Origin of the sequence: Stappia sp. P2PMeth1 (assembly GCF_900185735.1) — a bacterium.
Lineage (GTDB): Bacteria > Pseudomonadota > Alphaproteobacteria > Rhizobiales > Stappiaceae > Stappia.
Map to the genome: position 1 here is coordinate 1 of NZ_FYAW01000011.1, position 56,587 is coordinate 56,587.

The following is a 56,587-nucleotide window of genomic DNA, read 5'->3' on the forward strand; positions in this document are numbered from 1 at the left end:
CCGGGAACCTTGATGACTACGGGTGCAAACCCGACCCCGGCACGGTCGCCGGCCGCTGGTCTCCCGGACGGGTGTGTCCGGGAGACCACCCAAACTCTACCACCAATGCAAACAAACAACCCCGGCCAAGCGGAGCCGCGACCCGGGGCCTATTGGCTGCCAGAGCACTGATGAGGACGCGCTGGCCGAGCCCCACTCTCCGGCTGTCGTCCCGGTTCCGGCGAAGCCGAAGACCGGGATCTAGCAACCCCGAACGGTTCGGCTCACGCCCCGGTGCTGCAGCATCCTCCCGGACGCAATCCTCTCCTCTCGTCCTCCCGGACGGCGCGTGAGCGCCGAGCCGGGACCGGAGAGCCGAGGGCCTTTCGGCAGCGCTCCCCGCCGTCCCCACAAACGCGCGTGCCTCCCGCGCGCAGGCGCCCCCGACCGAAAACACCGGCGCCAACCAGCCGTTTGTGCTGGCAATGCGTCCGCCGGACTCCCATATGACGGGCGTTGTTCTCGACAAGAGCCGATCGGAGGAAATCCCTGATGCAAGCTGCCGCCCGCCGGATGCGCAAGACGACAGCCGTTATTGCCCTTGGAATTGCCACGCTTTTCGCCGCCGTCGACTTTGCCGAAGCCCGGCGCGCCGGCAGCGGCGGCTTCGGCAGCCGCGGTGCCCGCACCTTTTCCGCCCCCGCCCCGACCAACACCGCCCCCGGCACCGCCGCGCCGATGCAGCGCACGATGACGCCGCAGCCGGCGCAGGGCCAGCAGGCAGTGCCGGGCGGCGCCCGCCAGCCGCAGGCGGCCCAGCCCTCGCGCGGCCTCTTCGGCGGCATGGGCGGCGCCCTGCTTGGCGGCCTTCTCATGGGCGGCCTGATCGGCATGCTCTTCGGCGGCGGCCTCGGCGGCTTTGCCGGCTTCCTCGGCCTTCTCCTGCAGGTGGCGCTGATCGGCTTTCTCGTCGTCCTGGCGATGCGCTTCTTCGGCGCGCGGCGCGAGCAGCCCGCAGCCGCGGCGGCCGGTGGCGCCCACCCGAATTTCGGCGGCCATGCCGGGGACACCACCCGCACCCCGTTCAGCTTCGGCGGCATGGGGAGCACCGGCATGGGCAGCGGCACGGCCACCCCGTTCCAGGCTCCGGTCATGGAAACGCCGCTCGATCTGGAAGAGGCCGATTTCGATCGCTTCGAGCAGATGCTGGCCGACGTGCAGGACGCCTATGGCCGCGAGGACTACGCCGCGCTGCGCCGTCTGGCGACGCCCGAGGCGATGTCCTTCCTCGCCGAGGAACTGGGCGAACTCGCCTCTGCCGGCAAGCGCAATGCCGTCTCGGACGTGAAGCTGCTGCAGGGCGACCTCTCGGAGGCCTGGAGCGAAGGCGACGACGACTACGCGACCGTCGCCATGCGCTTTTCCGCCCTCGACGCCATCCTCGACCGCAATTCCGGCCGCGTCCTCTCGGGCAGCCTGGAAGAGCCGCAGGAAAGCACCGAATTGTGGACCTTCCGCCGCCAGAAGGGCGGCGACTGGGTGCTCGCGGCCATCCAGGGCACCGAGTAAGCCTCTCCGGCCGCTCCGCGCCTCCTTTGAAACCGCCCCAGCCGGGGCGGTTTTTTTGCGCCCGCCGCGCGATATAAGCTTTTTCTAATATATATCCGAATTGCGATGGTGATTATCGCCGATGATTCCATAAGGGAAAATACAAATACATTGATTTTGAGGAAAAAAGACTTAGGCAATTTTTACGATGCAACCAACTGAACTAAAAAATATTTTCAAATTGTTTATATGCAACTTCAGGTTATTTTATGTTTTTGTTAATTGGCGATGAGGATCATGAGGCGCACGGAAACCTGCATCAGTGTCGAAGCTGCAACCTTGACGATTGACGACTTGACGCCGATTCTCAACACAAGGTTTTGAAAAATGATCTCTTCGCGCCACCGAACCAGCCGCCTGCGCTCAATCGCCGCGAAAATTCTCGGCCTCGTCGCGTTCCTCGGGGCAATGATGCTCGTCATTGCCGCAACCGGCCTCCTGCAAATGCAGAAGATCGGCGAGGAACTGACGGAGATTGCCGAGGAGACCATTCCCCTGACGGTGAACGTCACCAATGTCACCCTGCACCAGATGGAGCAGGCGCTGCTGCTGGAACGGCTGCTGAGGGCCGCCGATCTGAAGGCGTCCGAGGCCACCGGCACGATCGCCGACCTGACAGCCGGCCTGACGAGGCTGGCTGCGACCGTCCAGGCGGAGATCCTCCAGGCGGAAGACCTGGCCGAGCACGGCATCAAGCTCGCGACGACGCCGGAGCACCGGCTGAAATACGAGGCCGTGCTGGCGCAGTTGAAGCGCATCGAGACGGAACACCAGACCTACGACCGGCACATCCGCGAGGTCATCGACCGGATCGGCGCCGGGGACATCGCCAGGGCCTCGACTGTCGCGGTGGAACTGGAGCGCGAGCAGCAGGCGCTGAACGCGGAACTGGCGGCGCTGACCGCGGATCTCAACAGGTTCACCGAGGACTCCGCCCGCGAGGCCAAGGCGCACGAGCTGCACGGGCTGAAGATCATGGCGACCGTGTCGCTCTTCGCCCTGACGGCGGGGCTCGCCATCGCCCTGCTGCTCTCGATCTTCGGCATCAGCCGGCCGCTGCGCGCCGTCGTTCATGCGCTCAACCGGCTGGCGCAGGACGACACCAGCGTGCAGATCGCCGTGCGCAGCCGCGACGAGATCGGCGAACTCGCCGTGGCGTTCGAGTCCTTCCGCGAGAAGACCATCGAGATCCGGCGCCTGCAGGAGCAGGCGAGGGAAGAGGAAGAGCGCATCGAGCACGAGAAGCGCGCGGCAACGCTCCGCCTTGCCGACAGTCTCGAGACCACGGTCAAGGGCGTCTCCGACAGTATCGCAACCGTCGTGAAGGAGCTGGAAGCCACAGCGCAGATGCTGGCGAAGAACGCCAACGAGACCTCGGGCACCGCCAACACGGTCGCGGCCGCCGCCGAGGAATCGAGCCGCGGCGTCCAGACCGTCGCCTCGGCGGCCGAAGAGCTCTCCGCCTCCATCGGCGAGATCAGCCGCCAGGTGACCGCCGCCCTCGGCGCCGCCGGCACCACCTCCGAGAATGCCCGCAGCTCCAGCCAGACGGTCGGCGCGCTCTCCGCCTCCGCCCGCAAGATCGACGCCGTGGTCAAGCTCATCAACGACATCGCCGAACAGACCAACCTGCTCGCCCTCAACGCCACCATCGAGGCGGCGCGGGCCGGCGAGGCCGGCAGGGGTTTTGCCGTGGTCGCCGGCGAGGTCAAGGCGCTGGCCAACCAGACCGGACGGGCGACCGAGGACATCAGCCGCCAGGTCGGCGACATGCAGTCGGGCGCCGCCCTCACCTCCTCCGCCATCGAGGCGGTGGTCGCCGCCATCGGCCAGATCAACGGCCAGATCTCGGCCATCGCCTCGGCGATCGAGGAGCAGAACGCGGTGACCGCCGAAATCGCCCGCAATGTCCACGAGGTGGCGCAGGGCAGCGACGAGATCACCCGCAGCATCTCCACGGTGCGCGAAAGCGCCATGGACTCAAGCTCCGGCGCCCGCCAGGTGCTGTCCACCGTCGGCGTGCTGTCGCAGCAGTCGAACACCCTGCAGCACGAGTTGGCGACCTTCCTGGCCAACATCCGGGCGGCCTGACGGCTGCCCGGCCCACGCCGAGGCGGAAAAATAATCCGCCTTTTCAGGACGATAGCGCGGCTGTATCGTCGTCCGCCGGCAATGGAGCCGCGCTTGATCCTGGGGTTAGTCGCATGACTGCAAAGACAATTCTGGCCACCGTGACGGCACTGCTGATCGCCACCGGCACTGCTGCCGCAAACGAGTGGAAGTTCGATCTGGAAAACCGCTCGGCCGCCAATGTCACCTCGTTCCGCACCCAGGAAAACGGCGTGTGGAGCGACAACTGGCTCGACGAGATCATCCTGCCGGGCGACACGTTCGAGATGGACTTCGGCACCAACGAGGGCGAGTGCACCGTGCGCACCCGCATCGACTTCACCGACGGCACCTATGTCGACGCCAATATCGACTATTGCAACATGACGACGATCACCGTCCGCAACAAGGACGTGGTCTGGAAGTAGCCGCACCGATCGCGGAAGCCGATGGCAGCGGGCCGTCCCACCGGGCGGCCCGCATCAGGTTGCGGCAACAGCACCACGCCGCCGCCACCGTGCTCCCCTACCTGCCCGCCGCCGCGAACATCCAGTTGAGCACCAGCCGCCAGTCGGTCATGCGGATCGGCGTGCCGTGGGTGCCGGTCTCGAACAGCACGAAGCGCGCCGGATAGTCGGACTTGCGCGCCTTCAGCCGCTCGTAGAAGGCGGCCTGCCGCTTCCAGTTATAGACCTCGTCCCAGCTCCCATGGCCGAAATAGATCGGCAGCCGCCCGGAGCGGAACGTGCCGCTCGACAGGAAGTCCTCGTCCCAGGTCGAGCCCATCAGCAGCATGCCGCCCATCATCGCCGCCGCGCCGCTGTCGCGCGCCAGCCGCCAGCACAGGAAGCCGCCCATCGAGCCGCAGGCGACATAGACCCGCGCCTGCGGCGCCTGGCTCACATAGTGCTGCATCAATGCCTTGACGTCGCCCGCCCCGCGCGCGTCGAAATCCTTGACGTCCAGCGTCATGTAGAGGCCGGAATTGCGCACCATCAGGTTCTTGATGCGGTTGAAATTGCCGCCGAAGCTGACGTCGTTCATGCCCTGGAAGCGGTTGCCGCCCTGGCCGTGCACATAGATGACGATCGCCCTGGCGCCGCGCGGCTCGCCGACCCGCATATAGGTGATCGTCCGCCCGCCGGCCGTCAGCTTCAGGTCCTTCTGCGAACTGCTCGGCCGCATCGAGACATATTCGCCGAAGACCTCGCGCTCCCACTCCTTGTCGCGCTGGTGGATGTCGCGGCGCTTGTCGTAGTCGACGATGACGAAGGCGTCGTCCGCCTTGCCGGCCAGCAATCCCGGATAGGCGAACAGCCGGTCCTTGAACGGCTCCAGTTGATAGGCCGCGGCCGGGCTTGCGCCCACCAGGGTCAGCAGGAGCAACAGAGCGGCGACGACGCGCGGCGGCAGGGTCGGGGTGCGGGTCACGGTCGCGGTCACGGTGCAGGCTCTCTCCTCAGCAGTCGGCCGGCGCTTCGGCCCGGTTCCGGATCATTCACCAGCCCTGGCCCGTTTCGCAAGGGCGACCAGGCGCGGGCGCAGCTCGCCCGCGCTTTCCAGCGGCGGATCGAAGTCGAGCCGCGCCACCCTGTCGCCGTCGACGAGATCGAGCCCCGCCGGATCGAGCGAGGACAGGCGCCAGGGGCCGGGCCGCGCCTTCGCCAGCGTCTGCGCGTAGAGCCGAACCGCGTCGAGATGATCCTGGTTCATGTGCTCGACCGCCCCTGCCTCGGCGGCGGCAAGCTCCGCCAGGACCTCTCCCGACAGCAGCAGGTCCTCCGCCGTCAGGTGATAGGCCTTACCGAAACCGCCATTGAGGCTCGCGCGCTCGGGGACGATGCGGAAGAAGGCGAAATCGGCGAAGTCGACATAGAGCTGGGCCTTCGGGTGGCGCAGCAGATAGCGCCGCCGCACGGCCGCGTGCGCCGGATCCGCCGGATCGATCCGCTCTGCCCGGCCGACCAGGCTGAGGCGCGGATGCGCCAGCGGGTCGCCCTTGCCCGGCTCGCCGACCAGCAGCGAGCAGCGCGGATCCGCGAGGATCGCCCCCGTGTGCTGCGACAGCCGCGAGACCAGCATCACCGGCGTGCCGTCCATTTCGGTGGCAAGGCCGACGCGCGAGACGAAGGGCATGCCGTCGGCCGGGTCGAGCACGCCGAGCGCGCCGTAGCGCGCCAGCCGCATCAGCCGGCGCGACAGATGCCGCGCCTCGTCGTCGGTGGGCCGGATCACCTCCGGCCGGTCGTCTTCAGCCATGGCGGAGCTCTGCTCGTTTCGGGGTCGCAGGATGGGTCGAACTGGCTGGCGCGGCAGCGCGTGGCTGCCGGTGTTTTGCCCGTGCCGCGGCCGGAAAGCAATGGCCGGCGACGGCCGGGCCGGGCGTCCGGGCCTTGCTGTCGCCACATTGCGAGCAATGGTATGACGGCAGACACCTTTCCAAGGGAGGCCTGCCATGGCCGCAAACGCCGCCCGCCGCGCGGGGCGACTGACCTCCTGGATCGTCAGGGGCGTCCTCGTCGCCGTGCTCGCGCTCGCCGTCGACATCACCGCGCCGCGCCCCGCCGCCGCCGAGACCGTCACCCCTGTCGGCAACCATGCCGGCCAGCACCGGGGTGGCCAATACCGGGGTGGCCAGTACCGGGGCGGTCAGCACCGGGGCGGCCGGCATTGGGGCGGCCACCGCGCGCATCGCCACTATCGGCCGCAGCGGCACTACCGGGTCCAGCGGCACTATCGGCCCTATCGCGACGACTGGAACTACCGCTATGGCGGCAGCGGCGTCTATTTCGGCGCCGGGGCGGCGACGGTGTTCGGCCTTGCCGCCGGCGCCATCCTCGGCCAGGGGCTCGCGGCCCCGCGCTATGTCGCCCCCTACCCGGTTGCCCCGTCCCGCGTCGTCCGCGGTGCGCACGCTCCCTGGACGCCGCAGTGGTACGCCTATTGCGCCCGCAAATATCGAAGCTTTAACCCCAACACCGGATACTATCTTGCCTATTCGGGCCGCTATCGCTTCTGCCGCTGAGCGGCGGTGCGCGGCCCCTGGCGGCAGCCTGCGAAACCTGAACGCCAGATGAACGGGCGTCTCAGTCGACGTTCAAGCGCCGGGTGGCACTGTCGCCCCATGAACACTTAAAGCCACTGGAAGGAACGACCCATGGCCCTGAAGCAACTCTCTGCCCGCGCTCTTGCCGTTGCGCTTGCCGGCGCCCTGCTCGTGCCGGCACTCGCCCCTTCCGCCGAGGCCCGCGACGGCCGCCATGGCTGGGGCAATGGCGGCGGCTACAAGCATCACCGGGTGCACCGTCCGCACCGCCCGCATCCCGGCTATCGCCACCATCATCGCGGCAATCGCGGCAACGATGTCGGCGCGGCCGTTGCCGCCGGCGTGATCGGCCTTGCCGCCGGCGCGATCCTCGGATCGGCGCTCAGCGCCCCGCAGCCGGTCTATGAGCCGGAATACATCTACCGCGATCCGCTGCCCCCGCGCGGCACCGTCTATTTCGACCCGGCCGACCGCAGCAATCCCTACACCCCGGCCCCGCCGGTGGTGGTGACCCGCGGCACCCTGCAGCCCTATACCCCGGAATGGTATTCCTATTGCGCGTCCAAGTACCGGAGCTTCAACCCGAACACCGGCACCTACACGACCTATCAGGGCCAGCAGCGCTTCTGCCAGTAAGGGCGCAAGCCCGCTGACGGCCCCCTCCCCGAACGGCCCGGCTCCTCCCGCCGGGCCGTTTCGCGTTTGCCGCGCTTCCCGGCTTGCGGCAGCCGCAGCGTGTATCCACCTGAAAACACTTGCGGCCCGGCCGTATGTGGTGATGATCGTCCCCCGCTGAGCGGAGGAAACCATGCTGTCTGCCCTTGATCTTGCCCGGTCGCTGGATGCCGGGACGCTGACCATCGATGCGCTGTACGACGAGATCGCCGCGCGCATCGCCGGGCAGGAAGCGGTGGTCCAGGCCTTCGTCCAGCACGACCTGGAGGCCGCCCGCCGCGCCGCCCATGCCGCGCGCGGCCCGCTGATGGGCCTGCCGCTCGCCGTGAAGGACAATATCGACACGGCCGGCTTCCCGACCAGCTACGGCTCGCCGATCCATGCCGGCCATCGTCCGGCGGTCGACGCGGCCGTCGTCGCGCTGGCAAAGCGTGCCGGCGCCGCGATCCTCGGCAAGACCGTCACCACCGAATTCGCCTTCTTCCAGCCCGGCCCGACCCGCAACCCGCACAATCCCGAGCACACGCCGGGAGGTTCCTCCTCCGGCTCCGCCGCCGGCGTTGCCGCCGGCTTCTTCCCGCTGGCCCTCGGCACCCAGACCGGCGGCTCGGTGGTGCGGCCGGCCTCCTTCTGCGGCGTCGCCGGTTTCAAGCCGTCCTTCGGCCATCTGCCGACCGTCGGCCTGAAATATTTCTCCTGGACGCTGGACACGCTCGGCCTGTTCGGCAAGGGCATCGCCGACGTCGCCTTCGCCGGCAGCGTGCTGTCGGCGCGTGACTGGCGGGTGGATGCGATGGTGTCGCTGCCGCCGCGCATCGGCGTCGTCGATCCGCAGCCCTGGGCCCAGGCCGACGACGACATGCAGGGAGCGCTGGACACCGCCATCGCCCGCGCCGGCCGCGCCGGTGCCGCCGTCTCCCGCGTGTCGCTGCCGCCGGTCTTCCGCGAGGCCTTCGCCGCCCACCAGACCATCCAGGATTTCGAGGCGACCCGCGCCCTCGCCGCCGAGGTCGACACGGCGCCCGAACTGATCAGCCCGATCCTGATGAAGACGCTGGAAGAGGGCGCGCTGATCGAGCCGGCCGCCTATGACGCGGCCCAGGAGGTCGCGCGGCAGGCCCGCCATGCCTTCGCCGAGGTGATCACCCAGGTCGATGTGCTGATGATGCCCTCCGCGCCGGGCGCGGCCCCGGCCGGGCTCGCCTCCACCGGCTCCTCCGTCTTCAACCGGCTCTGGACGCTGATGGGCGGACCCAGCGTCAACGTGCCGGGCCTTGCGACGGCGGGCGGCCTGCCGCTCGGCATCCAGTTGATCGGGCTGCATGGCCGCGACCGGGCGACGCTGCTCGCCGCGCGCTGGCTGGAGGAGTGCCTGGCGAAGGGGACCTGAGCCCCGCGCAGGGTTCGGGCCGGGCCGATGCCGGATGACCGGGGCCAGGCCTGTCGGGGATAACGGATCTCGGGAGGACGGAAGGGAAGGAGGACAGGTCCGGGCTCAGCCCTGGCCGATCTCCACCGGCAGCTTCATCTTGCGGGCCATGGCGATGAACTCGCCGCGCGCCGTCTCCAGCGTCAGCGCCGCATAGCGGCGCACCGACTCGGTCGAGCTTGCCGACGACATCCGCATCTTCTTGGCGCGCATCCGCACGACCTTGCCATAGGCCTCGTCGGAGACACCGGCGATGCGGGCCAGCACCAACAGCGGATGCTCGTCCTCGCGCGACAGCAGCGGCACCACGACGTTTTCCGGCCAGCCGACCCGGCCGGCCAGCACCTTGCCGAGGTCGAAGGCGCGGTCCTTGTCGGCGAAGGCGACGACCGCCTGGTCGACGGGCACGGTGCCGGCGATCGCCCCCTCGATCAGTTGCTCGACCTTCGACTTGGCGCCGCCGATCTCGCGCAGGCGGATCTCGATCTCGCGCGCGGAATGCTCGGCCATCGCCTTGGTCAGCACCGGATTGGCGTTCTCCTCGCGCAATTGCTGGGCGAGGTCGCGCGACAGCATCGGCACCAGCTTCGCCGCGATCGGCTCCGGCAGATCCGGCCGGTGCGCCAGCGCCGTCTGCAGACCGGCATCCTTGCGGGCGCGCGCGACCAGCAGTTCGAACGACCCCGTGTCGATCCTGGCGGTCTCGTTGCCGAGCAGCGCGCAGAGCACGTCGCTGTCGCCCTTCTGGGCGAGCACCCGGCTCAGCACCGGCTTGATTCCCTGCCTCTCGCACAGCACCGCCAGATGCCGCGTCGGCAGCCCCTCTCCGGCGACCTCGGCCAGGTCCTCGTCGTTGAGCAGCCCGCCGTCCTCCAGCACCGGCCGGGCGACGGCCAGTTCGCTGTCTTTCGCCAGCGCCTTCAACAGATCGCGCGGCGCCTCCGTCTCGGCGCGCATGCGCGAGGCCATCTGCTTGCGGACCGGGATGTCGAGCCGGTCGAGCACGCGCAGCACCACATCGCCGAACACCGGACTGACCCGGCTGCGCTCCTGGCTCTCCGCCCTGAGGAACAGCTCGGTCAGCGCCGAGATGAGTTCGCCGATGCTCTCCGGCGACCCCTGACGCGCCAGTTCCGTCAGATCCGCAGTTTTCATCCCAAGTCCTTCCAAATCTTTCACGCCAGAGCATAGACCGATCCAGTTTCTCTCCAGTTAACCCAGGGTCGAACTCTGTAACTTCCGGTAGGGAATTGTTAGCTAAGGGCTTTTCGGGAGAGGAGCGGAGGCGGCGAGGCGATTTTCGCGATGTTGCAGTGCAGCATGGATTGTCTGGCGGTGCCGCGCAACCGGCCCCCTGTTCCGCCTGCCCCGCGCAAATGACCGGAGACGTGCCCGGCGAAACCGGAGCCTGCGCTCGCCATTCCTGACGAGGCCAACGCCGCGGCCATGTGACTGCGACGCAACGCAGCATCTTTTTCGCTTTGCCGGCTGGCCCCGGTAACTTATCCTTCACCCATCGAGAGACTGCGGGAGGCCACAACATGACACTTGTCCGCAACATCAATCTCTTGGCCGTGTGTGCGGCATTCGCCTTCGTCGGTGCCATCGTCATCGGCGTGTTCTGAGGCCGAGAGGCCCAGGCAGGGGCATGCAGGTCGAGGTTCGTGCCCTCCTCTGAGGGAGGGACGCAGGAGACATGCACTTTCCGGATTTGTAGAGCCGCGTATCAATTTTTGGCGATTTCGGAACGGAATTTTGCAAAATTCGTCGCAAAATTCGCGCGCCCCCAACAAGCAATCCTGAGAGGCCGGATGCCGGGGACAACCGGCATCCCCTCGATTCTCGGCTTTTGTCGAGGATCCACCAGTTTCGGCGCCCGGGCCTTGCCCCGGGCGTTTGCATGTGGGGTGCGCGCCGACGGCCCCGCTTTGCCCGAAGCTCCTGCTTTTGCGCGAAAATCTCCGGTCTCCCGGTGTCTTGCGGAAAGATTCTGTAAGTTTGCCCCGCTACAGTGGCGACTGGGTTGATGGCAAGCGCGCGGCACGGCAGCCGTGCCGCGGCGTTTGCGGGCAACGGGGGACAGAGTGCATGAGCAAGGTGTTGCGACGGGTCGCAGGCGGCCACTGGACCGGAATTTTTGCGAGCGCGGTTGCAATCGCCGCAAGCGCGGGAACCGCAGCCGCCCAGAGCGCGACAGCCATGGAGATGGCTGCCGATAAGCCCTTGGTTCGACTTGGACTTGAGCTGCGAGCGGCGCTTGCCGAGACGCTCGGCGCGGCCGCCGCGATGCCTTCAATGATCTCCGCTGCCATTGCCGGCCGCGCCGGGGATAACCCCGACTGGCTGCTGGCGACGCTCGGCGTGCTCGCCGCCTCGCTCATTGTCGGCGGCTTCGCTCTTGCTGCCTGCGAGCGCTGGTTGTTCGCCCGGCTGCTGCCGGCCCGCCCGCCCGAGGCGACGCGCGCGGCCCGCATCAGCCGCCTGATCGCCCGCGCCGTCCTGATGGCGATCGCCGTCGCCGCCTTCTATACCGCCGCCCTGGCCGCCGCCTTCCTCCTGGCCTCGCATCACGCGGCGGGCCGGGTCACCCTGCTCATCGGCCTGCAGAGCTTTGGAATCCTTCTGCTTCTTCGCATCGTCCTGACCGCTGTCTTGTCGCCCGGCAACGCCGGCATACGGATGCTGGACCTCGACGAGGCCAGCGCCGTCAGCCTCTATCGCTGGCTGCTGGCGACCGGCGCGGTCGCCGCCGTCACCGTTGCGCTGCACGAATGGCTGGATGCGATGGACCTCGATCCGGGCGGCCACCGGCTGCTGGCGATTCTCTCGGTCGGCGTCACCTGCCTGATGCTGTCGGGGGTGGCGGTGGCCCATCGCGGCGCCCTCGGCCGCCTCGTTGCCGGCCCCGACGCAGACGGGGACAACGGCTACCGCCGGATGGTCCAGCGCCTCTGGCTTCCCCTGCTTCTCCTCTATTTCGCTGTTGCCTTCGTCGTCTCCACCGGCCGGCTTTTGCTGGAGCGCGAGGCCGCCATCGGCCTCGTCGCTGCGCCGGTTCTGGCCGGCCTGATCTGGGCCGCCGCCTATGGCGCGCTGGTGCTGGTCATCGACCGGCTGCTGCTGCCGCGCCTCGACAGTTCCAGCCGCCAGACGCGGCGCAGCGAGGATTTGGCAAGGGCGGAGGAAGCGGCCGGCGAACTGCCGGACCGCGAGGCGGTGCAGGCGCAGGCCGCCGCCGAGGCGGTGGAGGCCGAGGGTAGGCGTTCGCCCTATCGCAACCTGCTCGACCATGGGGCGACGATCCTGTCGGCCGTGATAGCTCTCGGATACGTGCTGTCGCGCTGGGGGATAGATCCCCGCGACAAGAGTTCCCTCGTCGGCAACCTCTTCGAAATCGGCGTCGTCATCTTCCTCGCCTATATGAGCTACCGGGCGGTGGAACTGACCATCGACCGCCAGCTTCACCGCGAACGCGGCCAGCCGGGCGAGCGCAGCGACGAGATCGAGATCGGCGGTCCCGGCCAGAGCCGGCTGTCGACCCTGCTGCCGATTTTCCGCCATTTCCTGCTGATCACCATCGTCGTGATCGGCGGCATGATCGTGCTGTCGCATCTCGGCATCGACATCGCCCCGCTGTTCGCCGGCGCCGGCGTCGTCGGCCTTGCCGTCGGCTTCGGCTCGCAGGCGCTGATCCGCGACATCTTCTCCGGCGCCTTCTTCCTGATCGACGACGCCTTCCGCAAGGGCGAGTATATCGACCTTGGCAGCGTCAAGGGCACGGTCGAGAAGATCTCGATCCGCTCCATGCAACTGCGCCACCACAACGGACCGCTGAACACCGTGCCCTTCGGGGAAATCAAGCACGTGAAGAACTTCTCCCGCGACTGGGCGGTGATGAAACTGGCCTTCCGCGTCACCTACGAAACGGACGTGGAAAAGATGCGCAAGCTGATCAAGAAGTTCGGCGAAAGCCTGATGCAGCATCCCGACTACGGACCGAAATTCCTGCAGCCGGTGAAGTCGCAGGGCGTCACGGCGCTGGAGGATTCGGCAATGATCGTCCGCGTCAAGTTCATGACCCGGCCGGGCGACCAGTTCGTGCTGCGAAAGGTCGTCTACTCCGGCATTCGTGACCTGTGCGAAGCCAACGGCATCCACTTCGCCCACCGCGAAGTGACCGTCCGCGTTGCCCAGGACCCGGCCGATCCGCGCCATTTCACGGACGCCGAAAAACAGGCGATCGCCGGCGCCGTCCGTCCGCTGCTGGAGCAGGCGCCGGTGAAGGACCCGCTGGTGGAGGCGGCCGAGTCCCGCTGAAAACCAAGCTTCCTCGGGTTTGAGCGGTTCCCTCGGGCGGCCAGCCAGTCTGCGATCACCTCCGCGTAGCGCCGGGGATAACCTGAGGGCGCGGCCCGCGCGCGGGCGCCACCTGCCACGTGGAAGGCGGCAGGGAGGTCGATCCGCCCTTGCATCTTGAACGATTTAGGCATAAAGATATCTTTATATCTTCCTGCGATGCTGAAATTCGAGCAGGCCTGCTTCCGAGGATGCGCATGACCACCAACGCGAACACCGCCGGCACCCCTGCCGCTGCCGCCCCTGCAGCCGGCGAGCCGCTGCTCAGCGCCGAGCAGTTGCTGGCCGGCCTGCGCACGGTCGGCGAGGACACGCGGCTGCGCCTTCTGGCCCTGCTGGCCGATGGCGAACTGACCGTCAAGGACGCGACCGTCATCCTCGGCCAGAGCCAGCCGCGAATCTCGCGTCATCTCAAGCTCTTGACCGAGGCCGGCCTCGTTCAGCGCTTCCCGGAAGGGGCCTGGGTATTCTACCGGCTCGGCGACGGCCCGATGGGCGATCTCGCCCGCCTGCTGCTGTCCCGCCTTGATCCGCAGGACGCGGTGCTGGCCGGCGACCGGGTGCGCCTTGCCGCCACCCGCCGCGCCAAGGCCGAGGCCGCAGCCGCCTTCTTCGCCTCGCGCGCCAAGACCTGGGACCAGGAGCGCTCGCTGCATGTGCCGGAAGCGGCCGTCGAGCAGGCCCTGCGCGAGATGGTCGGCGAGCGGCCGTTCCGCTCGTTGCTGGACCTTGGCACCGGCACCGGCAGCCTGATCTCGCTCTTTGCCGGCCAGTATGAGCAGGCACTCGGCCTCGACGCCAGCCACGACATGCTGACCGTCGCCCGCGCCAATCTCGCCCGCCAGGGCCTGCGCAACGTGCAGGTCCGCCAGGGCGATATCTACGCGCTCAACATTCCGGCCGAAAGCCACGACCTGATCACCCTGCATCAGGTGCTGCATTTCCTCGACGATCCGGGCCGGGCGATCGAGGAGGCGGCGCGGGTGCTCAGGCCCGGCGGCCGGCTGCTGATCGTCGACTTCGCCCCGCACGCGCTGGAATTCCTGCGCGACGAGCACGCCCATCGCCGCCTCGGCTTCTCGCGCGAGCAGATGGGGCGCTGGCTGCACGCCGCCGGCCTGGAAGTCACCGAGATCCGCGACCTCAACCCGGAAGCGGGCGAGGCCGACCGGCTCACCGTCACCATCTGGCTCGCCCGCGATCCGCGCATCATTTCGGATTTCCCAGAACTTAGCCTGACCCAGGAGGTCGCCTGACATGTCATCGCCCGAGAGATTCCGCCGCTTCGAGCTGGACCAGGGAACCGGCGTTTCCGTCTCCTTCGAGTTCTTTCCGCCGAAGAGCGACAAGATGGAAACCTCGCTCTGGTCGGCCGTCCAGCGGCTTGAGCCGCTCGGCCCCTCCTTCGTCTCGGTGACCTATGGCGCCGGCGGCTCGACCCGCGAGCGCACCCATCGCACCGTCGAGCGGATGGTGAAGGAGACCCGCCTGGCGCCGGCCGCGCATCTGACCTGTGTCGGCTCCTCGCGCGCCGAGGTCGACGAGATCGTGCGCGGCTACCACGAGATCGGCGTGCGCCACATCGTCGCCCTGCGCGGCGATCCGCAGGAAGGGCTGGGCGCGATCTACCAGCCGCACCCGCAGGGCTATGCCTATGCCTCCGACTTGGTGGCTGGCATCCGCCGCGTCTCCGACGATTTCGAGGTGTCCGTCTCCGCCTATCCGGAGCGCCACCCCGAGAGCCCCGACTGGGCGGCGGAGATCGACAACCTGAAGCGCAAGGTGGACGCCGGCGCGACCCGGGCGATCACCCAGTACTTCTTCGACAACGACCTGTTCGAGACCTTCCTGGAGAAGGTGCGCGCGGCCGGCATCGCCATCCCGATCGTTCCGGGCATCCTGCCGATCGTCAATTTCGAGACCACCATGGTGTTCTCGGCAAAATGCGGCACCTCGATCCCGCACTGGCTGGCGCGGCGCTTCGCCGGGCTCGACCAGGACACGGAGACGCGCAAGCTGGTCGCCTCGGCGGTGGCCAGCGAGCAGGTGCTGGACCTCGTCGACCGCGGCGTCACCGACTTCCACTTCTACACCATGAACCGCGCGGACCTCACTCTCGCGATCTGCCACATGCTGGGCCTGCGCCCGGCCTCTCTGGAACAGCAGGCGGCCTGAGACCGATCATGCAAGACAAGACCAAGACAGTGGCGTCGGCCCTTGCCGCCGCCGCCCGCGACCGCATCCTGATCCTCGACGGCGCCATGGGCACGATGATCCAGGCCTTGAGGCTGGACGAGGCCGGCTATCGCGGCGAGCGGTTCAAGGACTGGCCGCAGGACGTGAAGGGCAACAACGACCTGCTCAGCCTGACGCAGGGCCCGGCGATCCGCGACATCCACATCGCCTATCTGGAGGCCGGTGCCGACATCGTCGAGACCAACACCTTCTCCTCCACCACCATCGCGCAAGCCGACTACGCCATGGAGGAGCTGGCCTATGAGCTCAACCTCGTCGGCGCAAAGCTCGCCCGCGAGGCCTGCGATATTGTCACGGCCCGCGATCCCTCGCGCCCGCGCTTCGTCGCCGGCGCGCTCGGGCCGACCAACCGCACGCTCTCCATCTCGCCGGACGTCAACAATCCGGGCTATCGCGCCGTCAGCTTCGACGAGATGCGGCAAGCCTATGCGCAGGCCGTGCGCGGCCTGATCGACGGCGGCTCGGACATCCTGCTGGTCGAGACCATCTTCGACACGCTGAACGCCAAGGCCGCCCTCTTCGCCATCGACGAGGTGCTGGAGGAAAAGGGCGTCAGCCTGCCGGTGATGATCTCCGGCACGATCACCGACCTGTCCGGCCGCACCCTGTCCGGCCAGACGCCGGAGGCCTTCTGGTACTCGGTGCGCCATTCCAGGCCGTTCTCCATCGGCCTCAACTGCGCGCTCGGCGCCAGGGAAATGCGTGCCCATGTGGCGGAGCTGTCGCGCGTTGCCGACACGCTGGTCTGCGCCTATCCCAATGCCGGCCTGCCGAACGAGTTCGGCGAGTATGACGAGAGCCCCGAGGCGATGGCCGAACTGGTCGGCGAATTCGCGGCGAGCGGCCTCGTCAACATCGTCGGCGGCTGCTGCGGCACCACGCCCGACCACATCCGCGCCGTCGCGCAGGCCGTTGCCGGCCATGCCCCGCGCAAGCCGGCCGAGCCGCCGCGCCGCATGCGCCTGTCGGGCCTCGAGCCCTTCGTGCTGACGCCGGAGATCAACTTCGTCAATGTCGGCGAGCGCACCAACGTCACCGGATCGGCCCGCTTCCGCAAGCTGATCAAGGAGGGCAACCACGCCACCGCGCTGGAAGTCGCCCGCCAGCAGGTGGAGAGCGGCGCCCAGATCATCGACGTCAACATGGACGAGGGCCTGCTCGACTCCAAGGAGGCGATGGTCACCTTCCTGAACCTGATCGCCGCCGAGCCGGACATCGCCCGCGTGCCGGTGATGATCGACAGCTCCAAGTGGGAGGTGATCGAGGCCGGGCTGAAATGCGTCCAGGGCAAGCCGGTGGTGAACTCCATCTCGATGAAGGAAGGCAAGGACGCCTTCATCGCCCAGGCCAAGCTGGTGCGCCGCCACGGCGCCGCGGTCGTCGTCATGGCCTTCGACGAGCAGGGCCAGGCCGACACCCAGGCCCGCAAGACCGAGATCTGCCAGCGCTCCTACGAGATCCTGGTGAACGAGGTCGGCTTCCCGCCCGAGGACATCATCTTCGATCCGAATATCTTCGCCGTCGCCACGGGCATTTCCGAGCACGACAATTACGGCGTCGATTTCATCGAGGCGACCCGCTGGATCCGCCAGAACCTGCCGCATGCCCATGTGTCGGGCGGCGTGTCGAACCTGTCCTTCTCCTTCCGCGGCAACGAGCCCGTGCGCGAGGCGATGCATTCGGTGTTCCTCTACCACGCGATCGCGGCCGGCATGGACATGGGCATCGTCAATGCCGGCCAGCTCGCCGTCTATGACGACGTCGATCCGGAACTGCGCGAGCTCTCCGAGGACGTGGTGCTGAACCGGCGCGCCGATTCCACCGACCGGCTGCTGGAGATCGCCGAGCGCTTCCGCGGCCAGGGCGGCAAGCAGAAGGTGCAGGACCTCGCCTGGCGCGAGCGCGCCGTCGAGGACCGCCTGTCCCACGCGCTGGTCAACGGCATCACCGACTATATCGAGGAAGACGTCGAGGAGGCCCGCGCCAAGGCCGAGCGTCCGCTGCATGTCATCGAAGGGCCCTTGATGGCCGGCATGAACATCGTCGGCGACCTGTTCGGCGCCGGCAAGATGTTCCTGCCGCAGGTGGTGAAGTCGGCCCGCGTGATGAAGCAGGCGGTCGCCTATCTGATGCCCTACATGGAGCAGGAAAAGCTCGAGCAGGGCATCGAGGACATGCCGAGCGCCGGCAAGATCCTGCTCGCCACCGTCAAGGGCGACGTCCACGATATCGGCAAGAACATCGTCGGCGTCGTGCTCCAGTGCAACAATTTCGAGGTGATCGACCTCGGCGTCATGGTGCCGGCGGCGAAGATCCTCGAGACGGCGCGCAAGGAGAAGGTCGACGTGATCGGCCTGTCGGGCCTGATCACCCCGTCGCTGGACGAGATGTGCCACGTGGCGGCCGAGATGGAGCGCGAGGGCTTCGACCTGCCGCTGCTGATCGGCGGCGCGACGACCAGCCTCATCCACACGGCGGTGAAGATCCACCCGAACTATCGCCGCTCGCAGGCCGTCTATGTGACGGACGCCAGCCGCGCGGTCGGCGTGGTCTCGAAGCTTTTGAACAAGACCGAGCGCGACGGCTATGTCGAGGCCCTGCGCGCCGACTATGCCAAGGCGGCGGAGGGGCATTCGCGCTCGCGCGGCCAGTCCCGCCGCACCAGTCTGGAGGAGGCGCGCAAGAACCGCTTCCGCCCGTCCTTCGACAGCTACCGGCCGCAGCGCCCCTCGTTCCTCGGCATCCGCCCGATCGAGGTGCCGCTGGAGGACTTGGTCGAGGTGATCGACTGGACGCCGTTCTTCTCCACCTGGGAGATCAAGGGCAGCTATCCGGCGGTGCTGACCGACAACCGCTACGGGCCGGCCGCCAGGGCGCTCTACGACGATGCCCGCAAGATGCTCGCCGAGATCGTCCGCGACCGCCTGCTGCGACCGAAGGGCGTCGTCGGCTTCTGGCCGGCGGCCGCGCGCGGCGACGACATCGTGCTCTACGAGGACGAGGAGCGGACCGCCGAGCGCGCCATGCTGCACACGCTGCGCCAGCAGATGGCCCGCGCCGAAGGCACCCGCGCCAATGTGGCGATGGCCGACTTCGTCGCCGACGAGGCGAGCGGCATCGCCGACTGGGTCGGCGGCTTCGCGGTGACCTCCGGTCATGGCGAGGAGGAGTTCGTCGCCCGCTACGTCAAGGCGGGCGACGACTACAACAAGATCCTCGCCCAGGCCCTGTGCGACCGGCTCGCCGAAGCCTTCGCGGAGAAGCTGCACCAGATCGTGCGCACCTCGCTATGGGGCTATGCCCCGCAGGAGGAGGCCGGCGTCGAAGACCTGATCGCGGAGAGATACCAGGGCATCCGCCCGGCGCCGGGCTATCCGGCCCAGCCGGACCACACCGAGAAGGGCACGCTGTTCGAGCTGCTTGACGCGACGCGAACCGCCGGGATCGAGCTGACGGAGAGCTATGCCATGTGGCCGGGCTCCTCGGTCTCCGGCCTCTACTTCGCCCATCCCGACAGCCACTATTTCGGCGTCGGGCGCATCGAGCGCGACCAGGTCGAGGACTACGCCTCCCGCAAGGGCTGGGACCTTGCCACCGCCGAGCGCTGGCTTGCCCCGATCCTCAACTACGATCCGCTGAAGCTGGAGGCGGCGGAGTAATCCGCAGCCTTGCAGCACATGCTGTGAAATGACAGCGGGCGGGACCCTGTTCCCGCCCGTTTTCCGTCTTGTCAGGTCTTCGCGCTCGCCGGTCAGGCGACCCGGCCGTGCCACTGGCTGAGCAGCAGGCGCGCCGAGTGCGGCTTGATCTCCCGATAGCGGACCAGGATGCGCGCGCGGTCCTGCGCCCGCAGGCGGTAGCGCCACGGGCCGACGGTCAGCAGCTTCTCGACGGTGGACGGCGCAAGATCGGAGGCCTTGGCGACGATCAGGAACGGATCGGTGTCCGTGCGCATCATCCAGTGCTTGGCCTCTTCGATGCCGATGTCGCCGATGATCGCGAAGGTCGCGACCGCCTCGGGAAACCGGTCTTCCTCGGCAAAGCGCAGCAACGTCGCCTCGTCGAGGCCGGGGCCGCGGGCCAGCGCATAGACCCGGCCGATCGCCGTCTCGAAATCGTAGCGGCCGAGCCAGAACTCGTTGGAGAGCTTCTGCGCGGCGACACGGGCGGCACGCGGGACCTCGCCGCCCTCGGACGTGCCGGCGTCGAACAGGCGTGCGCGCACCCGTTCGCTTGCCAGCGCCGCCAGTGTCGACACCGCCTGCTCGTCGAGATCGTCGCGATCGGCAAGCGCCATCTGCAGGTCCTCGTCGAGACCCGAAGCCGTGATCAGGGCAAGCGCGCCGGCGCTCGACAGGCTGGCGCCGTCATTGCGCGCCACCGTGCGGCGGACGACCAGATTGCCGGTCTCGACCAGCACGTCGGTGACCATTTCCGACAGGATCTCGCGCGCCGCGATCGCCAGCTTGTGGTCATCGCCGCGGGTCATGACGATCTCCACCAGATCGCTGTCGCGCAGCACCGTGGACTTCTCCAGCACCGGGCGGGCGACGGCGATCTCGTCGCCGGCAAGCCGGCGAATGGTCTCCTCCGGCGCCCGCCGCAGCGAGGCGAGGCGACCGGCGATGAAGGCGCGGGCCTGCGTCTCCACCATGTCGGAGAGCCGCACCAGCACCGAATCGTAGACTTCGATCTGCTCGTCCGAACATTTCTCGGAGGTCAGCGAGAACAGCGTCGCGACATTGCACGCAAGTTCGTTGCGCCGCGCCATATTCGGCTCGTTCGCAAGGGCCTCGAAGTTTACGAGCTCGGTATTTGGCATGTTCGACATTGCGATTTCCCCGACCAAGAGACCTGATCCGGCACGGGTAGCACGATTCGAATAAACAAAAGGTCGCCGAGATCCTTTAATTACTTATGTTGTTTTGAGATTGATTTGGATAAAATTTGAATATAATGAAACGCCCCGGAAAGAGCGGAGGGGCTCGACGGAAATACGTGAGCCCGCAAAGCAAAAAGACGACGAGGCCGCGCTGCGGCCTCGTCTGGTTCCGTCGATGGGGTGTTTGCAAGAGGGGCCGGCCAAGAAGAGGGTCGCCAAGAGGGGCCGCCGCAGCGCGCTCGCCATTGGCGGCCCGCTCCGGCATGTGCCCCCCGGACCGTTGCGGCGGGGGGGGCACATGCCGGCGGCGGATCGTCAGGCGGCGCGCACCTTGTGCAGGAAGTTGTCGACCTGCCCTTTCAGCCGCTCGGACTGCTGCGACACTTCGCCCGAGGCCGACAGGACCTGCGCGGCGGCGGCGCCGGTGTCCTCGGCGGCCTGGCTGACCCCGCCAATGTTGCTGGACACTTCCGTGGTGCCGGTGGCGACCTGCTGGATGTTGCGCGCGATCTCCTGGGTGGCGGAACTCTGCTCCTCCACCGCCGAGGCGATCACCGAGCCGATCTCGTTGATCCGGTCGATCACCTTGGAGACGCTGCCGATCGAGGTCACCGCCGTGTTCGTCTCCGCCTGCATGTGGGAGATCTGATCGGCGATCTGCGACGTCGCCCGCGCGGTCTGCTCGGCCAGTTGCTTCACCTCGGAGGCGACCACCGCGAACCCGCGTCCCGCATCGCCCGCCCGCGCCGCCTCGATCGTGGCGTTGAGGGCGAGCAGGTTGGTCTGGTCGGCGATGTCGTTGATCAGGCCGACGACCTCGCCGATGCTCTGGGACGCCGCGGCAAGCGACTGGATCCGATCCGAGGCGGTCTGCGCCTCGGTCACCGCCTGCAGCGAGATCTGGCTGGAGCTGCCGATCTGCTGGGCGATCTCCCGCACCGAGGCGGACAGTTCCTCGACCGCCGAGGCAACCGACTGCACGCTGGCCGCCGCTTCCTCGGACGCCGCGGAGACGGCCGTCGACTGGGCGCTGGTCTCCGCTGCGGTTGAGGCAAGGGTGTGGGCAGCGGTCTGCAGCTCGGTCGAGGTGGAGGCGAGCCCCTGGACGAAGCCGCCGACGGCCCGCTCGAACTCATCGGCGAGATTCTGCATCATCTGCCGCTTCTCGGCCTCGGCGCGCGCCTTCGCCGCCTCCTGCTCGCGCTCCAGCGCGATCTTCTCGATGGCGTTCTCCTTGAACACCTGCACCGCCCGCGCCATCTCGCCGATTTCGTCCTTGCGGCTGCGCGCCGGGATATCGCAATCGACATCGCCGCCGGCAAGGCGCGTCATGGCCCGGGTCATCGCCAGCACCGGATTGGCGATCTGGCCGCCCAGCACAAGCGCCATCGCCGCACCGATCAGCAGGCCGCCGATACCGGCAATCGCGACGCCGAACTCCGCCGCCAGCAGCTCGTCCGCGACCTCGGTCTCGATCTGCTGCTCGGCCGCCGCCGCCCGCTCGCGCAGCATCCTCAGGTCCTTCTGCAGGATGCGGGTCTGCTCCAGCATCTCGCCATGGACCAGTTCATCGATCTTCACCTTGTCTTCCACGGCCTTGGCAAAGCTTGTGCGATAGGTGCCGAGAAGCTCGGTCATCTCCGCATGCAATTCCCGCTCGCGCGGGGTCCGCATGGTGCCGCCGAGGCGCTCGAGTGCCTGCCGGACGGCGTCGAAGTCGCGCTGCGCCGCGTCCAGTCCCTTGCGGTCCTGGTAGCCGAGGGCGATGTTGGAATTGAGCTGCGCGCTGAGGCCGTAGCGGATCGCCGCCTCCACATGGAGCCTCGCCTCCTCGTTGCCGTCGGCCATGGCGATCTTGAGGATCTCGTCGAGATCTTCCATGAACTTCGCCGCGCTCGGCATCATGGTCTTCTCGACCTGCTGGAGATAATCCTCGGTCAGATGCCGCGTTTCCTGGAAATCCTTGGTATAGACCGAGACCGCCTGCTTGGCCTCGTCGAACAGCCCGCGCCAGCTATCGTCGACGATCTTCCTCTCCGCCTCCGCCATCAGCGCGTCGAGCTTGGCGATCTCCTGCGTTGCGACCTCCGCCAGTTCCGCCTTCGAGGAGACGGAATATTCGCGCACCGCTGCGTCGAGGCGCAGGAACTCGGCCTCCACGGCCGCCATGGCGGACGCAGCCTCGACATTGGTCTTATAGGCGCCGATGCGATCGGACGTCCCGAGGAAGGTGATAAAGCTATAGGCCGACACTCCGATCAGGATCGTCAGCACCAGGGCGAACCCGGAGAGTATCTTGTACTGCAGCCGCATGTTCGCGAAAAATCCAAGTCCCATGTCATCACCTCTCGGACGATTGCCTTAACTGCCCGCTCGCAAGACCCGAATACGGCATTCGCGAACAGATCTTTCCCCACTCACCCTGCGGAACAATGTGGTGCAGATCGCACATCCTCGTAGGAGGCGCTAGGTAATTTTCACGGGGTTGAATTAATGAAACTCTAATTCGGCAATGTAACTAATCACATGACCAAAATTTAATCTTTTGTTTTCAACCCTTAGTGCGTAGACGCCGGGACCCTTCTTCTCCTGTCAGGTGGCCGCCCGACGCGACGGAAGGGTCCCAAGCCCGGTCGGTTCGACCGGTGCCGCCCGGGAGGGTCCATCGGCAAGACCGCCCCGCGCCCCGCGCAAATGGTATACCTGTGCGGGCCTTGGACTGAGGAGACAGCCGTGACCGACACGTGCGCAGATGAAATGATGGCACGACCCGGCGAACAGGCCTTCGACCACGACCCGGCGCAGGGGCCGTTCGACGCCGGTCTCGTCTTCATCGGCCATGTGGAAACACCCTGGACGCGGCGCGCCGACTGCCCGCGCAACGGCCGGGGCAGCGACGCGGTCTGCCGCGTCCGGCTGAAGCCGGAATACCGCAGGGGGCTGAAGTCGGTGGCGGACTGCAGCCACCTGATCCTGCTCTACTGGATGCATCAGGCGCGCCGCGACCTTGCCGTGCTCGCGCCCGGCTTCGCCAGCGAGACCCATGGCTGCTTCGCCCTGCGCGCCCCGGTGCGGCCGAACCCGGTGTCGCTCTCGGTGGTGCAATTGCTGGAGATGACCGAAGACGGTTTCCTGGTGCGCGGCCTCGACTGCCTCAACGGCACGCCGCTGATCGACATCAAGCCCTATTTCGCGACCACCGACAGCGTACCGGAGGCGCGGGTAGGCTGGCGCGAGCGCCTGAAAGACGCAGAGGCGGTCAGCCCACCGGGCGACGCCTGAACGACAGCGCCCGCATCCGCACCCACTCCCCTGCCCCGCGGACCAGGCGGGCGGCCGGCCGCTCCACCCCCACGGTCAGCAGCAGCGATACCAGCGCGACCCCGGCAAGGATCACCGCCGCCGAGCCGGCAAGGCCGATGACCGGCACCAGCAGGAAGAAGCCGGCATAGCCGACATGCTGGTGCAGCAGATAGAAGGGATAGGTGGCCCGCCCGGCAACGGTGACCGGACCGGCAGTCAGCCAGGGCGCCTGCAGCCGCGTTGCCAGCGCGAGGACGACGAGCGAGACAGCAACGATGCCGCCGACGGCAAGCGGCGGGAACGGCTCGCCCCGGTAGACCTCGACCAGCCCGCCGGCGAACAGCACCGCGGCGGCAATGGCCTGCACAAACGCCGCAAGCAGCACCAGCCTCGCTCCCGCCTCTCCGCGCTCGCATGCCCGCAGCATCATGCCGAAGGCGAAGAAGCCGGCGAAATCAGTCAGCAGCAGACGGCGCAGGACATCGCTGCCGATCACCGCCTGGTCGAGCGTCGCGACGGCCAGCCAGGCAAGGGCGACAAGCACCTGATGCCGCGACCACAGGCCCACCAGCATCAACAGCCCCACCCAGCCGTAGAACAGGATCTCGGCGACGATGGACCAATAGGCCCCGTCCATGAAGGGCTGGCCGAGAAGCGGTGCCAGCATGGTCAGGTTGGCGAGGTATTGCGGCAGCGACAGGGGAAAGCCGAGCGCCGGCACCGCAAGGGTGACGAGCGCGGTCAGCGTCATCGCCGCCACATAGACCGGCCACAGCCGCGCGACCCGCGCCACCGCGAAGGTGAAGGGGTCGCGCCCCTCCGTCGAGATCGAGATGACATAGCCGGAAATCGCGAAGAAGACCGAGACGCCGAGATAGCCGAACCGCGCCCAGTCTCCCGGATCACCGGGCCCGGCGGCCGGCCCCGCCTCGCCGGTGACCTGCATGCGAAAGCCGTAATGGAACCAGGCGACCGCCGCGACGGCCACCACCCGCATCACGTCGAGACCCGGCCGCCGCGCAGCAGCGCTCATTGCATCCACTCCCCTCGCCTCGGCCCGGAGTATCGCCTTTTCCGGTTAAGGGAGTTGAAATTCCACGGCCCCCTTGATCAGCGTCAATCGCATTGAAGGCCGGCGCCGATAAGCTTATCCAATGACGATGATCACGCTTCGCCAGTTGCGCTATTTCGATGCGCTCGCCCGTCACCTGCATTTCGGCCGAGCCTCGGAGGCCGTCGCCGTGTCACAACCGGCGTTGTCGATGCAGATCCGCGAGTTGGAGGCGATCCTCGGCGTTGCGCTGGTCGAGCGGCGACCGGCCGGCATCCGCCTGACCGCCGAGGGACAGGAGATTGCCCGCCGTGCCCGGCGCATCCTGTCCGAGGCCCGCGACCTTCTCGACTATGGCCGCCATGCCGGCGAGGTGCTGAGCGGGCCGCTTCGGCTCGGCATCATTCCCTCCATCGCCCCCTATCTGCTGCCGCGCATCCTCCCCGCCCTGACCCGCGCGCACCCGCAGGCCGAGTTGCAGCTCCGCGAGACCCTCACCCAGGCGCTGGTCGGCGAATTGCAGCAGGGCGAGTTGGACGTGATCCTCGCCGCCCTGCCGGTTGCGGGGGCGGATCTGGAGACCTGCTCGCTGTTCCAGGACAAGTTCCTGCTCGCCGTGCAGTCGCGGCCTGATCTGGACGAGCGCCGCCGCGTCGACCCGCGCGACGTCGACGGCGCATCGCTGCTGCTGCTGGAGGAAGGCCACTGCCTGCGCGACCAGGCCCTGAACTATTGCGAGGGGTTGCGGCCGGCGGCGCGCACCGGCTTCGGCGCCACCAGCCTGTCGACGGTGATGCAGATGGTTGCCGCCGGCTACGGGGTGACCTTGCTGCCGGAACTGTGCGCCTCGGTGGAGGTGCGCGACGAGCGGGTGGCGCTGCTGCGCTTCCAGGATCCGCAGCCGCAGCGCACCGTCGGCCTGGTCTGGCGGCGCTCCTCGCCGCGCAAGCGCGATTTCGAGGCGCTCGGCGCCTGCATCCTGGCCGCCCTCGGCCCCGCCGGACAGCCGCTGCCGCCGCCCGTGGCCGAAATCTTCGCGCCAGGATCGCATGCCGATGCCTGACCGGTCGGTGAGCGGCGACGGGATGGTGATTGCCGATGGAGTACGGCTGGTGCTCGATCTGCTGGACGGCCAGCACCGCGCCGGCTTCCTCATCGATCCCGCATCGACTGTCTGTGCCTGCAACCGGACCGCGGAGGGACTGGCCCGCAGCGCCCCCGGCCTGCTCGCCGGGTCCGACAAGACCTGCGCCGAGGCCGGCGCACCGCGTCTCGAATTCGCCGACCCGGTCATGCAGCGCGGCCTTGTGCGGGCGCTCGCCGAGCTTGCCCGCGGTGCCGGGCCGCAGGCCTTCGCCGCCTCCACGGCGCAGGCGGACGAGCGCACCGGGCCGCTGCCGGGCGCGCATCCCCCGGCACTTGCCGAGGTACGCCGGGTCGGCGGGGACATGCGGCTGCTGGTGGTGACACTGCTGGACGGGCACATTCCGGCGCTCGAGGGTCGGCTGCGGCTCGTCTTCGGCCTGACGGCGCGCGAGGCGGCGGTGGCGGCCGAACTCGTCTCCGACGCGGGCGAGGAAACCATCGCCATCCGCCTCGGCATCAGTCCCAATACGCTCAGAAGCCACCGCAAGACGATCTATGCGAAGCTCGGCGTCGGCAGCCGCGCCGGCCTCGCCGCCCTGCTCTGCCGGTTGCCATGAGGCAGGCAGGCACGGAGACGGGCGGATGACAGCGGGAGCGGCAAAAGCGGGGGGAACCCGCCGCCAGAAGGAGATGCGCAAGGCCTTGCGGGCGAGCGTGCCGCGCATCCCTTTCGCCGATGCCGAGCCGGTGCTGGCCGGAGCGCTCGCCCCGCATCTGCGGCACCTGCCGCCCTCCGTCGCCGTCTGGCTTGCCCTCGTCGCCCATGTCCGCCATGCCCATAGCGACTATGACGCGCTGCTCGACGAGGGGTACGAGCGCGACGCCGCCCGCTATTTCGCGCTCCCTTCGATCAACGACACGCTGCTCGACTGGGGATCGACGCGCCAGGTTACCGGCGAAGAGGAGGAGATCGGCGAGGACTGAGGCCGAACCCTCAGCGATAGAGCCAGTGCTCGGGGATATGCGCGGTGACCGCCTCGCCGGGCCGGATGACGCCGGGGCGTTCCACATAGGCGACGAGGCCGCGGCGGCGGCGCGCCGTCTTGGGGAACAGCAGGTCGATGCCCTCGCGGTCGGGATAATGCTCGCCGATGGAAGCTCCCGCGATCCGGCAGGGCATGTTGTCGCCGTCGACCCGCAGCACCGCACCGCCGGCGAAGACCAGGCGCGTGCGCGGCGGCACCAGCGACAGGCGCGGCAAGCCCTCCAGAAGGACATTGCCGCCGATCCACTCCGCCTCGATGCGCGGCAGGCCCATGTCGGCAGCGACCTCGGCCAGTTCCTCGGCGGACAGGATCGACACCTGCCGCTCGTTGCACATCTCGGTGCCGCGCGGATACCAGGGCTCGCGCGAGCCCGAGCGGCGGGTGTGACCGACGTGACGTCCGCCGGGAATACCCTCGAAGCCAAGCTTCAGCGCCGCCGTCCAGGTGGTGCGGAAATCCTCCGGGTCCTGGTTGGCGAGCACCTTGACCGTGGTGGCGGCAAGCTTGCGAGCCGGCACGCTCTGCAACTCGTCCATGTGCTCGCGTCCGAACAGATCCGCCATCGCCCACCTTCCTGTCTCGTCCCGCGGGCGGACACCGGCGGGGACCTGAAGGAATACAACGAGTCTTTCCGGCGGGAAAGCCGCAGCCCGCCGGGCCGCCGGGCGCTCAAACCAAAACGGCGGCGCGAGTGCCGCGCCGCCGTCCGGTATCTGTCGGCCGTGTCCGCTGCTTCAGCGCGTCAGCGGCTTGTACTTGATGCGGCGCGGATCGGCCGCATGGGCGCCGAGGCGGCGCACCTTGTCCTTCTCGTAGTCCTCGAAGTTGCCCTCGAACCACTCCACATGGCTGTCGCCCTCGAAGGCGAGCATATGGGTGGCAAGACGGTCGAGGAACATGCGGTCGTGGCTGATGACCACGGCGCAGCCGGCATAGTTCTCCAGCGCGTCCTCCAGCGCCGCCAGCGTCTCGGTGTCGAGATCGTTGGTCGGCTCGTCGAGCAGCAGCACGTTGGCACCCTGCTTCAACACCTTGGCAAGATGCACGCGGTTGCGCTGGCCGCCGGACAGGTTGCCGACCTTCGCCTGCTGGGCCGGGCCCTTGAAGTTGAAGGACGAGCAATAGGCGCGCGAATTGATCTCCTTGCCGTCGAGATAGATGATCTCGTTGCCGCCGGAGATTTCCTCCCACACCGTCTTGTTCGGGTCGAGCGTGTCGCGCGACTGGTCGACATAGCCGAGATGCACGCTGTCGCCGATGGTGACGGTGCCCGAATCCGGCTTTTCCTGTCCGGTCAGCAGCTTGAACAGGGTCGACTTGCCGGCGCCGTTCGGGCCGATGACGCCGACGATGCCGCCGCGCGGCAGCTTGAACGTCAGGTCCTCGATCAGCAGGCGGTCGCCGAAGCCCTTGGAGACGTTCTCCAGGTCGATGACATTGTTGCCGAGCCGCTCGCCGACCGGAATGAGGATCTGGTCGATGGTCGGCAGACGCTCCTCCTGCTTGGCGAGCAGGTCCTCATAGGCGCGGATACGCGCCTTGGACTTGGTCTGCCGGCCCTTCGGCGACATGCCCATCCACTCGCGCTCGCGGGCGATGGCGCGGGAGCGGGCCATGTCCTCGCGGCCCTCCTGCTCCATGCGCTTGGTCTTCTTCTCCAGATAGACCGAATAGTTGCCCTCGTAGGGAATGCCCTGGCCGCGGTCGAGCTCCAGGATCCAGCCCGTGACATTGTCGAGGAAGTAGCGGTCGTGGGTGATGATCAGCACCGAGCCCTTGAACTCGCGCAGGTGCCGCTCCAGCCAGTGCACCGTCTCGGCGTCCAGGTGGTTGGTCGGCTCGTCGAGCAGCAGGAGGTCCGGCTCCGACAGCAGCAACTGGCACAGCGCGACGCGGCGCCGCTCGCCGCCCGACAGGTTGTCGACCGGAGCGTCGGACGGCGGACAGCGCAGGGCCTCCATCGCCATCTCGACCTTGCTCTCCAGGTTCCACAGGTCCTCGGCGTCGATGATGTCCTGGAGCTGGGCCCCCTCTTCCGCCGTCTCGTCGGAATAGTTCATCATCAGTTCGTTGTAGCGGTCGACGATCGCCTGCTTGTGGGCGACGCCCAGCATGACGTTTTCAAGGACCGTCTTGGTCGGGTCGAGCTGCGGCTCCTGCGGCAGGTAGCCGATGCGTGCGCCCTCCGCCGCCCAGGCCTCGCCGGTATACTCCTTGTCGAGGCCGGCCATGATCTTGAGGAGCGTCGACTTGCCCGCGCCGTTCGGGCCGAGGATGCCGATCTTGGCGTCCGGGTAGAAGGACAGGTGGATGTTGTCGAGGACCTTCTTGCCGTTATAGGCCTTCGACAAACCATGCATGTGATAGATGAACTGGCGCGCCATAGGTGCTTGCCGCTCCATTCTGGACATGAGGGGAAACTGGCCGCTTCTTAGTCGATGGCGGCCTTCGGGGCAAGGGAAACTCCCGTGGCGCGCGCCCTCGCCGTGCCGTACCGGCAGGCGCGCCGCTCCCCGCGTTTACGTCTCGTTCACCCTCTCGCCCCATGCTGGCGGCGGGCTGGGTGCTCAGAAGGATTCATGTCATGCGTATCCCGAGACCGGCCGGTCTTGCCGGCATTCTTGCTCTTTCCCTGCTTGTCGCCGCCTGCGGCTCGAACCGGTTCGAGCGCGGCGTCACGGGCGGCGCCATCGGCAGCGCGGCCGGTGCCGGCGTTCTGGCAATTGCCGGCGGACCGATCCTGGTCGGCGCGGCGGCCGGTGCCGTGGGTGGTGCCGCCATCGGCGCGCTCACCAACGAGTGCCAGATCGACCTCGGACCGCAGCGCCCGAACAACTGCTGAGGCGCCGGCAGGCACCCGCGGCACCGCTCCCAGACCCCATTCCTTCCGCGAAACGGACACGCCGCGGAACCGGCACGCCGATGGCGGAGGCCGGTTCCGCGGCTTTGAACTTGCGCTGCTCGCGCAAGCGCCTGACTTCGCGCGCTCTTTTCCGATGAGTCCATCCGCCCTTGGATACCGCCATCAAAGAAAATCATTGGTAAATATTACGATACTAAAAGTATCCATGAAACATCTCCCGCAATCAGGACATATTTTAGCCAGATACGAAAGGACAATACCGGCTGCACGGTCGAGGCGACACCGAGCAGCAACGGGACGGACAGAGATTTGCTTGTTCCGCAAAACACCCGCCAGGGCCTGTTCAGGCGCCTGAAGAAAAACATCCTTTTCCTGCATGTGCCGAAATGCGGCGGATCCTTTGTCGAGCAGACCTTCCTGCCCTGGATCCTGAAATGTCCCTCGCGCCGCCTGCGCGAGGCGCGCGGGCACCTGACCTGGTGCGAGTATGCCGGGGTGTTCACCCGCAACGGCATCGATCTCGGCGCGATGCATGTCTTCACCGTGGTTCGCAATCCCTGGGCCTGGCACGTCTCCTGGTTCCATTACCTCAAGCAGGATCTCGGTCGCGGCCGATCCGGCATGCCGACGGAAGTGGATCTGTTCCAGGACTACGACTTTTCCGACTACCTGCGCTGGCTGGCGGACGACGACGCCCCGACCTCGCCCTCCCGCTACATCCGCAAGCAGCAGATCGACTACCTGACCGACGAAACGGGCCGGATCGCCGTCGATCGCGTCCTGCGGCAGGAATGCCTGTGCGAGGACCTGCAGCAGATGGCGAGCGACCTCGACCTCGCCGTCACCGTCTGCGATCGCCGCGCCAACGCCTCCGCCCACGGTCACTATCGCGACTATTACGACGACTTCGGCATCGACCTGATCGCCCGGCGCCACAGGGACGACATCGCGACCTTCGGCTACACGTTCTGAAGCCTCGCGCGGGGTGGCTGCGGACTTGCAATTCGCCGCCCAAGCTGCAATGGCTCAGCCGGGGCCCGTGCGGCCCCGGCCGTTTCCGACACCATCCGCGAGTTCACGATCCCCAATGGGCTTCAACCTGATCCGCTTCGTCCTCGACCCGCACTACCGGGCCGTCAAGCGCTGGAAGCTCGCCAAGGGCGACGCGCGCCTGCTGACCGATGTGCCGCTGGACGCGGGCTCGCTCGTCATCGATGCCGGCTTCTACAAGGGCGATTTTTCTGCCCGCATCTCGCAGAAAGGCTCGCCGAAGGTGCTGGCCTTCGAGCCGGCGCCCGAATTCTGCGAACGCGCCAAGCCGCTTCTCGCCGGCCTGCCGAACGTTACGCTGGACTGCGCCGGCCTGTCCGACTTCAACGGCACCGCCAAGCTCGTCTACGACAATGACGGCAGCAGCACCCAGCGGCGGCAGGAGGGCGAGAGCGTCGAGGTGCACCTGCGCCGCGCCGCCGACGTGGTGCGCGCCGCCGGCCAGCCCGTCGACCTGATGAAGCTCAACATCGAGGGTGACGAGTATCCGGTGCTGGAGAACCTGATCGCGGAAGGGCTGATGGGCGAGGTGCGCCACCTCATCGTCCAGTTCCACCTGATCGACGGGACCAGCCGCGAGCGCTATGCCCGGATCGCCGAGGGCCTGTCGAAGACCCACGATCTCGCCTGGCGCTATCCGTTCGTGTGGGAGCGCTGGGACCTGCGCGAGACCGCCTCGCCGAGCAGGTAGAGCCGGCGGCGGATGCCGTCGCTGAAGCGCAGCCGGCGGCCGTCGAGATGGCCGACCGTGCGCGGATGGCCGTAGGCCCCATAGAGATAGCCGCCGCCGACATAGCGGCAGAGGCCGCCTTCCAGCCCGACCGAGCTCCCGTCCGGCCTCTTCAGCAGCGGCAGAACCACCTCGCGGTAGCGCGCCGTATCGAGAATATGCGGGTTGTTCGAGCGTCCGCTGATCCGGCAGATCGGGAAATCGGCATCGCCCGCCGGCTCCACCCCGAGGTCATAGGCGGCCGGCCGGTTGCGCCGCTTGTTGAAGCGCAGGTAATCGATGCCGCGGGCGCGCATCTCTTCCAGCATCCGGTCGAGCGAATGAGGGATGCGGCTCTTCACGAAGACGAAATCATGCTCGAGCTGCATCGCATAGGCGCCCTCGCCGACCTCCAGCGACCGGGCGAAGCCGTCCAGCATGCCGTTGGTCCGCACCAGCTCGAAGGGGATGTCCGGCAACGCCTCGCGGATCGTCGCCACCCAGGGCTCGAAGCGATCCGGATTGGGGTTCGGGTCGATGAAGATCCGGGTGACGATGCGGTGCCGGCTCTCCCAGCCGAATGTGTCGAAGAACGAACGCACCGCATGCTGGGCCAGACAGTGGGACGGGTCCCGCGAGGCCACGTTGGTGAAGACGTTGAGGTTGAAGACCTCGGACTTCATGCGGACTCCATGCTTGCTTTCCCGCTGCGCCGCCCGTAAGCGTGGCGCGTCCCGATCCGTTTCGCAGCCTTATAGGTGGCCCGCAGTGTCAAAGCCAGTCCCTCGACGCTGGATGAAGCGGCTGGACGCCGTGCTGATGCCGGCCCCCTATCGGGCGCTGGCGAGCCGGCTGATGCTGCCCGCCTGGCCGCGCACCCGCCTTGCCGACGACCGCATCGCGCGCCTTGCCGAGGAGACGCAGCTCCTTCCCGGCGACGCCGGCACCGACCGGCTGGGCTGCCTGCGGCTCGAGGGTCCCTTCGATGTCGATCCGCTGTCCGGCCTCCTCTTCGACGATGCCCGCCTTGTTGCCCCCCAGCCTGGCGAGGAGCTGCTGCCCTGGCCGCCGGCGCGCCCCGACGTCACCCGGCGGCTGCGGATGAAGCCGGTGCTGCGCGAACCGCTGACCGTGCTGCATCACGGCGGCGAAGGCTCCTTCGCCGCCTTCTGCTCGGACGTGCTGCCCCGCTTCTTCGCGCTCGACCATCTCGCCCTGCCGCAAGACCTCTTGGTGGTGGTGCCCGTGTCCATGGGCATGACCGACCATGTCCAGGACGCGATCACCGACGGCATCTTCCGCCCGCGCCCGGTGGAGCTGATGCGCACCGGCCGGGTGACCCGCGCCGACACGGTCTTCGTGGTCGAGCGCCCCCTTGCCCATGCCGGCATCCTCGCCCGCATCGCGGAAAAGCTTGCGGCCGTCTATCCCGACGACGGCGCATCGGTGGAGCCCGCCGATCTCTTCCTGTGCGAGGGCGGCAAGGCGCGGGCCGAGCGGCTGGCGGCCGGGCTGCCGGAACTGCGCGAGGCGGTGGCGAGCGGGCGTCTCGAGGTCGCCGATCCGCGCGACCTGCCCTTGCGCGTGCTGGTTGCCCGGTTGCGGCGAACGGTCCGGCTCATCGCCCCGTCCAGCGGCGAACTGTCGGCTGCCGTGCTGGCCGGCGGCGGCTTGACGCGGCTTGTCGAGATCGCCGACCCGTTCCGCCCGGCCGACCCGCGCCCGGCGATCATCGCCGCCGGGCTCGGCCTCTCGCTGGAGCGCCTCAGCGCCCGGTGATGCCGGAAAAGGCGTTCAGCCGCGCTCGAACAGCGCCAGATGCAGCCGGTCGGCGGCGCGGCGCAGCGGTCGCAGCGCCTGGGTGAGCCGGCGATAGGGCGTGCGCGCCGGCGGGCGGATCGGCTCTGCCTCGGCCAGCAGCGACGGCGCCCCCTCCCCGTGCCCGGCAACGAGCCGGTCGAGCACCGGAAACACCTGGTGCTCCTCCATCAGCCGGCGACGGTTCTCCCGCATCGCCTCCTGCACCTCGACCCGCGCCACCGGATCCGCCTCCAGCACCGCCAGCAGCGTCTTCAGTGCCGTGTCCGGGCGGGTGATGTCGAGCGCGGTGAAGCCGAGCGGATCGAAATAGCGGTCCAGCTCCGGCCCTCCCGCCACGATCGGATAGGCGCCGGCCAGCAGCGGATCGGCCATCTTCTCGGTCCAGCAATGCGGATCGAGATTGTTCTCCAGCACCAGATGGTAGCGATAGCCGTCGAGGCCTTCCGCCTTGTCGGCGACCTCGCGAAAACCCCGCCCGTAGATGTCGAGCCGGGCGCCCAGCGCCGCCTTGGCCCGCCGCAGGAAGCGCAACCGGCGCACCTGGTTGCGGTTGAGCGTCTTGGTCGAGCAGACCGCCGAAATCAGCCCGCGCTCCGGCGCGCAGGGCACCTCCCGCGCCGCAAGCTCGGCGAAGCCGAGGCGCGGCATTCCGCCGGCCGAGGCGCCGAGCCCGGCACCGTAGAACCAGGGCGAGGACGGCTGCATGTGGAAAGCCTCGCCGTCGAAGCCGGGCAGCGGCGAGGAGGTGACGGCGATGCCGAACTGCGAGATGAAGGCCGGATCGTAATGCTTGATCGACACCGGCTCGGGCAGGAAGACGATGCGGCGCGCGCGCGGCAGGCGGGTGGCGAGCCCGCGCGGCGGCTGGTCATAGACCACCAGCCAGTCCGCCCCCTCGCCGGTGCCGCTGCCGGGCACGAGGCGGATGCCGCCCCAGCGCCCGTCGCCGTCCCGGCTCTGACGCAACAGGAAGTCGAAGGTTTGGGCGGTGGCGAGCTGGATGACGGTCATGCCGGGAGGGCCATTCGCTGGATGTTCCGATGACGATGCCGGCGCGGCCACCGGCTGTCCCGCAGCGATAGCGCATCGCGGCCCCTCGGCATAGTCCGCAATGAGTGGCCCGCAAAGAGGCGACCGCCGCCGCCGGGGCCCGCAAGGGGATCCCCGCCGGGCGGCGGTGTCGGCGCGGGCCGCGTGGGAGACGGCCCGCTGCCGGGGTCAGCGCATATAGGGCGACACGCAGATCCGCCGCGGTCCGTTATACGGCTGGAACGTGTTGTCGTACGACCGGTAGGACCGGTAGCGCTGGCTGCACCAGGCGACGTGCTGCCTGGGCAGGACCAGCCCGCGCCGCGGCGGCGGTGCCACGGGATAGCGGGGGCCGTAATAGCGCGGCCCGTAATAGCGCGGCGGATAGACGGGACGCGGGCGGTAGTGATGCGGCCGCCCGCGATGCCAGACCTTCTCGATCTGGCCGTCCTGCCGGATCTCCGGCGTCGCAGCGATCACCGGCGCCAGCGCACTGGCGGCGGTGGCCGCGGTGGCGGCTTCGGCCGGCGCACCCGCCCCGAAACCGATCATGGAAGCAACGGCTATGGCGGCCGCTGCGCAAGTCTGTCTGAAACGCATGGTCCTGTCTCCTCTCGGCCTTGCGATCCCGGTTCGCCGCTGCCCACCGACAGACTGCCGGGTGGATGCGATCCGGGCGATTGCGCGGGGGCCTTGCCGGTCTCCGCGGCACAAGCTGGCGCCTTGGCGCCGCACACCATCGCGATCAGCGATCATGATGGACCAACAATAGCTCCGCGAGCGGGGCAGGACTGTGATGCAGATCATCCCGGCGCCGTTCTTGCGGAAAACCCGTTCGCAAAACCCCTTCATCCCGGTCGGAGTTCCGCGTCTCTTGCCATTTGTCGCTTCTTTCTTATATTAACGACAAATGACAGGAGGCAGCCATGCCCGCACTTCATCCCGTAACGCCCGCCAGTCCCGACCCGGCGGCAGGTCCCGATCCGGCATCGGCGTTTTCCGACGCCGAGATCCGCGCCATGCAGCGGGCCGTGGTCGCGCTTTTCGAACGCTGGGGCCTCACCGACGACCAGGCCAGCCGCCTGCTCGGCGACATCTCCGTGCGCACCTATCAGCGCTGGAAGGCCGGCGCGCCCGGCCGCGCCGGCATCGACCTTGCCGAGCGCATGTCCAACCTGCTCGGCATTCACAAGGCACTGCGGCTGCTGTTTCGCGATGCCCAGCGCGGCTATCGCTGGGTGACGCGCGCCAATGCCGATTTCGGCGGGCGTTCGGCGCTGGAGGTGATGCTGGACGGACGGATCACCGATCTGATGCGGGTGCGCCGCTATCTCGACGCCCGCCGAGGCCAGTGGTGAGGGGGCCAGTGGTGAGGGGGCCAGTGGTGAGGAGCCAGTGGTGAGCCTGTCTGCCGCCCTGCCGAAGGGCCTCGCCATGACGCGGCTCGTCTGGCCGCGCTACCACCGGCTGATCGGCTCCGCCTATCCGCCCATCGACCTGTTCGAGGACATTGCCGACCCGGCCGACTGGGATTTGCTCGCCGCCGCCGAGGCCAGGAGCAACCCGCGCGTCGCCGAGACCATCGGCGCGCTCGACCTGGTCGCTCCCGAACGGCGGGTGAGCGGCCCCGGCGCCTCCTATGTGATGGCGCCCTTCACCCATGTCTCGCCGGAGCGCAAGGGCCGCTTCCACGATGGCAGTTTCGGGGCCTTCTATGCCGCCAACGCCTTCGACACGGCGCTGTTCGAGGTGACCCACCACCAGGGGCTTTTCTATGCGGCGACGGACGAGGCGCCCGGCTGGATCGCCGACATGCGCGAACTGGTCGGCGAGATCGATGCGAGCCTCGTCGATCTGAGGACATCGGGACAGGATGCAGCCGGGGCGGACACCGCCGCCCTGCTCGATCCGGACGACTACGCCGCCTCGCAGGCCTTCGCGGCGCGGATCCGGGCGGCGGGCTGTGACGGCATCGTCTATCCGAGCGTGCGCCATGCGGGCGGCGAGTGTTTTGCCGCCTTCCACCCGGACGTGATGTCGGTGCCGCTGCAGGCAAGCCACCTCACCTGCCACTGGGACGGCAAGCGCATCGACATGGTCAAGATCCACGACCAGCGTCAGGCCGAGCGGGCGGGCCAGGTCTTTAGGATCGAGGCCTGAGCGGATCGAGACCTGCGCGGCTCGTCTTCCGCCTCACTCCTGGGGCCTCACTCCTGGGGCCTCACTCTTCCGGCACGTGCGGATCGGCGAGCGCGTCGCTCGGCCGGCTGACCGGCACGGAAGACTTCGACGTGCGCCGCGACAGGGCCGCTTCGCCATCCCGCTCCAGCAGGCGGCGAAAGGCGAGATGCATGCCGCCATCCGAATAGGACGGCGGGTTCAGCGCCAGCCCGTTGGAAATCAGCGACTGCATCGCCAGCCGGTCCGCCTCGGCCTTGCTGGCCACCGCCGGGTCGGCCTTGTCGACCGTCGGCGGACAGGCGGCAAGCGGGTCCTTCGGCTCGCCGCCGACGAACTCCTTGTCGAACACGTAGCGCCCGCCGCACATCGACACTTTCGGCGCCCGGCGGGTCACGTGGAAAATGTCGTAGCCGCGCTTCAGGTTGCTCCAGAACGCGAAATTGGGGTTGTCGCGATGCTTGGCCATGTTGGCCGGCGTCATCCGGAACGGGAAGACCTGCACCTGGAACGAGCGCTGCCCGCCCTTCAGCGCCTCGCGCACCACCGGGTAGATCTCCTCCACCCCCTCGTCGGTCAGCGCGTAGCAGCCGGACGACGAACAGGCGCCATGCACCATCAGCGCGCTGCCGGTATAGCCGAGCGCCCGCTCCAGCCGGTTGGGGAACCCGAGGTTGAAGGCAAGGTGATATTGCGAGCGCGGGTTCAGCAGGCCGACATGCACGTCGTAGAAGCCCTCCGGCGCCTGCCGGTCGCCCTGCTTGCGCTTGGGCCCGAGCGTTCCCGACCAGCGGCAGATCGGATAGGTCTTGAGCAGGGCATAGCGGCCGGTGCGGTCCGTCTTCCACACCTCCAGCTCGCTTTCCTGCTTGAAGATGCGCACCAGCACGGGCGCCGACGGCGACATCGATTTTTCCGACATGGCCGCCAGGAGCTTGGCCGGGATCGGCTTGGAGCCCCTGCCGTCATCCGCGTAGTCGCTGGACACGCAACCGCTCAACAGGGCCGCGAGCATCACCAGGATTGCCGCTTTCGCTGCGTTCAACATCTTTCGCTTGCCAGGATCTCTTGCGCGCGCCCCACCCGCCAACGGACGATCAGTCTCGCCCGTCACGGTTAACGACTGGTTGCCGGAACTGCAATTCGCGATTACGTGAACTTGACCCGGCACGCGTGCGACGGCCATATCTCCAGAAACTGGAGCTGTGCGATGTACTCGATTGGTGATCTTTCGCGAAAGACCGGCGTCAAGGTGCCGACGATCCGCTACTACGAACAGATGGGTCTTCTGGCGGCCGCCGGCCGGACGGAGGGCAACCAGCGCCGCTACGACGCGGCCCATCGCGACCGCCTCGCCTTCATCAAGCATGCCCGCGACCTCGGCTTCACGCTGGAGGCGATCCGCGAACTGCTCGACCTCAGCGGACATCCCGAACTGCCCTGCACCCATGCCGACGAGATCGCCGCGCGCCAGCTCGACATCGTCCGCGACAAAATCGCGCGGCTGCAGCGGCTGGAGGGCGAACTGGCGCGGATGGTCGGCACCTGCCACGGCGACAACGTCAGGGATTGCTACGTGATCCGCTCGCTCGCCAATCACGAGATGTGCAGCACCGACCACTGATCCGGCCCGCCCGCCCGCCTCGGCGACACGCGCAGGCCGGCCTAACCCCCTTGATCCTCTAGTCGCTAGAGGTCCTATGGTCCTGCTCCTGACCAACAGGAGTTGACCGCATGAGCGTGACCGACCGCCTCGCCCGCTTCCGCGTGGACGGCATGGACTGCGCCAGTTGTGCCGAGAAGATCGACCGCGCCCTCCGGCGTCTGCCCGGGATTGCCGATGTCCGCGTGTCGGTCGTCGCCGGCACCCTGACCGTGACCCATGGCGAGGAGGCGGACCTTGCCGGCCTCGCCCGCAAGGTCGACAGCCTCGGCTATCGCGCCGTGCCGCTGGACGCCCGCTCGCCGGCCGAACCGGGCGCTCCGGCATCCGCGCCGTGCTGCGGCCACGACCATGATCACCACCACCACGCCCCTGACCGCGCCGCCGGCGAGCCGCGCGGCTCTCACCACCACGCGCCGCTCGACGGCCCCTGGTGGCGCAGCGCCAAGGCGCGGCTGACGATCCTGTGCGGCCTGGCGCTGGCGGTGGCTTTCGCCGCCGCGCACCTCGTGCCCACAACCGCGTTCTGGGCCTTCACCCTCGCCATGGCGGTCGGCCTCGTGCCGATCGCCCGGCGGGCGCTGGCCGGCGCGATGAACGGCAGTCCCTTCTCCATCGAGACCTTGATGACCGTCGCCGCCGCCGGCGCCGTCGTCATCGACGCGGCCGAGGAAGCGGCGGTGGTCGTCGTCCTGTTCCTGATCGGCGAATTGCTCGAGGGCATCGCCGCCGGCCGCGCACGCGCCTCGATCCGCGCCCTTGCCGAGCTGATGCCGAAGACCGCCCTGCTGGAGCGCGACGGCGAACCCGAGACGGTAGCAGCCGACAGTCTTGCCGTCGGCGCGGTGGTGCTGGTGCGCCCCGGCGACCGCATCCCGGCGGACGGCACCGTGCTGTCCGGCGAAAGCGCCGTCGACGAGGCGCCGGTGACCGGCGAATCCGTGCCGAAACGCAAGGAGCCGGGCGACACGGTCTTTGCCGGCACCGTCAATCAGGACGGCCTGCTGCGCCTGGAGGTCACCGCCATGGCCGCCGACAACACCATCTCCCGCGTCATTGCCCTGGTCGAGGAAGCGCAGGAGTCCAAGGCCCCGACCGAGCGTTTCATCGACCGCTTCTCGCGCTATTACACGCCCGCCGTCATGGTCGTCGCCGCGCTGATCGCCGTGCTGCCGCCGCTCGTCGGCGGGGCTGAGTGGGCTACCTGGATCTATCGCGGCCTTGCCGTGCTGCTGATCGGCTGCCCCTGCGCCCTCGTCATCTCGACCCCGGCGGCCATCGCCGCCGCCCTGTCGGCCGGCGCCCGCCGCGGCCTGTTGATGAAGGGCGGCGCGGTGCTGGAGGGGCTGGGGCGGATCGACCGCGCCGCCTTCGACAAGACCGGCACGCTGACGGAAGGAAAGCCCAAGGTCACCGACATCCTCGGCCTTACCATGGACGAACGCCAGGTGCTGCGCCTTGCCGCCGCACTGGAGGCCGGCTCCAGCCATCCGCTGGCGCTGGCGATCCTGGCGCGGGCGCAAGCCGACGGCATCAAGGTCGTCGCCGCGTCCCAGGCCACCGCGCTGGGAGGACGCGGTGTCGCCGGCATGCTGGAGGGGCGGCGGCTGTTCCTCGCCTCCGCGCGCGCCGCCGCCGAGACCGCGCCGCTGGACGCCGCGCTGGCACAGCGGATCGCCGCCCTCAACGATGCGGGCAAGACCGTCTCCCTGCTGCTGGTCGACGGCACTATCGCCGGCCTCATCGCCCTGCGCGACGAGCCGCGCGAGGACGCCGTCCAGGGGCTCGCGGCCCTGCGCGCCCTCGGCGTTGAGGCGGTCATGCTGACCGGCGACAATGCCCGCACCGCCAGTGCCATCGCCGGGACGCTGGGGATCGAGGCCCATGCCGACCTGCTGCCGCAGGACAAGCAGCGGCTCGTCGGGGACATGCGGGCGAAGGGTTACCGCGTCGCCAAGATCGGCGACGGCATCAACGACGCCCCGGCGCTTGCCGCCGCCGATATCGGCATCGCCATGGGCGGGGGCACCGATGTCGCGCTGGAGACCGCCGACGCCGCCATCCTGCATGGCCGCGTCACCGACGTTGCCGACATGGTGGCGCTGTCGCGCGCCACCATGCGCAACATCTGGCAGAACATCGGCCTCGCGCTCGGGCTCAAGGCGGTGTTCCTGGTCACAACGGTGCTCGGCATCACCGGCCTGTGGCCGGCGATCCTCGCCGACACCGGCGCGACCGTGCTGGTCACCGCCAATGCCATGCGCCTGCTCGCCTGGCGGGGCGCCTATCGGCTGCCGAAGTGATCCGGATAGAGCCCGCGCCAGAAGTCGCAATTGGCATCCGCCCACGGGTCGAAGACATGCACATTGCCCGGCTCGAAGCGCATCGCCGTCTCGCCCTCGGCGAAGCGCTTCCAGTCCGGGACCTGCGCCGCTGCCGGATCGCCGTTACGGATGAAACCGACCCAGCTTGCCATCACCTGCTCGCCCAGGGCCGCGGAGGCCGGCGAGGGCTCCGGCGCCGACATCGCCGCCGTGCTGGAAAAGCCGGGGAAGAAGATGTTGAGCTCGGACGAATGCGCCGCCCCCAGTTCGAAGCCCGGATCCGACAGCATGGCGACCCCGAGCACCCTTACCCCGCGATCGGCATATTCCCACTGATAGACCGGAACGTGCCGCGACATCAGCCGCGCCGATTCCACATAGAGGCAACGGTTGATGCCGACATCGGGACGGAAGTCGGTCATCGCGGTGGCCAGCGCCACCGGCACGGACGAGAACCGGTCGAACGGGTATTGGCCGACCACCTCGGCGGCCTCCTCGCCGTAGAGCGCCTCGATCGTCTTGTCATAGGTGTCGGCGGTGTAGGTCGCGCCGGCCAGCACGTCGTATCCGACATAGAGCCGCAACTCGTCCCGGGTTCCGCCGTTCAGCACCGGCACCTGCACGAAGCGCCCGCTGTCCAGCGCCTCCAGTCCCTGACGCGGCAGGGTCTTGGTGCCGTAGGGCGGGGCGAAGGCCATCAGGTCGCCGGTCCCGGCCCTGTCGCCGGCCGCGATCACCACCTGCGGGTCCTTGCCGCGCAGGCACTCCAGCGCGGTGGCCGGGTCGGCGCAGCCGGCTTCCTGCGCAACGCGCTCGCCGAAGCTGTTGCGCTCCTCCACGTTGTGCAGCTTGAAGACGCAGGCGCCGCTCTGCACGATCGCCTTGTGGAACAGGCCGGACGTTTCCTCCGGCGCGATCAGATGCATGCAGACCGAGGCGGCACCCGCCGATTCGCCCGCCAGCGTGATGTTCTCCGGGTCGCCGCCGAACGCGGCGATGTTGTCCCGCACCCACCGCATCGCCAGGCGCTGGTCCTCCAGCGCGAAGCCGCCGTTGATCGCGGCATCGAAGGCGGGATGCGGCATGAAGCCGAACACGCCGAGCCGGTAGTTCATGCTGACGACGACCGCATCGGCCGCCAGCGCCAGGCGGTCGAGCCGGTAGAGCGCTCCCGAGCCGCCGACAAAGGCCCCGCCATGGATCCACACGACGACCGGCCGCTTGGTCGTGCCCGGCTGTTCGCCGGAATAAGGCATGGAGATGTTGAGCGCCAGGCAGTCCTCGTTGTCGCTGCGCGCCGTCATGCCGTAGCGCTCGGCCTGGGCGCAGTCGCCCTTGAAATGCATGGCCGGCAACACCCCGTCCCAGGCGGCCGCCGGTTGCGGCATTGCCCATCGCCCCTCGCCTCCCACCGAGGCGCCATAGGGAATGCCGCGAAACTCCAGTGCGCCGTTGCGGACGAAACCCGCCACCTTGCCGCCGCTGGTCTCGACGATGGCCGCCTCGCCCCACGGCGATCCGCTCTCCTGCTGCGGCTGCGCGAAGCCAAGACCGGGAAGCAGGAGAACGCCCAGCAAGGCGGGCAGGCCGGATAGACAAAAACGCATCACGAACTCCGTCGGGAAATGAATGGGTCGATTGCCGGACGTGCGGCCCGGCGATTTTGAGATCTGCAGGCCGGGCGGAAAAGTGCGTGCTTTCCCGGAGGCAACTGGCGGACGGGGGCGGACGGGGCGACCGGGTGCGTTTGCCAGGCTCTTTCTGCAGCGCTCTTTCTGCAGCGCTCTTGCTTAGGGGGTCTTGTTGCAGGGCGCTTGCTGGGGGCGCAAGCCGCCGCCCGCGCACCGCAGGCGGCGGCCTGTCGTACCGGGTGTCAGGCGGCCGACGAGAGCAGGTTGGCCCCGCCGGCGATCAGCAGGATCAGCCCGAACAGCAGCATCACGGTGATGCCCAGCGCCACGATCGAGGCGACTGCGGGCTTGGCGACGAGGACGGCGAACAGTCCCTCCTCGCGCGGCTTGGTGAAGATGATGGAAGCGATTGCGGCCGTGAACATGGCCAGTCCGGCAAGAAACTGCATGGTGATGTCTCCGCTGCGGCGCGCGCTCGCCTTGTGCGGCACGGCCCCGAAATCTCTCGAAATTCCGTCGATGGCTGCAATTGGCAGCCGTGAGAGGGTTTCAGCGGGAGACGGGAGGCGCTCGGGGGTGGTGTGCCCCGGCCGGGCGGTTTGGCAGCGCGGGACGGACGGCAGCGGTCCGGCGCGGCTCCCATCCCTGCGGTGCGGCCGCCGCCGGCGGGCGGGCGACGATGGCCGCATCCAGATCGCCGCCGAGCGGCGTCGGCATCGCCAGCACCTGCCGGCGCTGGTCGGGCGCCCCGTCCGGCAGGACGGCGGAGAGGGACAGAAACGCGGATCCGGTCTCGTCGACGACGATCGGCGCCACCGGCTGCGACGGCGCGGCACGGGCCCCGTGCGGCAGGACCGCCGCCCATGCGAACAGCACCGCCAGGATCGCGATCAGCCATCGCGCCGGGCGGAGCGGGCATGCGGCGTCCGGTCCGTGTGTCGTCATCGCACAACGCTACACCATCGCCCCGCGAAACACGACGGGAATAGCAGGTTCTCGGGCGCGCTCCGTCCGTTACCTGGGAATTCCGCCGGGACAAGGTTCAGGGGCCATGGACCAGGAAACGACCTTCTTCCCCTCCAGCCGGACCGTGGACCCGTGCAACAGATACTGGCCATGCGGCGGATCGGAGGCGGTGATCTCGGCGGTGAAGTCGGTGAACCCGTCGCAGATGCTGCCGATCGAACTCAAGTCGAGCTTGGTGACAAGTTCGCCGCGAAGCCCGAGAGCTGCCAGCATGTCGCGGGCCTGGCCGATCCGCAACCCGACGAGATTGGGGATCTCGATCCCCCTGTCGTTGGACACTTGCAGAAACACCACGTTCTGCGTCGCATCAAGGAACGTGCCTTCCTCCGGGATCACCGCGGCGACGATCCCGTCGGGAATACCCAGCACCAGGGTGGATGTGCGCTCCACCGCAAATCCGCGCGCCTCCAGCTCGGCTGCCACCGTCTCCGCGCTGCGCCCGGCAAGCCCGGCGGGAACCATCACCCCCTGCGACACCCGCACATAGACCATGGCGCCCTCCCCCATGTCCGCCCCCGGAGACGGCACCTGCAGGAACACCCGCCCTTTCGGTTCAGCCGCTTCGACCTGCTGAACCAGCAGCGAGAAGTCGGCTTGCGCGAAGTCCTCGCCGATCTCCGACAGCGTCTTGCCCAGAAGGTCGGGCGCGGGGCCGGCGAACACCGGCATCGCCGTGCCGAGAACGAGACAAAACAGCAGGCGCCCGATCATCGTCAGTTCTCCAGGATACTGAGGGCAAGCTCGGGCTCTGCCCCGAACTCGTAGTCGAGGCGACGGTCGATGAGACCGTCCTTCCTCGCCCGCAGCGCGTAGGTCACCGGCGGGTAGACGATGCGGCCCTCGACCAGATGCGTGGGAGCGGGCAGGCGCAGGTGAACCTTCTCGTCGTCGATCTCGATGAGCAGCGAGGGCAGGCCGGCGCCGTCGAGAGCGAAAGCGTGCTTCCGGCCGAACAGAGCGTGCAGCGGCTCGAAGCGGGTCGGCACGTCCTCTCGCGCATGGACAAGGGCCTGCGTATAGCGCGCCTCGAAGCTCGGTCCGACAATGCCCTGTTCGAGGTCCCAACTGTCGCGCTTCAGATGCAGCAGGATCGTCGCGGTGTTGTCGGCGAGGTACGAGTTGTTGGCGAGCAGCAGCAGGTGGTCGCGACCCGCCCGCCCCGCGGCGATGTCCTCCGCGGCGCCGAGGGCGGTCACCTGGCCGTAGAGGCGGTATTGCGAGGCCAGAGCCAGCGTCGACGCATCGATCATTCGCGCCACGATCTCCTGTCCCGCGTTGTAGGCCGGCATCCGGCTCAGCGCGGTCAGGGTCGCGGCGAACGCGCCTGGATCCTTGTCGTAGATATTGCCGAGTTGCGCGACCACCGCCATCCAGTCGACCACGTCCAGCATGACGTCGACCGACAGCACCGACCGGGAATGACGCCTGGCCAGTGCCGCCGGGTTCTCGCCCGGAAAACAGATGAGCCCGCGCACCACCGCGAAATCCGCGACGGTGCTCGAGCAGCCCGAAGGCAGGCCGCCCTCGGCGATACGCGCGCGAACGCGCTGCAGGTCGGCGACGCTGTAGAGGTCCGAGGCGAGCAGAAAGAACAACGCCTCGTCCGACAGGCCGTTGCGCGCGGCCCAATCCTCGGCGATGCGCGTGGCGGGATTGGCGATCGTGTTGCGGAAGAGCGTTTCCAGATGGCCCCACTTGTTGGCTTCATCCCGAAGGGCCGCCGTCAGATTGCCATGCCCGGCGATGCTGGCCGGATTGAGCGAGATCGACAGATCGAGAAAATTGGCGAAGCCCGACATCGAGTTGAGGCTGTCGAGCGCCACCGTCACCGTGTTCATGCAATCCCGTGCCTGCGGTGCCCGCGCGTCCGCCACGTGGCGAAGGGCGGTAAAATCGGGGAAGGAAAGCGTTCGCGCGTCCACATGACCGTTCTGCAACGCATAGGCATAGACCGAGAAGCAGGACTGCCACGGCGCCCAGATGAGTTGCTTCAGATTGTCGGAAATCTCGACCATCTGGATTTCCATGCGCTCGAGCCGGCCGTCGAGTTGCACATAGACCGTTTCGAGCTGCTGGGAGAGGCCGACCACCGCATCGAAGATCGCTTTTTGGTTCTGCTGGATTGCCTGAAGCTGACGGTTGACCGCTTCGAACTGCTCACGCAGATACGCCATCATGATCTTGAAGCGTTCGGCATCCGGATCCGACTTCTTGCGAAAGAGGCCGGTGATCGATGCAACCGCCCCCAGATAGTCGCCCGCCATGATGCCGATATAGGCGTTGACGGCCGCCCCCGCGACCTCCAGCGCCTTCTGGCCGTCCTTGCCGATGGGGATGTTGAGATTGGCGGCGATGGTCGAGACGTCGTTGATGCCCTTCAGGATGGAGCCGGCGAGCTCGACATTCTCTCGGATCCGCGCGTCCGTCTCGTAGCGCTCGATCATCGCCGCCTTGACCGCGTCCCGATCGCAGTCCGGCCTGTCCTGCGGACAGACGATGCGGCGGTCGAGCATGCCGCTACGCAGCGCCGCCGCTTTCTCCGCGGAGCCGAGCCCGGAGAACATGAAATCCACGATCAGATCCTGGTTCGCGCCGAGCGTGTCGATCTTCCGGTCCAGCACCGCAACCTGTTCGCGCAGCGTCGTCACGTCGACCTGGATCGCCGCGATGAGCTCCTGCTGTTCGGCCAGCCGGCCATCGATCCGCTGCAGGCTGTCCGTTGCCTGCACCACGAAGTTGGTGAACCGCTTGTCGAGGTCGGCGACGGTGCCGGCCGTCTCCACCAGCAACTCGAATTCGCTCGCCTCCACATTCGCCGCGAAGGCTTCGAGCGCCTCCGTCGCCACATCGAGCAGCCTGTCGTCGCCGGAGGCCTTTGCCCGCGCCTTGATGTCCTTGAGGAACGCGTCCTTCTCGCGCAGGACGCGGACGATGCGGTCCGGCTCGGCCAGCAGCTCCTCCACCGAGGCGGCGCCGGTCTCGGCCATGAGGTCCTTCGACAGCGCCGCCAGCAACAGCCCGGTGTTTTCCTTGCCGCGGGTCTCGATCCACAGATCGGTCATCTCCAGGCTCGCCGCCGAGCCGACACCGAGCAGCACGATCGGCAGGGCGCCGCCGGTATAGATCGTTCCCACGGCAAAGCCCGCAGCGGCGACGGCCTTGACCATCTGGGTGCCGGTCGAGGCGCCGCTGTAAAGGTTCCTGGCAAGTTGATAGCGCGCGAGCGCCGTCTCGACCGCCTCGCTGCGCGCTTCGGGAGCAAGGCCGGACGGCGGGATCTGCAGCGTCTCGTGGGCGAGGAACGCCTTGGCGACCGACGCACCGAGCCGGGTGGAGATCTTGACCGCCTCCACCGCCGTCACAGAGTTCGCCGATGCGCCATTCATCGGCGCGACAGTCAGGGAAACGGCAAGAACCAGATGCAGGGCGCGCTTCATGCGGAAACTCTCCAGGTCGAGAGAACCGGAACCGGGCTGCCCTTTGGGCAGACGGCAACAATTACTGAACAATACCGGGAGGATACACCGAGAGAGCCCCCGTGTAGACCTGGCAATATTACCAGTATCACTTAAATCAGGAAAAAGGGAAAAGACGGTGGAGGCGAGCGGAGCTCCCGCGAGCCGGAACAAGGCCGCGACCGCGGCCCGGGCTTTCGCCCGCCCCCGCGGAGCAATCGAGCGAAGCGAGGTCTGCGTGAGCGAAGAAGTGGTGGGCCCGGCAGGACTCGAACCTGCAACCAATCCGTTATGAGCGGACGGCTCTAACCATTGAGCTACAGGCCCATACCGCCGGCTGACAAGGGACGAAAGGTCCGCCTGCGCGCGGCGCGATCCTTCCTATAGCACCTCTTCGGGGGCTTGCAAGGCGGGGCGTGCCGGGCGACAAGCAGGAAGCTGCGCAACCCGGTGTGGGGACCGCATGCGAGCAGCAGGACCCTCGCAACGGGGAGCCTCGCAACAGGGAGCCTAGCCACAGGGAGCCTCATGCCGCAATTTCCGCTCCTGGTCGCCTCGACCCTGATTTCGGTCTTCCTGTTCGGCTGGCTGCTGGTTCTCGGCCGCTCGCTGCTCATCCCCTTCGTCATCGCCCTCCTGGTCTGGTATCTGATCGTCGCGCTGGCCGAGGCGATCCGCGCCATTCCGCTCGGCCCGCTGCGCCTGCCCGGCTTCATCGCCCTGCCCGCCGCGCTGGCGGTGATCTTCACCGTCTCAGGGATGGCCGTCGACATCGTCGCCGCCAACCTGCGGGAACTCGCCCGCGACGCGCCCGTCTACCAGGCCCGGCTCGACCAAGTGCTGCAGACCGCCTCCACCTGGGGCGGGCTCGCCGATCCGGTGCAACTGCGCGACCTCGTTCCCGACAATGCCCTCAACCGGGCGATCAGCGCCGGCGCCAACGCCATCACCCAGATCGCCGGCTCCGCTTCGCTGGTCTTCATCTACGTGCTGTTCCTGCTGCTCGAGCGCTCGACCTTCGACCGCAAGATGGCGCGGCTGTTCTCCTCGCGCGAGCGGGCGGAGATCGCCTTCCTGATGCGCGAGCGGATCACCGGGGCGCTGCGCCACTATCTCGGCATCAAGACCGCCGTCAGCGTGCTGACCGGCAGTCTGACGGCCGGCCTGCTGACGCTGCTCGATCTTCCCTACGCGGCGCTGTTCGGCTTCATCGCCTTCGCGCTCAACTTCATCCCGACCATCGGCTCGCTGATCTCCGTGATCTTCCCCAGCCTGCTGGCCTTGGTGCATTTCGACACGCTGACCCCCTTCCTGGTGATCAGCCTCGGCCTCGGCACCATCCAGTTCCTGATCGGCAACCTGCTGGAGCCGCGTTTGATGGGCAACAGCCTCAACCTGTCGGGCCTGGTGATCATGCTGTCCCTGTCGTTCTGGGGGGCGGTGTGGGGCGTCACCGGCATGCTGGTCTGCGTGCCGCTGACGGTGATGGTGCTGATCATCTGCGCCCAGTTCCCGGCCTCCCGGCCGGTCGCCGTGCTGCTCTCCGCCGACGGCGAAGTCGGCGAGCCGATGGTGGCGCGCCCGCTCGAGCCACCGGCGCCCCCCACGCTCCCCGAAGCGATGCCGCCCGAAGCGGCACCGCCCACGCTCCCCCGGTAACTTGCGGCTTTCGCCTCCCCCCGCGCGCCTCCCCGCGCGCTTCCTCTGTCGTGTACTCTGTCGCGCCGGTGCCTGTGCCGGCGCCGCCCGCGCAAGGCGCTACAACTCGACGTTATAAGCCACCGCATCGCCATCCTTGACGCGAAACGTTTGGTCAGCTTATGAAACGACATAACCCTGACGCCATTCGGTAGACTAATTCGGGAATGTCGGCTCCATCATTCACAGAACAATCACACGCTTGCGGGCGCCGATCGACTTAAAGTCTTTCGCGCTCTCCTTAAATATCCAGGAGGAAACGTTATGAATATCTTCAGGGCAGCGGCAGTCGCCGTCATGACGATTGGCGTGAGCGCGCTTCCGGCTCTCGCAGAGATCGATACGGTGACCCTGCGTCTTGCGCATGTGGTTAACGAACAGGACGGCTTCCACGCCGCCGCGACGAAGTTCAAGGAGCTGGTTGCCGAGCGGTCCGACGGCAAGATCACCGTCGAGATCTTCCCCAATGCCACGCTGGGCGACGAGCGCACCCTGCTCGAGGGCATGCAGATCGGCACCGTCGACATGGGCGTGATCACCAACGGCCCGGTGTCCAACTTCCTCGAAGAGATGGCCGTGTTCGAGCTGCCCTTCCTCTTCCCCTCGCCCGAGGCCGCCTACAAGGTGCTTGACGGCGAGATCGGCCAGGAGCTCCTCGACCGCCTGTCGGAGGTCAATCTCAAGGGCCTCGCCTATGCCGAGCGCGGCTTCCGCAACCTCACCAACTCCAAGCGCCCGGTGAACAGCCCGGCCGATCTCAGCGGCCTGCGCGTGCGCGTGATGGAGAACCCGGTCTATATCGACAGCTTCCGCCAGCTCGGCGCCGACGCCATCCCGATGGCCTGGACCGAGGCTCTGACGGCCATGCAGCAGGGCACGATCGACGGCCAGGAAAACCCGGTCGGCGTGGTCTACTCGTTCAAGCTGAACGAGACCCAGACCAACATGACCATGACCCGCCACACCTATGCCCCGGCGCTCTTCGTCATGGGCATGCCGAAATGGAGCGAGCTGTCCGGCGAGACGCAGGAGATCGTCCGTCAGGCTGCCCAGGAAGCGGCCGAATACGAGCGCGCGCTCAATGCCCGCCTTGAAGGCGAGCAGCTTCAGGCGCTCAAGGATGCCGGCATGACCGTGATCGAGAACGCCGACCTGTCCGCCTTCTCCGCCGCCGTTCAGCCGGTCTACGAGAAGTACGGCGAGAAGTTCGGCGACTACCTGCCGCGCATCCAGGAGGCGCTGAAATAGGATGCTGGCGCGGTTGGCGTGGATTGACCGCCTTCTGGGCGAGGTGCTCAAGCCCGTTGTGTTCGTGGGGATGGCCGCGCTGATCGCGGTCATCACGCTCCAGATCGTCTCGCGGGTGTTCTTCACATCCGTGAGCTGGACAGAGGAAGTCGCCCGCTTCCTGCTGATCTGGATCACCTTCCTCGGCGCCACGCTGGCCTACCAGCAGGGGCGGCATATCGCGGTGACGCTCATGCGCGACAATCTGCCACCCGCGTTCAAACGGATCGTGACGGGGGCAGCGCTCCTCGTCACGATCGCCTTTCTGGTCGCACTGGCCTGGGTCGGCTGGCGCTATACGATGCTGCAGAGCTTCCAGAAGTCGCCTTCGCTGCGCCTGCCGATGAACTACGTCTATGTCGTCATGCCGATCACCGCCGCGTTGATCGCCCTCCTGTCGTCGATCGACCTGATCCGGCTCCTGGCCGGACGAGGCGTGCGAGAGCCGCATTCTGAGATCGAGGCGGAGATCGAACCCCAGGTGCCAGCGAAGGATCACCTGGCATGAGCCTCGTTCTCTTCGGGCTGTTCGTCCTGTTCCTGCTCATGGGTCTGCCGGTCGCCATCGTGATCGGCGCGGCCACCATGACGGCCCTTCACATGGCCAACACCTCGCTGATGGCAGTGCCGCAGCAGATGTTCTCCGGCATCAACTCCTTCGCCCTCGTCGCCGTGCCGATGTTCATCCTGGCCGGCGATGTCATGGCGCAGGGCGAGATTTCCAAGCGTCTCGTGGCGTTTGCCGACAGCCTTTTCGGCTTCATCAAGGGCGGGCTGTCCATCGTCTCCGTCTTTGCCGGCATGTTCTTCGCCGCGATTTCCGGCTCGGGCGCGGCGACCACCGCCGCCGTCGGCGCGAGCCTCGTTCCCGAGCTGAAGCGCAAGGGCTACGATCCGGCCTCGGCCGCCTCGCTGATCGCCGCCTCCGGCACCATCGGCGTTGTCATCCCGCCCTCCGTGCCGATGATCATCTACGCGGTGATCGCGCAGGAATCGGTCGCCAAGCTCTTCCTCAACGGCTTCATTCCCGGCGTCGCCATGGGCGTGGGGCTGATCATCGTCGCGCTCATCCAGGGCCACCGCCGCGCCTATCCCCGCGGCACGGCGCTGAACCTGCGGACCATCTGGCGCAGCTTCGTCGCCGCGAGCTGGGGCCTGATGGCGCCGCTGATCATCCTCGGCGGCATCTTCTCCGGCATCTTCACCCCGTCGGAGGCCGCCGTCATCGCGGTGAACTATGCGATCCTGATTTCCTTCGTCATCCATCGCGACATGACGCTCAAGCGGCTCTACGACATCGTGATCCGCGCCGGCGTCACCACTGCGGTGATCATGTTCGTGATCGCCGCCTCGTCGGTTCTCAGTTGGACCCTGTCGAGCTGGCAGGTGCCGGGCCAGATTGCCAGCGCCGCCCTGTCGCTGTCCTCCAACCCTTACGTCCTGCTGCTGCTGGTCATGGCGGTGATCCTGGTCGCGGGCGTCTTCCTGGAGACCGCCTCGGCGCTGATCATCCTGACCCCGATGCTGCTGCCGCTCGCGGCCCAGCTCGGCCTCGACACGGTGCATTTCGGCATCATCATCGTGGTCGGCCTTGCCATCGGCATGGTGACGCCGCCGGTCGCCATCAACCTCTTCGTCGCCTCGAGCATAGCCGGGCTGCCGATCGAGCGGATCGCCAGGGCAGTGCTGCCGTATCTGGCGACCCTGCTCCTGGTCTACCTGCTGATCGCCTTCGTGCCTTTCGTCTTTTGAGCGGGTGCGGGCCGTGCCCGCACCCGTCGGCGCAAGCCCGGCGCACCGCCTTTCGGCTTTGCCGGCGCGCCGCATTCGCAATGACCCGAAAGGGCCCGAAAGCCACCGGAGAAGCGCCTTCCGTCCGCCGCAATTGCTCGCCAAGGTCGCGCCGTTCCGCTTTCGCGCCCGAGGGCTGCGGCGGACCTGTACCGCTTTTCAAGGAGAGATTTCATGACCCCGCTCCCGACCGCTGCCCGCCTTGCTTTCGTCGGCGCGCTCGCCCTTGCCGCCGCCACCCTGCCCGTGCGGGCCGCGGAGACCCCGCGCATCGCCACCATCGACATGGTCGGCACCGGCGTGGTCAGCGCCGCGCCCGACATGGCGGTGATCACCAGCGGCGTCGTCAGCGATGCCGACACCGCCGCTGAGGCGCTGGCCGCCAACACCAAGGCGATGACAACCGTCATCGCCCGCATCAAGGAGGCCGGCATCGAGGATCGCGACATCCAGACCTCCGGCTTCTCGGTCCAGCCGCGCTACCGGCAGATCAAGAGCGCGAGCTATGAGGACTATCGCAGCGAGGTCGTCGGCTACCGCGTCAGCAACAATGTCGGCGTGCGCGTGCGCGACCTTGCCAAGCTCGGCGGGCTGATCGACGTGATGGTGCGCGACGGCGCCAACCAGATCGGCGGCGTCAGTTTCATCGTCAGCGAGGAAGGCAAGCTGAAGGACAGCGCCCGCAAGGAGGCGATGGCCGATGCGATCCGCAAGGCCGAGATCTATGCCGAGGCGGCCGGCGTCAGGCTCGGCCGGGTGCTCTCGGTCAACGAGCAGGACTTCGGCGGCCCGCGCCCGATGATGATGATGGCGCGCAGCGAAGCCAAGATGGACGCCGCCCCGGCGCCGATGGAGGCCGGCGAGAGCTCGCTCGAGGTGCGCGTCAACGTCACCTGGGAACTGGTCCAGCCGTAACGGCCGCCCTTTCCCTGCCCCAACACCGTCCGGCGCGGGTCACTCCGCGCCGGTCCTGGTTTCGCCGCCCACTTTTCGCTAGTCACTTTTCGCCGCTCACCCTGCACCGGACAGCAGGCCGTCGCGCATCCACACCTGCATCCGCTTGCGGCTGGAGGCCGTCTCGCCGACATCCGGCCAGTCGAAGCCGACCGTCAGCCCCTCGACCGGCAGATAGCCGCGCTTGCGCCAGAACGGGTCGAGCGGGCGGTAGTCCTTCGGCCGCGCCGGATGGTCCATGGGGCGGATCACCGCGCAGAATGCCGCGCGGTCGAAGCCGAGGGCGCGCGCATGCGCCTCGCGCGCATCGAAGAAGCCGTGGCCCAGCCCCTGCCCGCGCCACTGCGCGTCCAGCACGGATTCGGCGAAATAGAAGATCGTCGCGGGATCGAAGCCTGCATCCTCGAAGGGATCGCGGAACTCCGCCACCTCGCCGGCCAGCGGCTGGCCGGTCGCCGCCCCGACAAGTTGTTTGCCGGCTAAGGCCGCGACCACGACGGCGCCCTCGCTTTCGGCGTAGCGGCGCAGATAGCTGCGCTCGTAGCCCAGCGAGCCCTCATAGAGATACGGCCAGTCCCGGAACACCTTGACCCGCAGCTCCGCCAGCGGTTCGAGCACGCCCTCGATTTGCTTAGCCGTCAAAGTAAAAAGCTCTGCCGTCATGCGCTCTCGCCGGTTTCGGGGGACTTGCGGAAAAACGTCCATTGCATCGCAGCACGAAGCACCCTATAGCATGCCCGTTCGGGACTGAACCCGGGTTTCATCTGCTGGTTGGGGAGACCGCCATGTCTGACGACGGCCTCTTCCAATTGGGGATGGACTTGGAGGCACGTCACATTGAGGGCGCCGACGCATCGTTTGCGGACGCAACTGCCTTCGACGTGCCGAGAAGCACCACCCATACGGAAGACAACAGAATTACCGCGCCTGCGGCCAACACGCAGGACGACCGGCTCGATCACTTCATCGAGCGCGAGGGCGTCCGCTGTGCCGGCTCGCATCTGATCATCGACCTCTACGACGCCTCGCGTCTCGACGATCTTCCCTTTATCGAGGAGACGTTGAAGACCTGCGTCGAGGAGGCCGGGGCAACGCTGCTGCACATCCACCTGCACCCGTTCGAGCCGACCGGCGTCAGCGGCGTCGCGGTGCTGGCGGAGAGCCATATCTCGGTCCACACCTGGCCCGAGGCCGGCTATGCCGCCTTCGACGTGTTCATGTGCGGCGACGCCCGGCCGGAAAAATGCGTCGAGGTGCTGGAGCGCGCCTTCCGTCCGGGGCGTTCGGAAGTGAGCGAGCTGCTGCGCGGAAAGAAGGTCGCATGAGCGACGGGCTGGTCTTCCGCGAGACGCTTTATCCGGGCGTCCAGGTGCAGTATTCCTGCGACGACATCCTCTACCAGGATCGTTCCGAGCATCAGGATCTCGTGCTGTTCACCAATCCGGTGTTCGGCAAGGTCCTGATGCTCGACGGCGTCACGCAGGTCACCACCGCCGACGAGTTCATCTATCACGAGATGATGGCGCATGTGCCGATCCTCGCCCATGGCGCGGCGCGCGAGGTGCTGATCGTTGGCGGCGGCGACTGCGGCATGGCCGAGGAAGCCTTGAAGCACAGGAGCGTCGAGCGGCTGACCCAGGTCGAGATCGACGATGCCGTCGTCGAATTCTCCAAGGAGCATTTCGCCGATTTCAACGCCGCCGTCTTCCAGGACGACCGCTTCGATCTGGTCATCGCCGACGGGGCGCGCTTCGTCGCCGAGACCGACCGCCGCTTCGACGTGGTGATGGTGGATTCCACCGACCCGATGGGCCCCGGCGCCGTGCTGTTCACGCCCGAGTTCTATCGCGGCGTCCATCACTGCCTGAAGCCGGGCGGCGTGCTGGTCACCCAGAACGGCGTCCCCTTCCTGCAGAAGGGCGAGCTGGTCGCCTCCATCGGCCACTTCTCGAAGATCTATCGCGACGCCTATGCCTATGTCGCGGCGATCCCGACCTATTTCGGCGGCCACATGGCGCTCGGTTGGGCCAGCGACGATCCGGCCCTGCGCCGGCAGCCGCTCGACGTGCTGGAACAGCGGTTCGAGGCCGCCAGGCTCGACACCCGCTACTACACGCCGGAAGTCCATGCAGCCGCCTTCGCGCTGCCGCGCTTCATCCGCGATGCGGTCGAGGAAGGCAGGACCGGCGCCTGACGCCTGTGCCTGCTTGCCCGAAAACAACAAGGCCGCCGCCCCCCTCCCCGGGACGGCGGCTTTTTTGCGGCGCCTGTCGCTGGGGGCAGCGCGCAGCCTCAGTCCCGCGCCTCCAGCCAGTCGCGCAAACCGGCCCGGTCGCCGGACAAGACCCCCTCGGCCACCCGGCGGCCGACGGCGGCGCCGAACTTGTAGCCATGGCCCGAGCAGGCCGAAACGATGGTCAGCCGGTCTTCCCCGGCAACGAGGAAATGCTCGTCCGCGGTGAAGGTGTAGGCGCAGGTGACGACCTCGCTCACCCGGTACTCGGTGATGCGCGAAAACGGCGGGGCGAAATGATCGCGCAGCCGCTCGCCTTCGCCCGGCTCCGCACCGCGCCGCTCGTCGGCGCCCGAGCGCACCTTGTGGATGCCCGCGCCCACCTTCAGCCCCGTGCCGCGCACCGGCGGCAGCACATAGCCGTCGACCGTGCCGCCGACATCGAGGATCACCGGCGCGGCCTCCCACGCGGCGACCAGATCCGCCGGCGGCGCGAGATAGGCGACCGCCGTGCGATAGGAGGTCAGCCGGTCGGCAAGCTGCGGGAAAAGCTGCAGCACCCAGGCCCCGGCCGTCACCACCACATGGTCGCCGGCAAGCTCCTCGCCGCCGGCAAGCCGCACCTTTCCTGCCGCCGCGTCCACCGCCGCCACCTGCGTCTGCGCGCGGATCGTCACACCAGCACCCTGCAGGAAGGCCAGCAGATCGCGGCCGATATGCCGGCACAGCAGCACGCCGCCTTCCGGGCTGAAGGCGGCCGAATGCACGCCGCCGGGATCGAGGAACGGGTGACGGCGCACCGCCTCGTCCCGTGTCAGGTCCTCCACCGGATAGCCGCCGGCAATGAGGCTGTCGCGATAGTCGACCGCCGCGTCGCGCCCGGTCTGCGACACCAGCAGGAAGCCGGTATCGGCCAGGTGCTTGTCGCCGAGGTCGGCCCACATCTCGTCCCAGGCCGCATAGGCCTCGTCGATCCGCCGCTGATAGCCGCCCTGCGCCCCATAGGCGCGGCGGATGATGCGGTGATGGTCGCCCGAGGCCGACAGCGGATTGGGGATCGGCCCCTGCTCGACCAGCACCACCTCGACGCCGCGCTTGGCGAGCGACCAGGCGGTGGAGAGCCCGGCAATGCCGGCGCCGACGACGATGACCTTCATGGCAACGGCCTCCTTGCCGGCGTGAACGGGGATCAGGCGCCGACCTGGGCGATCCACTCCTGCAGATTGTAATAGGTGGTGATCCGGGCGATCCGCCCCTCGCGGATGTCGAAGAACGTGCCGGCCGGCAGGCGATAGGTCTGGCCCGCCGCCTCCGGCAGGCCCTCGTCGGTGACGAGGTAAGTGCCCGAGACGATGAACTCCGCCGCCGCGCGGCGGCCGTCCTCGCTGGCGAAGAGCACGATCTGCGACAGCTCTTCCTTGTAGCAGCGCGTCATGTGGTCGTTGAACGCGGCGAACAGCGCCTTGCCCTGCCGCCGTTCGCCCTGGTTCACGTCATGGGCGATGTCGTCGGTGACGAGCTCCAGCATCGCCGCCGTGTCGCCGGCATTGAAGGCGGCGTAATAGTCCTGGAGCAGCTTGAGGGTCGCAGCTTGCGGCATGTCTGGTTCCGGTGTTTTCGGGGGAGACGGGAAGAACGGGTGGCCCGCATTCTGGCCTCCCCGTCCCGGCCTTGGCAAGCCGCGCCCGCCCCCCTTGTCCACACTGTCCACCCCGTGCTCACGCACCCGGAACGGCATCCTCCGCATATTGCGCCAGGAACGCCGCGCTCGGCGGGATCGGCTTGATCATGTCGATCAGCACGCCATTGGGATCGCGCGTGATGAAATGCCGCTGGCCGAACTCCTCGTCGCGAATGTCGAGCAGGATCGGCAGGCCCGCCGCCGTCGCCCGCGCATATTCGGCATCGACATCCTCCACCTCGAAGTTGAGCAGCAGGCCGGCGGCCGTCTGCCCGCGCGCTGCCGCCGGGATCGTCTCATGGCTGCCGTCGAGCACGGCAAGGTTCACCGACGGATCGCTTTCCGACTGCAGATGCACATACCAGTCG

General features: G+C 67.8%; 50 protein-coding genes and 1 tRNA gene (1 of these 51 cut by a window edge). 29 read left to right on the plus strand and 22 right to left on the minus strand.

Annotated features, from left to right (window positions below):
• Positions 1–531: 531 nt before the first annotated feature.
• The 3 genes from P2PM1_RS05935 (at position 532) to P2PM1_RS05945 (ending at position 4,124) form a co-directional block, all read left to right on the plus strand.
• Positions 532–1,548, plus strand: a complete 1,017-nt coding sequence (locus P2PM1_RS05935) for a TIM44-like domain-containing protein (RefSeq protein ID WP_186398492.1) — start codon at positions 532–534, stop codon at positions 1,546–1,548.
• A gap of 366 nt (positions 1,549–1,914) precedes the next feature.
• The gene (locus P2PM1_RS05940) at positions 1,915–3,678 is read left to right on the plus strand and encodes a methyl-accepting chemotaxis protein (protein WP_208985198.1); all 1,764 of its coding nucleotides are present in this window, start codon (positions 1,915–1,917) and stop codon (positions 3,676–3,678) included.
• Positions 3,679–3,791: 113 nt separating this feature from the next.
• Positions 3,792–4,124, plus strand: coding sequence for a hypothetical protein (locus P2PM1_RS05945; protein WP_186398493.1), 333 nt, complete (start codon positions 3,792–3,794; stop codon positions 4,122–4,124).
• 97 nt (positions 4,125–4,221) lie between these two features.
• On the opposite strand, the gene P2PM1_RS05950 is transcribed toward P2PM1_RS05945, so the two are convergent.
• Together P2PM1_RS05950 and P2PM1_RS05955 are read right to left on the minus strand one after the other, a co-directional pair.
• Entirely contained in the window at positions 4,222–5,139 is a 918-nt protein-coding gene (locus P2PM1_RS05950) for an alpha/beta hydrolase (protein ID WP_244301425.1), read from the minus strand.
• Positions 5,140–5,190: 51 nt separating this feature from the next.
• Positions 5,191–5,955, minus strand: coding sequence for a HugZ family protein (locus tag P2PM1_RS05955; RefSeq protein WP_186398494.1), 765 nt, complete (start codon positions 5,953–5,955; stop codon positions 5,191–5,193).
• Positions 5,956–6,151: 196 nt separating this feature from the next.
• On the opposite strand from P2PM1_RS05955, the gene P2PM1_RS25205 reads away from it, so the two are divergent.
• The 3 genes from P2PM1_RS25205 (at position 6,152) to P2PM1_RS05970 (ending at position 8,807) form a co-directional block, all read left to right on the plus strand.
• Entirely contained in the window at positions 6,152–6,721 is a 570-nt protein-coding gene (locus P2PM1_RS25205) for a BA14K family protein (protein WP_208985199.1), read from the plus strand.
• Between the two features lie 132 nt (positions 6,722–6,853).
• Positions 6,854–7,378: a BA14K family protein gene (locus P2PM1_RS05965; RefSeq protein WP_208985200.1), complete on the plus strand. Its 525-nt coding sequence runs from the start codon at positions 6,854–6,856 to the stop codon at positions 7,376–7,378.
• A gap of 172 nt (positions 7,379–7,550) precedes the next feature.
• Entirely contained in the window at positions 7,551–8,807 is a 1,257-nt protein-coding gene (locus tag P2PM1_RS05970) for an amidase (RefSeq protein WP_186398495.1), read from the plus strand.
• A 105-nt stretch (positions 8,808–8,912) separates the two neighbouring features.
• Here the strand turns inward: P2PM1_RS05970 and P2PM1_RS05975 are convergent, their stop codons facing one another.
• Positions 8,913–10,001, minus strand: coding sequence for a DUF2336 domain-containing protein (locus P2PM1_RS05975; protein ID WP_186387317.1), 1,089 nt, complete (start codon positions 9,999–10,001; stop codon positions 8,913–8,915).
• A gap of 1,068 nt (positions 10,002–11,069) precedes the next feature.
• Here P2PM1_RS05975 and P2PM1_RS05980 point away from each other — a divergent pair.
• From P2PM1_RS05980 to metH, 4 genes are all read left to right on the plus strand, one after another.
• On the plus strand, positions 11,070–13,163 hold the full coding sequence (locus tag P2PM1_RS05980) for a mechanosensitive ion channel family protein (protein ID WP_186398496.1): 2,094 nt from the start codon (positions 11,070–11,072) through the stop codon (positions 13,161–13,163).
• Between the two features lie 236 nt (positions 13,164–13,399).
• A complete protein-coding gene (locus tag P2PM1_RS05985) occupies positions 13,400–14,458 on the plus strand; it encodes a metalloregulator ArsR/SmtB family transcription factor (protein ID WP_186398497.1) in 1,059 nt (352 codons plus the stop codon).
• 1 nt (position 14,459) lies between these two features.
• Positions 14,460–15,377 (plus strand): methylenetetrahydrofolate reductase [NAD(P)H], encoded by a 918-nt coding sequence (gene metF / locus P2PM1_RS05990; protein WP_186398498.1) that lies wholly within the window; start codon positions 14,460–14,462, stop codon positions 15,375–15,377.
• Between the two features lie 8 nt (positions 15,378–15,385).
• Positions 15,386–19,117: a methionine synthase gene (gene metH, locus P2PM1_RS05995; RefSeq protein ID WP_186398499.1), complete on the plus strand. Its 3,732-nt coding sequence runs from the start codon at positions 15,386–15,388 to the stop codon at positions 19,115–19,117.
• A gap of 92 nt (positions 19,118–19,209) precedes the next feature.
• Here metH and P2PM1_RS06000 read toward each other — a convergent pair whose 3' ends face one another.
• Complete coding sequence (locus P2PM1_RS06000; protein WP_186387312.1) at positions 19,210–20,289, minus strand: DUF2336 domain-containing protein; 1,080 nt, start codon at positions 20,287–20,289, stop codon at positions 19,210–19,212.
• Positions 20,290–20,655: 366 nt separating this feature from the next.
• The gene (locus P2PM1_RS06005; protein ID WP_186398500.1) at positions 20,656–22,677 is read right to left on the minus strand and encodes a methyl-accepting chemotaxis protein; all 2,022 of its coding nucleotides are present in this window, start codon (positions 22,675–22,677) and stop codon (positions 20,656–20,658) included.
• A gap of 396 nt (positions 22,678–23,073) precedes the next feature.
• Between P2PM1_RS06005 and tsaA the strand changes: the two genes are divergently transcribed.
• A complete protein-coding gene (gene tsaA / locus P2PM1_RS06010; RefSeq protein WP_371636431.1) occupies positions 23,074–23,622 on the plus strand; it encodes a tRNA (N6-threonylcarbamoyladenosine(37)-N6)-methyltransferase TrmO in 549 nt (182 codons plus the stop codon).
• On the opposite strand, the gene P2PM1_RS06015 is transcribed toward tsaA, so the two are convergent.
• Positions 23,600–24,676 carry an acyltransferase gene (locus tag P2PM1_RS06015; protein ID WP_186398501.1) on the minus strand — a complete coding sequence of 359 codons (1,077 nt, stop codon included), beginning with the start codon at positions 24,674–24,676 and terminating at the stop codon, positions 23,600–23,602. The genes tsaA and P2PM1_RS06015 overlap by 23 nt on opposite strands.
• A 121-nt stretch (positions 24,677–24,797) precedes the next feature.
• Between P2PM1_RS06015 and P2PM1_RS06020 the strand changes: the two genes are divergently transcribed.
• From P2PM1_RS06020 to P2PM1_RS06030, 3 genes are read left to right on the plus strand one after another with little or no spacing between them, the layout of a single operon-like run.
• Entirely contained in the window at positions 24,798–25,757 is a 960-nt protein-coding gene (locus P2PM1_RS06020; RefSeq protein ID WP_371636433.1) for a hydrogen peroxide-inducible genes activator, read from the plus strand.
• Positions 25,750–26,397, plus strand: coding sequence for a helix-turn-helix transcriptional regulator (locus tag P2PM1_RS06025; RefSeq protein ID WP_186398502.1), 648 nt, complete (start codon positions 25,750–25,752; stop codon positions 26,395–26,397). Before P2PM1_RS06020 ends, P2PM1_RS06025 begins: the two co-directional genes overlap by 8 nt.
• A gap of 25 nt (positions 26,398–26,422) precedes the next feature.
• Positions 26,423–26,764 carry a DUF2293 domain-containing protein gene (locus P2PM1_RS06030; protein WP_186398503.1) on the plus strand — a complete coding sequence of 114 codons (342 nt, stop codon included), beginning with the start codon at positions 26,423–26,425 and terminating at the stop codon, positions 26,762–26,764.
• Between the two features lie 10 nt (positions 26,765–26,774).
• Here the strand turns inward: P2PM1_RS06030 and P2PM1_RS06035 are convergent, their stop codons facing one another.
• Positions 26,775–27,389, minus strand: a complete 615-nt coding sequence (locus P2PM1_RS06035) for an MOSC domain-containing protein (protein WP_186387307.1) — start codon at positions 27,387–27,389, stop codon at positions 26,775–26,777.
• A 171-nt stretch (positions 27,390–27,560) separates the two neighbouring features.
• Positions 27,561–29,210 (minus strand): energy-dependent translational throttle protein EttA, encoded by a 1,650-nt coding sequence (gene ettA, locus P2PM1_RS06040; RefSeq protein ID WP_186397056.1) that lies wholly within the window; start codon positions 29,208–29,210, stop codon positions 27,561–27,563.
• Between the two features lie 200 nt (positions 29,211–29,410).
• On the opposite strand from ettA, the gene P2PM1_RS06045 reads away from it, so the two are divergent.
• The 3 genes from P2PM1_RS06045 to P2PM1_RS06055 all read left to right on the plus strand — a co-directional run bounded on the left by P2PM1_RS06045 (position 29,411) and on the right by P2PM1_RS06055 (position 31,430).
• On the plus strand, positions 29,411–29,668 hold the full coding sequence (locus tag P2PM1_RS06045; protein ID WP_186387305.1) for a hypothetical protein: 258 nt from the start codon (positions 29,411–29,413) through the stop codon (positions 29,666–29,668).
• A gap of 330 nt (positions 29,669–29,998) precedes the next feature.
• The gene (locus P2PM1_RS06050; protein WP_186398504.1) at positions 29,999–30,661 is read left to right on the plus strand and encodes a hypothetical protein; all 663 of its coding nucleotides are present in this window, start codon (positions 29,999–30,001) and stop codon (positions 30,659–30,661) included.
• Between the two features lie 115 nt (positions 30,662–30,776).
• Positions 30,777–31,430 (plus strand): FkbM family methyltransferase, encoded by a 654-nt coding sequence (locus tag P2PM1_RS06055; RefSeq protein ID WP_186398505.1) that lies wholly within the window; start codon positions 30,777–30,779, stop codon positions 31,428–31,430.
• Here the strand turns inward: P2PM1_RS06055 and P2PM1_RS06060 are convergent.
• Positions 31,373–32,131, minus strand: a complete 759-nt coding sequence (locus P2PM1_RS06060) for a hypothetical protein (protein ID WP_186387302.1) — start codon at positions 32,129–32,131, stop codon at positions 31,373–31,375. The genes P2PM1_RS06055 and P2PM1_RS06060 overlap by 58 nt on opposite strands.
• 112 nt (positions 32,132–32,243) lie before the next feature.
• Between P2PM1_RS06060 and P2PM1_RS06065 the strand changes: the two genes are divergently transcribed.
• Positions 32,244–33,227: a hypothetical protein gene (locus P2PM1_RS06065; RefSeq protein WP_186398506.1), complete on the plus strand. Its 984-nt coding sequence runs from the start codon at positions 32,244–32,246 to the stop codon at positions 33,225–33,227.
• Positions 33,228–33,242: 15 nt separating this feature from the next.
• On the opposite strand, the gene P2PM1_RS06070 is transcribed toward P2PM1_RS06065, so the two are convergent.
• Both P2PM1_RS06070 and P2PM1_RS06075 read right to left on the minus strand, forming a co-directional pair.
• A complete protein-coding gene (locus tag P2PM1_RS06070; RefSeq protein WP_186398507.1) occupies positions 33,243–34,280 on the minus strand; it encodes a hypothetical protein in 1,038 nt (345 codons plus the stop codon).
• Positions 34,281–34,487: 207 nt separating this feature from the next.
• A complete protein-coding gene (locus P2PM1_RS06075; RefSeq protein WP_186398595.1) occupies positions 34,488–34,850 on the minus strand; it encodes a BA14K family protein in 363 nt (120 codons plus the stop codon).
• A 374-nt stretch (positions 34,851–35,224) separates the two neighbouring features.
• Between P2PM1_RS06075 and P2PM1_RS06080 the strand changes: the two genes are divergently transcribed.
• Both P2PM1_RS06080 and P2PM1_RS06085 read left to right on the plus strand, forming a co-directional pair.
• The gene (locus P2PM1_RS06080; RefSeq protein ID WP_186398508.1) at positions 35,225–35,656 is read left to right on the plus strand and encodes an MbcA/ParS/Xre antitoxin family protein; all 432 of its coding nucleotides are present in this window, start codon (positions 35,225–35,227) and stop codon (positions 35,654–35,656) included.
• A gap of 40 nt (positions 35,657–35,696) precedes the next feature.
• A complete protein-coding gene (locus P2PM1_RS06085; protein ID WP_371636436.1) occupies positions 35,697–36,458 on the plus strand; it encodes an RES family NAD+ phosphorylase in 762 nt (253 codons plus the stop codon).
• Between the two features lie 61 nt (positions 36,459–36,519).
• Here P2PM1_RS06085 and P2PM1_RS06090 read toward each other — a convergent pair whose 3' ends face one another.
• A complete protein-coding gene (locus P2PM1_RS06090) occupies positions 36,520–37,524 on the minus strand; it encodes a murein L,D-transpeptidase family protein (protein ID WP_186398509.1) in 1,005 nt (334 codons plus the stop codon).
• Positions 37,525–37,686: 162 nt separating this feature from the next.
• Between P2PM1_RS06090 and P2PM1_RS06095 the strand changes: the two genes are divergently transcribed.
• Together P2PM1_RS06095 and P2PM1_RS06100 are read left to right on the plus strand one after the other, a co-directional pair.
• Positions 37,687–38,100 (plus strand): helix-turn-helix domain-containing protein, encoded by a 414-nt coding sequence (locus tag P2PM1_RS06095; RefSeq protein ID WP_186398510.1) that lies wholly within the window; start codon positions 37,687–37,689, stop codon positions 38,098–38,100.
• 110 nt (positions 38,101–38,210) lie between these two features.
• A complete protein-coding gene (locus P2PM1_RS06100; RefSeq protein WP_186398511.1) occupies positions 38,211–40,442 on the plus strand; it encodes a heavy metal translocating P-type ATPase in 2,232 nt (743 codons plus the stop codon).
• Here P2PM1_RS06100 and P2PM1_RS06105 read toward each other — a convergent pair.
• The 6 genes from P2PM1_RS06105 to P2PM1_RS06130 all read right to left on the minus strand — a co-directional run bounded on the left by P2PM1_RS06105 (position 40,424) and on the right by P2PM1_RS06130 (position 46,902).
• Positions 40,424–42,070, minus strand: coding sequence for a carboxylesterase/lipase family protein (locus P2PM1_RS06105; protein WP_186398512.1), 1,647 nt, complete (start codon positions 42,068–42,070; stop codon positions 40,424–40,426). The two genes, P2PM1_RS06100 and P2PM1_RS06105, sit on opposite strands and share 19 nt — an antisense overlap.
• 266 nt (positions 42,071–42,336) lie before the next feature.
• On the minus strand, positions 42,337–42,543 hold the full coding sequence (locus P2PM1_RS06110; protein WP_186387294.1) for a hypothetical protein: 207 nt from the start codon (positions 42,541–42,543) through the stop codon (positions 42,337–42,339).
• A 100-nt stretch (positions 42,544–42,643) separates the two neighbouring features.
• Positions 42,644–43,039: a hypothetical protein gene (locus P2PM1_RS06115; protein WP_186387293.1), complete on the minus strand. Its 396-nt coding sequence runs from the start codon at positions 43,037–43,039 to the stop codon at positions 42,644–42,646.
• A 69-nt stretch (positions 43,040–43,108) separates the two neighbouring features.
• Entirely contained in the window at positions 43,109–43,831 is a 723-nt protein-coding gene (locus tag P2PM1_RS06120; protein WP_186398513.1) for a PASTA domain-containing protein, read from the minus strand.
• A gap of 2 nt (positions 43,832–43,833) precedes the next feature.
• Positions 43,834–46,557, minus strand: a complete 2,724-nt coding sequence (locus tag P2PM1_RS06125; RefSeq protein WP_186398514.1) for a hypothetical protein — start codon at positions 46,555–46,557, stop codon at positions 43,834–43,836.
• 269 nt (positions 46,558–46,826) lie between these two features.
• A tRNA-Ile gene (locus P2PM1_RS06130) sits at positions 46,827–46,902 on the minus strand.
• Positions 46,903–47,103: 201 nt separating this feature from the next.
• Here P2PM1_RS06130 and P2PM1_RS06135 point away from each other — a divergent pair.
• The 5 genes from P2PM1_RS06135 to P2PM1_RS06155 all read left to right on the plus strand — a co-directional run bounded on the left by P2PM1_RS06135 (position 47,104) and on the right by P2PM1_RS06155 (position 52,266).
• Positions 47,104–48,234, plus strand: a complete 1,131-nt coding sequence (locus P2PM1_RS06135; protein ID WP_186387290.1) for an AI-2E family transporter — start codon at positions 47,104–47,106, stop codon at positions 48,232–48,234.
• Positions 48,235–48,537: 303 nt separating this feature from the next.
• Positions 48,538–49,521 carry a TRAP transporter substrate-binding protein gene (locus P2PM1_RS06140; RefSeq protein ID WP_186398515.1) on the plus strand — a complete coding sequence of 328 codons (984 nt, stop codon included), beginning with the start codon at positions 48,538–48,540 and terminating at the stop codon, positions 49,519–49,521.
• Between the two features lies 1 nt (position 49,522).
• On the plus strand, positions 49,523–50,068 hold the full coding sequence (locus P2PM1_RS06145) for a TRAP transporter small permease (RefSeq protein WP_186398516.1): 546 nt from the start codon (positions 49,523–49,525) through the stop codon (positions 50,066–50,068).
• On the plus strand, positions 50,065–51,312 hold the full coding sequence (locus tag P2PM1_RS06150) for a TRAP transporter large permease (protein WP_186397066.1): 1,248 nt from the start codon (positions 50,065–50,067) through the stop codon (positions 51,310–51,312). The genes P2PM1_RS06145 and P2PM1_RS06150 overlap by 4 nt, the downstream gene beginning before the upstream one ends.
• A 213-nt stretch (positions 51,313–51,525) precedes the next feature.
• On the plus strand, positions 51,526–52,266 hold the full coding sequence (locus P2PM1_RS06155; protein ID WP_186397067.1) for an SIMPL domain-containing protein: 741 nt from the start codon (positions 51,526–51,528) through the stop codon (positions 52,264–52,266).
• A 96-nt stretch (positions 52,267–52,362) separates the two neighbouring features.
• On the opposite strand, the gene P2PM1_RS06160 is transcribed toward P2PM1_RS06155, so the two are convergent.
• On the minus strand, positions 52,363–52,947 hold the full coding sequence (locus tag P2PM1_RS06160) for a GNAT family N-acetyltransferase (RefSeq protein ID WP_371636439.1): 585 nt from the start codon (positions 52,945–52,947) through the stop codon (positions 52,363–52,365).
• A gap of 143 nt (positions 52,948–53,090) precedes the next feature.
• On the opposite strand from P2PM1_RS06160, the gene speD reads away from it, so the two are divergent.
• Both speD and speE read left to right on the plus strand, forming a co-directional pair.
• The gene (speD, locus tag P2PM1_RS06165; RefSeq protein WP_186387284.1) at positions 53,091–53,630 is read left to right on the plus strand and encodes an adenosylmethionine decarboxylase; all 540 of its coding nucleotides are present in this window, start codon (positions 53,091–53,093) and stop codon (positions 53,628–53,630) included.
• Positions 53,627–54,499, plus strand: coding sequence for a polyamine aminopropyltransferase (gene speE, locus P2PM1_RS06170; RefSeq protein ID WP_186398518.1), 873 nt, complete (start codon positions 53,627–53,629; stop codon positions 54,497–54,499). Before speD ends, speE begins: the two co-directional genes overlap by 4 nt.
• A 98-nt stretch (positions 54,500–54,597) precedes the next feature.
• On the opposite strand, the gene P2PM1_RS06175 is transcribed toward speE, so the two are convergent.
• From P2PM1_RS06175 to P2PM1_RS06185, 3 genes are all read right to left on the minus strand, one after another.
• The gene (locus tag P2PM1_RS06175) at positions 54,598–55,695 is read right to left on the minus strand and encodes an FAD-binding oxidoreductase (RefSeq protein ID WP_186398519.1); all 1,098 of its coding nucleotides are present in this window, start codon (positions 55,693–55,695) and stop codon (positions 54,598–54,600) included.
• A gap of 32 nt (positions 55,696–55,727) precedes the next feature.
• A complete protein-coding gene (locus P2PM1_RS06180) occupies positions 55,728–56,138 on the minus strand; it encodes a ketosteroid isomerase-related protein (protein ID WP_186398520.1) in 411 nt (136 codons plus the stop codon).
• Between the two features lie 118 nt (positions 56,139–56,256).
• Positions 56,257–56,587: the 3' portion of a VOC family protein gene (locus tag P2PM1_RS06185; RefSeq protein ID WP_186398521.1), read on the minus strand. 101 nt of this gene lie beyond the right edge of the window; 331 of the gene's 432 nt are visible here — the last part of the coding sequence; its start codon lies off the right edge, out of view; it ends in the stop codon at positions 56,257–56,259.

Coding starts and splice junctions, on each gene's coding strand:
- P2PM1_RS05965 (WP_208985200.1), top strand. CDS start 6,854: ATGGCCCTGAAGCAACTCTCTGCCCGCGCTCTTGCCGTTGCGCTTGCC.
- P2PM1_RS06005 (WP_186398500.1), bottom strand. CDS start 22,677: ATGGGACTTGGATTTTTCGCGAACATGCGGCTGCAGTACAAGATACTC.
- P2PM1_RS06070 (WP_186398507.1), bottom strand. CDS start 34,280: ATGACCGTCATCCAGCTCGCCACCGCCCAAACCTTCGACTTCCTGTTG.
- P2PM1_RS05935 (WP_186398492.1), top strand. CDS start 532: ATGCAAGCTGCCGCCCGCCGGATGCGCAAGACGACAGCCGTTATTGCC.
- P2PM1_RS06080 (WP_186398508.1), top strand. CDS start 35,225: ATGCCCGCACTTCATCCCGTAACGCCCGCCAGTCCCGACCCGGCGGCA.
- P2PM1_RS06110 (WP_186387294.1), bottom strand. CDS start 42,543: ATGCAGTTTCTTGCCGGACTGGCCATGTTCACGGCCGCAATCGCTTCC.
- P2PM1_RS06020 (WP_371636433.1), top strand. CDS start 24,798: ATGACGATGATCACGCTTCGCCAGTTGCGCTATTTCGATGCGCTCGCC.
- P2PM1_RS06125 (WP_186398514.1), bottom strand. CDS start 46,557: ATGAAGCGCGCCCTGCATCTGGTTCTTGCCGTTTCCCTGACTGTCGCG.
- P2PM1_RS06060 (WP_186387302.1), bottom strand. CDS start 32,131: ATGAAGTCCGAGGTCTTCAACCTCAACGTCTTCACCAACGTGGCCTCG.
- metH (WP_186398499.1), top strand. CDS start 15,386: ATGCAAGACAAGACCAAGACAGTGGCGTCGGCCCTTGCCGCCGCCGCC.
- P2PM1_RS06150 (WP_186397066.1), top strand. CDS start 50,065: ATGAGCCTCGTTCTCTTCGGGCTGTTCGTCCTGTTCCTGCTCATGGGT.
- P2PM1_RS06000 (WP_186387312.1), bottom strand. CDS start 20,289: ATGTCGAACATGCCAAATACCGAGCTCGTAAACTTCGAGGCCCTTGCG.
- P2PM1_RS06025 (WP_186398502.1), top strand. CDS start 25,750: ATGCCTGACCGGTCGGTGAGCGGCGACGGGATGGTGATTGCCGATGGA.
- P2PM1_RS06140 (WP_186398515.1), top strand. CDS start 48,538: ATGAATATCTTCAGGGCAGCGGCAGTCGCCGTCATGACGATTGGCGTG.
- P2PM1_RS06155 (WP_186397067.1), top strand. CDS start 51,526: ATGACCCCGCTCCCGACCGCTGCCCGCCTTGCTTTCGTCGGCGCGCTC.
- P2PM1_RS06090 (WP_186398509.1), bottom strand. CDS start 37,524: ATGTTGAACGCAGCGAAAGCGGCAATCCTGGTGATGCTCGCGGCCCTG.
- P2PM1_RS05970 (WP_186398495.1), top strand. CDS start 7,551: ATGCTGTCTGCCCTTGATCTTGCCCGGTCGCTGGATGCCGGGACGCTG.
- P2PM1_RS06145 (WP_186398516.1), top strand. CDS start 49,523: ATGCTGGCGCGGTTGGCGTGGATTGACCGCCTTCTGGGCGAGGTGCTC.
- P2PM1_RS06065 (WP_186398506.1), top strand. CDS start 32,244: ATGAAGCGGCTGGACGCCGTGCTGATGCCGGCCCCCTATCGGGCGCTG.
- P2PM1_RS06115 (WP_186387293.1), bottom strand. CDS start 43,039: ATGACGACACACGGACCGGACGCCGCATGCCCGCTCCGCCCGGCGCGA.
- P2PM1_RS06100 (WP_186398511.1), top strand. CDS start 38,211: ATGAGCGTGACCGACCGCCTCGCCCGCTTCCGCGTGGACGGCATGGAC.
- P2PM1_RS06075 (WP_186398595.1), bottom strand. CDS start 34,850: ATGATCGGTTTCGGGGCGGGTGCGCCGGCCGAAGCCGCCACCGCGGCC.
- P2PM1_RS06030 (WP_186398503.1), top strand. CDS start 26,423: ATGACAGCGGGAGCGGCAAAAGCGGGGGGAACCCGCCGCCAGAAGGAG.
- P2PM1_RS06135 (WP_186387290.1), top strand. CDS start 47,104: ATGCCGCAATTTCCGCTCCTGGTCGCCTCGACCCTGATTTCGGTCTTC.
- P2PM1_RS06105 (WP_186398512.1), bottom strand. CDS start 42,070: ATGCGTTTTTGTCTATCCGGCCTGCCCGCCTTGCTGGGCGTTCTCCTG.
- P2PM1_RS06120 (WP_186398513.1), bottom strand. CDS start 43,831: ATGATCGGGCGCCTGCTGTTTTGTCTCGTTCTCGGCACGGCGATGCCG.
- P2PM1_RS06055 (WP_186398505.1), top strand. CDS start 30,777: ATGGGCTTCAACCTGATCCGCTTCGTCCTCGACCCGCACTACCGGGCC.
- P2PM1_RS06045 (WP_186387305.1), top strand. CDS start 29,411: ATGCGTATCCCGAGACCGGCCGGTCTTGCCGGCATTCTTGCTCTTTCC.
- P2PM1_RS06095 (WP_186398510.1), top strand. CDS start 37,687: ATGTACTCGATTGGTGATCTTTCGCGAAAGACCGGCGTCAAGGTGCCG.
- speE (WP_186398518.1), top strand. CDS start 53,627: ATGAGCGACGGGCTGGTCTTCCGCGAGACGCTTTATCCGGGCGTCCAG.
- metF (WP_186398498.1), top strand. CDS start 14,460: ATGTCATCGCCCGAGAGATTCCGCCGCTTCGAGCTGGACCAGGGAACC.
- ettA (WP_186397056.1), bottom strand. CDS start 29,210: ATGGCGCGCCAGTTCATCTATCACATGCATGGTTTGTCGAAGGCCTAT.
- P2PM1_RS05985 (WP_186398497.1), top strand. CDS start 13,400: ATGACCACCAACGCGAACACCGCCGGCACCCCTGCCGCTGCCGCCCCT.
- P2PM1_RS05955 (WP_186398494.1), bottom strand. CDS start 5,955: ATGGCTGAAGACGACCGGCCGGAGGTGATCCGGCCCACCGACGACGAG.
- P2PM1_RS05940 (WP_208985198.1), top strand. CDS start 1,915: ATGATCTCTTCGCGCCACCGAACCAGCCGCCTGCGCTCAATCGCCGCG.
- P2PM1_RS25205 (WP_208985199.1), top strand. CDS start 6,152: ATGGCCGCAAACGCCGCCCGCCGCGCGGGGCGACTGACCTCCTGGATC.
- P2PM1_RS06180 (WP_186398520.1), bottom strand. CDS start 56,138: ATGCCGCAAGCTGCGACCCTCAAGCTGCTCCAGGACTATTACGCCGCC.
- P2PM1_RS05945 (WP_186398493.1), top strand. CDS start 3,792: ATGACTGCAAAGACAATTCTGGCCACCGTGACGGCACTGCTGATCGCC.
- speD (WP_186387284.1), top strand. CDS start 53,091: ATGTCTGACGACGGCCTCTTCCAATTGGGGATGGACTTGGAGGCACGT.
- P2PM1_RS06035 (WP_186387307.1), bottom strand. CDS start 27,389: ATGGCGGATCTGTTCGGACGCGAGCACATGGACGAGTTGCAGAGCGTG.
- P2PM1_RS05975 (WP_186387317.1), bottom strand. CDS start 10,001: ATGAAAACTGCGGATCTGACGGAACTGGCGCGTCAGGGGTCGCCGGAG.
- P2PM1_RS06175 (WP_186398519.1), bottom strand. CDS start 55,695: ATGAAGGTCATCGTCGTCGGCGCCGGCATTGCCGGGCTCTCCACCGCC.
- P2PM1_RS06015 (WP_186398501.1), bottom strand. CDS start 24,676: ATGAGCGCTGCTGCGCGGCGGCCGGGTCTCGACGTGATGCGGGTGGTG.